Raw genomic sequence first — 56,849 nt, 5'->3', positions numbered from 1 at the left:
CGCCCGAGATCGCGCTCACGCAAGTAAATATAGAATCCGGCGCCGATGATGATGGCGGCGCCGACGATGGTGGCGATTTCGGGCACGTCGCCGAACACGACGAAGCCGAAGATCACCGCCCAGACGATCATCGAATATTGATAGGGCACGACGACGCTGGCCGGCGCGAGCTTAAGCGAGCGGTTGACGCAGAACAGCGCCGTGACCGAGACGCATCCCGCCAGCGCGAAGATCACGAGGCTGCCCGGTGTCGGCGGCACCCAGTGGAACGCCGACAGCACCGCACCCAGCAAGAACGTGCCGACGAATTGCGACGACGCCATCACGATATCGGGCGTCTTGCGCAGGCTGCGCGTGATCAGCATCAGCGTGGCGAAGGAAAGACTGCCGCCAAGCGCGATCAGCGCCGGCAGGCTCACCGTCTGTGCCGACGGCCGCAGCGCGATCAGCACGCCGCAGAAGCCGATCAGGATCGCCGTCCAGCGCCGCCAGCCGACCTTCTCGCCGAGAAAGACCGCCGACATCGCGGTGACGAAAATGGGCCCGGCGAGATAATAGGTGATGACGTCGGCGAGCGGCAGGTAGACCGTCGCAAGGAAGAAGGCCGCCACTTCCAGCGTCGACAGCACGACGCGAAAGAGCTGGAGGCCCGGCCGCTCCAGCTGCAGGAACTGGTGACGCTGCCGCCAGACCAGCGGCGATAGCAGCAGCAGCGCTGCGCAGGCGCGCAGGAACAGCAGCTGCCCCACCGAATAAGTCCCGACCAGGAACTTGCCCATGGCGTCGCCGAACGAGAACATGAAGATCGACAGCACCATGAGTGCGATCCCGGCGAGGCGCGCCGAGCGTTCGTCATAGGCCGAGAGATTCTTGAAGAGGGGCATTGCTGTCGTTCGTGGAAACTCGTCATTGCGAGGAGCTCTTGCGACGAAGCAATCCAGACTGTTGCCACGGAGACAGTCTGGATTTGCTTCGCTTCGCTCGCAATGACGAGCGGAGAGAGCGTCGGAACGGCGACCGGAGTCGCTTGCGGTCGTTTTAATGACGTGAGCGCCCGCGACAAGCCCACGCAAGACGAATTGAACGGATTGCCGCACTCTTCGCGTCGCGGTAGCGATAGGCGACACCGAACGAAAGAGCCAGGAAAGAGCTTAGCCATGACCGACTTCGACCCGGCCCGGCATCGCATGATCCCCGCGCAACGCTGGTTTGAGGATTTCGTGGTCGGCGAACGCTTCGTGCTGCCGAGCCGCACGCAGACGACGGCCGTGTTCACGGCGTTCCAGACCGCGAGCGGCGACACCCATCCGGTGCATTACGACGTGGAGTATTGCCGCAGCCGCGGCATGCCGCATCTGCTCGCCCACGGTTTCCAGACGCTGATCCACACCGCCCCCGGCGCCGGCCTGTTTCCGTTCATGGTCGAGGACTCCCTGGTCGGCTTCCTCGAGCAATCGAGCCGGTTCCTCAAACCGGTGTTCGCCGACGACACAATCTATCCCGCGCTCGAGGTCATCGAGCTGGCGCCGGGACGCTCGACCGGCGCGGTGACGCTCAAAAGCACCGTGTTCAACCAGCGCAAGGAGCTGGTGCTGGAGGGCACGCAGAAATTCCTGATCCGGCGCCGGCCATCCTAACCGCATGAAGACCAGTCCACTGCCGGTCTTCGCCAAACGCCTCCCTGTGGTTATGGGTCCCGGATCTGCGCTTCGCTTGTCCGGGACGACACGTAGGGGCCGCCGGCCAGTTGGTTAAGCAAGGCCACAAATCGCCGGGTTTCGGCCGATTTGCGGGTCTATCCGGGTTGCCGCGCGGGACCGGCTGGCCTACCTATGGCCCATGAAATTCCTAGACGAAGCAAAGGTCTATATCCGCTCCGGCGACGGCGGAAACGGCTGCGTGGCGTTCCGCCGCGAAAAATTCATTGAATTCGGTGGCCCCTCCGGCGGCAATGGCGGCCGCGGCGGCAATGTCATCATCGAGGTCGCAGACGGCCTGAACACGCTGATCGACTATCGCTACCAGCAGCACTTCAAGGCCCAGAAGGGCGAGAACGGCTCGGGGTCGGACCGCCACGGCGCCAATGGCAAGTCGATCGTGCTGAAGGTCCCCCTCGGCACGCAGATCTTCGACGAAGATCGCGAGACCATGATCCACGATTTCACCACGGTCGGCGAAAAGTTCGTGCTGGCCGAAGGCGGCAATGGCGGCTTCGGCAACGCCCATTTCAAGACCTCGACCAACCGCGCGCCGCGCAATGCCAATCCCGGCCAGCCCGGCGAGGAGCGCTGGATCTGGCTGCGGCTGAAGCTGATCGCGGATGCCGGCCTCGTCGGCCTGCCCAATGCCGGCAAATCGACCTTCCTCGCCAAGGTCAGCGCGGCCAAGCCGAAGATCGCCGACTATCCCTTCACCACGCTGCATCCGCAGCTTGGCGTCGTGAATGCCGACGGCCGCGAATTCGTGCTGGCTGATATCCCCGGCCTGATCGAAGGCGCGCATGAAGGCGTCGGTCTCGGCGACCGCTTCCTCGCCCATGTCGAGCGCTGCCGCGTGCTGCTGCATCTCATCGACGCGACCTGCGAGCATGCCGGCAAGGCCTACAAGACGGTGCGAACCGAGCTTGACGCCTATGCCGGGCAGCTCACCGACAAGATCGAGATCGTCGCGCTGAACAAGATCGACGCGGTCGAGCCGGACGAGTTGAAGAAGCAGAAGGACCGGCTGAAGCGCGCCGCCAAAAAGACCCCGCTGCTGCTCTCCGCCGCCACCGGCGATGGCGTGCAGGAAGCGTTGCGCGCTCTAGCGGATGTGATCGGCGAGAGCCCGGTCTCGGCGAAAGCCAAGAGCGCGGCCGAAGCGGAGCCTTGGTCGGTTTGAACAATCCGGCTTGAAGACCCTCATGGTGAGGAGCGCGGAACGCGCGTCTCGAACCATCAAGGCCCGGCTCTCGCCCGTGGCCATCCTTCGAGACGCCCGCTTGTCGCGGGCTCCTCAGGATGAGGTTCGTTGCTTGTGACGCAGCGGAATGGGACCCCCTGCTTGTCTTCGCGCCCTCGATAGCGCAGCATCGGCCAATCAAGAAACGGCAGGGATGATTCATGGCGCGCGCGAAGAACGTTCTCTGGATCATGTGCGACCAGCTTCGCTATGACTATCTCGGCTGCACCGGCCACCCCACGCTGAAGACACCGAACATCGACGCCATGGCGAAGCGCGGCGTGCTGTTCAGCAAGGCCTATGTGCAGTCGCCGATCTGCGGCCCGTCGCGCATGTCGTTCTACACCGGGCGCTACATGCGTTCGCACGGCTCGCACTGGAACGGCTGGCCGTTGCGCGTCGGCGAGCCCACCCTCGGCGATCACCTCAACAAGCTCGGCGTGCGCAACGTGCTGGTCGGCAAGACCCACATGGCGCCCGATCTCGAAGGCATGAAGGCGCTCGGCATCCCGCCGGAATCGATGATCGGCGTGCACGTCGCCGAATGCGGGTTCGAGCCCTATGAGCGCGACGACGGCCTGCATCCCACGGGGCGGCCGCGCCCGAAATACGACGAGTATCTGCGCCAGCAGGGCTTTGATGCGCCCAATCCCTGGGAACATTGGGCCAATTCAGGCGCGGCCGAGGACGGTTCGCTCCAGAACGGCTGGCTGCTCGTGCATGCCGACAAGGCCGCGCGCGTGCCGGACGAGCATTCCGAGACGCCCTACATGACGCGGCGCGCGATGGACTTCATCAGCGAGGCCGAGACCGACGGCAGGCCGTGGTGCCTGCATCTGTCCTACATCAAGCCGCACTGGCCCTACATCGCGCCCGAACCTTACGCCAGCATGTATTCGACATCGGACATGATCCCGGTGATCCGCTCCGAGCGCGAGCGCCAGAACCCGCATCCGGTGTTCGGCGCCTATATGGACATGCGCTACTCCCGCAACATGGCGCGCGACGATGCCCGCGAGAAGGTGATCCCGACCTATATGGGCCTGATCACCCAGATCGACGACCAGATGGGCGTGCTGATGAAATTCCTGGAGGAGCGCGATCTGCTGGACACCACCATGATCGTGTTCACCTCCGATCACGGCGATTATCTCGGCGATCACTGGATGGGCGAGAAGGATCTGTTCCACGAGCAGTCGGCAAAGATCCCGCTCATCATCATCGATCCCTCGAAGGAGGCGGATGCGACGCGCGGCACGCGCAACGATGCGCTGGTCGAAGCCATCGATCTCGCGCCGACCTTCGTGGATTATTTCGGCGGCAAGGTGCCGGGCCATATCCTCGAGGGACGCTCGCTGCTGCCGCTGATGCGCGGCGAGAGCCCGCCCGATTGGCGCAAGGTGGCGTTCTCCGAATACGACTATGTCATGCAGGACGTGCGGCTGAAGCTGAACCAGCCGATCGAACGCTGCCGCCTGTTCATGGTGTTCGACGGCCGCTGGAAATACATCCACGCGTCAGGCTTCCGCCCGATGCTGTATGACCTCGAAACCGATCCGGAAGAGTTTCTGGATCGCGGCGACGATCCAGAGTGCGCCGGCATCATCGCACGACTGCAAGCCGAATTGTTCGACTGGGCGCTGCATCCCAACGACCACATCACAACACCGCGCGAGAAGATCGCGGCCTATGCCGACAACCAGCTCCAGGTGAAGGGCGGGATTTTGATCGGCATCTGGGACGAAGCGGAGCTGGCGTCGATCAAGGACGGCATCGCGCAACGCGCGAAGCTCTAAGACCCTCATGGTGAGGAGGCGCGAAACGCCGTCTCGAACCATGCAGGCCGCGCTGTGGCAGTCGGGCCTTTCATCCTTCGAGACGCGCGCAAGAGCGCGCTCCTCAGGATGAGGGAACAGAGTGAGGCGCCTGGGTCAATTCTCGATCTTGTATCCCGTCGCCTTCACGATCGGTTGCCAGAACGCCGTGTTGGCGGCGAGCTCCTTGGCCAGACCTTCCGCGCTGCTGCCGACCGGAATCAGCCCGATCGCGGTCAGCTTTTCCTTCACCTCGGGCTTGGCGAGCGCGGCGCTTGCGGCTGCGCCGAGCTTGCTCGCGAATTCCGGCGGGCTGCCGGCGGGAAGCCACATGCCGTACCAGGCGTCGGCGACGAGATCGATGCCGCTCTCCTTCAAGGTCGGTACCTCCAAGGCAAACGGCGAACGTTCGGCGCTCGCGACCGCGATGATCTTCACGCCCTTGGCGCGATGCTGCGGCAGCGCATCGGCCAAAGTGACGATGCCGAAGGAGATGTGACCGCCGATGATGTCGTTGAGGATGGGCGCACTGCCGCGATAGGGCACGCGCGTCATGGGAATGCCGAGGTCCTTCTCGAGCTTGGAGCCCATGAAATGCGGGATGGTGCCGTTGCTCGGCACACCGAACGATGCCTTGTCCGGATGCGCCTTCAGCCAGGCGACGAATCCCTTGAAATCCGCGGCATCGATCGTCGGACTGATCACGACGGCGAACTCAAACCGCGCCAGCAGCGAGACCGGGACGAAATCTCTTGCGGTGTCGAAGCTCGGGGTCGTCTCCACCATCGGCAGCAGGTACATCGTGGGCCCGGTGGTCACCAGCACCATACTGCCGTCGGGGCTGCCCCCTTTCACCGCCTTGATGCCGATCAGGCCGTCTCCGCCGGTGCGGTTCTCGACCACGATGGTCCGCTGCAGCGCCGGCGCCATCTCCTGCGCGATCAGCCGGCACAGCGTGTCGCCGCCCGCGCCCGCCGCGAACGGGAAGATCATTTTTGTCAGCCCGGTCTGTGCTTGCGAACCGCCCACCTGCGCCAACAACGGCAACCCGAGGCATCCGGCGATGAAGTTGCGGCGATCCATTGGCTTCCTCTTTGAGCCCATTATGGTTGGCGACAATTAGAGCCAGACGAGCGTTCCGGACAAGCGCCGTTTACCGGGCCTGCCGCCTTGCGCCGGCCATCGTCCTGCTGCAAAAGCAGGCCTTACCGGCGCCGCTCTCCAGCACATACACACACCACATACACACATGGCCAGCCCCGAACTCAGTCAATTCCGCCGCATCGTCGTCAAGGTCGGCTCTGCGCTGCTGGTCGATTCCGACAAGGGCGAGGTGCGGGCGTCCTGGCTTGCCGCGCTCGCCGACGACATGGCCAAGCTGCATCGCGAGGGACGTGACGTTCTCGTCGTCTCCTCCGGCTCGATCGCGCTCGGCCGCAGCCGCCTGAAATTACCGCGCGGCCCGCTGAAGCTGGAGGAGAGCCAGGCGGCCGCCGCCGTCGGTCAGATCGCGCTGGCGCGGATCTGGTCGGAGGTCCTTGGCGCCCACGGCATCGGCGCCGGCCAGATCCTGGTGACACTGCAGGACACCGAGGAGCGCCGCCGCTATCTCAACGCGCGCTCCACCATCGGCAAGCTGCTGGAGTGGCGCGCGATCCCCGTGATCAACGAGAACGACACGGTCGCCACCAACGAGATCCGCTACGGCGACAATGACCGCCTCGCCGCGCGCGTCGCCACCATGGCGAGCGCGGACCTGCTGGTGCTGTTGTCCGACATCGACGGGCTCTACGACGCCCCGCCGAAGAACAACCCGAACGCCAAGCTCATTCCCGTCGTCGACAGCATCTCCTCGGAGATCGAGGCCGTTGCAGGCGACGCCGAGTCCGAGCTCTCGCGCGGCGGCATGCGCACCAAGGTCGAAGCCGCAAAAATCGCGACCACCGGCGGCACGCATATGCTGATCGCCTCGGGCAAGATCGAGCATCCCCTTCAAGCGGTCGCCGATGGCGGCCGCTGCACCTGGTTCCTGACGCCGGCCAATCCCATTACGTCGCGAAAACGCTGGATCGCGGGCTCGCTGGAGCCGAAGGGCACGCTGACCATCGACGCCGGCGCGGTCGCGGCGCTGCGCGCCGGCGCCAGCCTGCTGCCGGCCGGCGTGATCAAGGTCGAGGGCCAGTTCGCCCGCGGCGACGCCGTGATCGTGCGCGGCCCCGACACCAGCGAAGTCGGCCGCGGCCTGATCGCCTACGACGTCGACGATGCCGAGCGGATCAAGGGCCGCTCCTCCCCGGATGTGATGGCGATTCTCGGGATCAGCGGGAGGTCCGAGATGATCCACCGCGATGATCTGGTGATGGGCGGGTAGCGGCCGCAGCGGTCCTTTTCCGAGGAAGTTGGTAGGCCAAAGACCTAGCCCGGTGCGGCCGGGGAGACCTGCCATACCCGTCCCGCCCTTCGCAAAAGCGGGATTTCCGTGCTAGGACACCGCCTTAGCAGAAGGTTGAACTCCCCATGGCCGCCCCCCTCAAAGCCGTCGACGGCAATGCCGATCTTCAGGCGCTGATGACCGATCTCGGTACCCGTGCCCGCGCTGCCGCGCGCGTGCTCGCGCTGGCGCCGCCGGAGCAGAAGAACCGGGCGCTCGAGGCCATGGAGCGGGCGATCCGCAACAATGCAGCTACGATCCTTGCTGCCAATGCCGAGGACGTCACCGAGGCCCGCGCCTCCGGCAACGCCACCTCGTCCTTCATCGACCGCCTGACGCTGACGCCGGCGCGGGTCGAGGGCATGGCCGAGGGCATCGGCATCGTGCGCGGCATTGCCGATCCGGTCGGCATCGTCACCGAGAGTTGGCAACGGCCGAATGGCATGACCATCGAGCGCGTGCGCGTGCCGCTCGGCGTCGTCGGCGTGATCTTTGAGAGCCGGCCAAACGTTGCGGCGGACGCCGGCGTGCTGTGCCTGAAGTCCGGCAATGCCGTGATCCTGCGCGGCGGCTCCGACAGTTTCCGCTCCTGCCGCGCGATCCACGAATGCCTGGTGCAGGGCCTGCGCGAAGCGGGCCTCCCCGAGGCCGCGATCACGCTGGTGCCGACCCGCGACCGTGCGGCGGTCGGCCAGATGCTGTCGGGGTTGAACGGCGCCGTCGACGTGATCGTGCCGCGCGGAGGCAAGAGCCTCGTCGCGCGCGTCGAGCAGGAAGCGCGCGTGCCGGTGTTCGCGCATCTCGAAGGCGTCAATCACGTCTACGTCGACGGCAGCGCCGACCTCGCCATGGCGAAATCGATCGTGCTCAACGCCAAGATGCGGCGCACCGGCGTCTGCGGCGCCGCCGAGACGCTGCTGGTTGATCGCGCTGCTGCCGGTAAAAACCTGAAGCCGCTGATCGAGATGCTGATCGAGGCCGGCTGCGAAGTGCGCGGCGACGACGCCGTGCAAAAGACCGATGCCCGCGTCAAACCCGCGAGCGCGGACGATTGGGACACTGAATATCTCGATGCGATCATCGCAGCGAAGGTGGTGGACGGCGTCGACGGCGCGATTGCGCATATCCAGAACCACGGCTCGCACCATACCGATGCGATCGTGAGCGCCGATGAGACCGCTGCGAAGAAATTCCTGAGCGAGGTCGATTCCGCGATCGTGCTGCACAACGTCTCGACGCAGTTCGCCGACGGCGGCGAGTTCGGCTTCGGCGCCGAGATCGGCATCGCCACCGGCAGATTCCATGCCCGCGGCCCGGTTGGCGCCGAGCAGCTGACGAGCTTCAAATATCGCGTTCACGGCACCGGGCAGACGCGGCCGTAGACGACGCAGGGCGCGGGGCATTGAGCAACAATTTCGTCGCGCCACGTTTCTTCGCGCAGGCCATACCAAGCCACACTTCGGGCATGCGCATCGGCCTGCTCGGCGGCTCGTTCAATCCGCCGCACCAGGCCCATCGCGCGATCAGCCAGTTCGCGCTGAAACGTCTCCAGCTCGATCGCGTGTGGTGGCTGGTGACGCCAGGCAATCCGCTGAAGGAGAACGGCGCGTTGCACGAGCTCGGCGAGCGCATGCAGGCGGCGCGCGACGTGGCCGACGACCCCAGGATCGAGGTGAGCTGTCTCGAATCCGTCATTCGCACGCGCTATACTATCGACACGATCAACACCTTGCGCCGCCGCCTCTCGGGCTTGCGCTTTGTCTGGATCATGGGCGCCGACAACCTCGCTCAATTCCATCGTTGGCAGCACTGGCGGCGCATCGCCGGTCAGGTGCCGATCGCGGTCATCGATCGCCCGCCGCAGAGCTTTCGTGCCCTCGCCTCTCCCGCCGCCCAGGCGCTCAGGCGCTACCGCTTGCCGGAGAATGAGGCGCCATTGCTTGCCGATCGGGCCGCCCCGGCCTGGGTATTCCTGACCGGTATGAAGCTGAATCTCTCGTCGACCGGCTTACGGAACCCGGACGGAAGCTGGAAAGGTACGAAGTGAGTCGGATTTGTGCGAACGCCATGCGGCCTTCGGCTCTCTGGCATATTGAAACCCTTAACCCCACATGATGTAGTGTAACCAGTGAGCGCCGGATTCGGCGTTCGCGATACAGTGAAAGGAATGGTCCCTGACCACATCTGTATTGTCCAAGACAGCATCACCCAAGACGGCTTCACCGAAGTCTGTTTTACCCAAGGTTGCCAAGCCGACGCGTAAAACATCGACCAAAGCTGCGGCCTTGAAGGCGCAACCCGACGCCGACAAGACGCTGAGCCTGATCCTCTCCCGCCTCGACGACATGAAGGCGGAAGAGACGGTTACCATCGACCTTCGCGGCAAATCGGCCTACTCCGACTACATGATCGTCACGACCGGCCGGGTGAACCGGCACGTCGGCGCGATCGCGGAGAACGTCGCCAAAGGCCTCAAGGAAAACGGCATCAAGAACATCCACGTCGAGGGCTTGCCCAATTGCGACTGGGTGCTGATCGATTCCGGCGATGTGATCGTGCACGTGTTCAGACCCGAGGTCCGCGAGTTCTACAGTCTCGAGAGATTGTACACGCAGGGCCCAGGGGCGGCGAAGGCGATCTGAGAGGCTGCTGGCCGATTTCGAATCGGCTGACGCGCATGCTAGCGTCGTGCGCGCGCATATCGCGCGCGGTCCAGAAAACGCGACCCTGAACATATTATGCGCATAGCCGTCATTGCGGTGGGCCGGCTGAAGCAGGGCCCCGAACGGGAGCTTGCCGACCGCTATTTCGAGCGGTTCGACGAGGCCGGCCGCAAGCTCGGATTCCGCGAGCTCGCCATCCACGAATTGCCCGAAAGCCGTGCGCGCGATACCGCGACGCGGATGGCCGAAGAGGCCGCGGCGATCTCGGCGCATATTCCCGAAAAATCGGTTCTGGTGGCGCTGGACGAGCGCGGCCAGAATCTGGATTCGACCGTATTCGCACGGCATCTCGGCCGCTGGCGCGACGAGGGTGCCGGTCACACTATCTTCATGATCGGAGGGGCGGACGGACTTTCGCCCGAATTGCGCCGTAAGGCCAAGCTCGCGATCGCGTTCGGCTCTGCGACCTGGCCGCATCAAATGGTCCGCGTCATGCTTCTGGAACAGCTTTATCGGGCCGCCACCATTCTGGCCGGCCACCCCTATCACCGCGCGTGATCCGCGCCACAACGAGCACCTTTGCCTAAAGCGATGCGAGCGCCTGTCCTCAACCTGCTGCTGATCGCCGGCATGACCGGCGCAAGTATTTTGGGCGCAAGCCTTGCGCAAGCTCAGACGCCTGCACCGCAGACTGCGGCCGTCGCGCCCGATGCGATCAAGCAGCGCGAGCAGGAGCTCGAAGCCGCGCGCGCCAGCAAGAAGAGCGCGGAGGAAGCGCAGGCCAAGCTCAAGGCCGAGATCACCTCGCTCGGCCAGGACCGCACCCAGCTCAATCAACAGTTGATCGACACCGCCGCCAATGTGCGCACCGTCGAGACCAAGATCGACGAAGCCGAAGCGCGGCTGCGATCGCTGAACGGCCGCGAGCAGGCGATGCGCAGCTCGCTCGATTCGCGCCGCGCCGACATCGTCGAGGTGCTGGCGGCCTTGCAGCGCGCCGGAAGGCGGACGCCGCCGGCGCTGTTGGTAAGGCCCGAGGATGCCCTGAAATCGCTGCGCACGGCGATGCTGCTCGGTGCCGTGGTGCCGGAATTGCGCGGGCGCGCCGAGAAGATCGCAAGCGAGCTCGGCGAGCTCGTGGCCTTGCGCAAGACCATCGCGACCGAGCGCGACCAGCTTGCCTCCGACCGCGACAAGGTCCGCAACGACCAGACCCGGCTCGCAGCTCTGGTCGACGAGCGGCAGCGCCAGCAGGCGTCGCGCGAAAAGGACCTCGACGCCGAGAATGCGCGCGCCGTCGCGCTCTCACGACAGGTCGGCGATCTCCAGGGGCTGATCGCCAAGATGGAGCAGGATCTGCAAAGTGCCGCCAAGGCGGCCGAGAAGGCGGCTGAGGCCGCCAAGCAGGCCGAGGCAAAGGCCGCTGCAAACGCGGCCGCCAGCGCCAAGACCGGCCCTGGCGCTTTCAAGGATCGTTCCCGGACCACCCCTGCGATGGCCTTCGCTGCGGCCAAGGGCCTGCTGCCTCTTCCGGTTAACGGTAACAAGATCAGGGATTTCGGCGGTTCGGACGGGCTCGGCGGGGTCCAGAAGGGCATTTCGCTGGCGACCCGGCCCGGCTCCCAGGTCACGACGCCGTGTGATGGCTGGGTAGTCTATGCCGGCCCCTTCCGCAGCTATGGACAACTCTTGATCCTCAATGCCGGGGGCGGGTATCATGTGCTGATCGCCGGGATGGAGCGCATTTCGGTCAACATCGGTCAGTTTGTGCTCACGGGGGAGCCTGTCGCGACCATGGGGTCGACTTCTCAAGTCGCCTCCATTCTCGCCACGAACGCGAGTCAACCTGTGCTCTATGTCGAGTTCCGCAAAGACGGCACTCCAATCGATCCAGGCCCATGGTGGGCCGCAAATGAAGGCGAGAAGGTTCGCGGATGATGCGCAAGACTTCAGTTATCCTCCTCAGCGCGGCCACCGGTGCGGCGCTGACGCTGTTCGTGACGCAACCGCGCGCAGTCTTCATGGGCTCCAGCGCGCGAGCCGCCACCGCGGACACCTATCGCCAGCTCAATTTGTTCGGCGACGTCTTCGAGCGCGTGCGCTCGGACTATGTCGAGAAGCCCGACGACACCAAGCTGATCGAATCCGCGATCAGCGGCATGCTCACCGGTCTCGATCCGCATTCGAGCTACATGGACGCCAAGAGCTTCCGCGACATGCAGGTGCAGACCCGCGGTGAGTTCGGCGGCCTCGGCATCGAAGTCACGATGGAAGACGGCCTGATCAAGGTGGTCTCGCCGATCGACGACACCCCGGCCTCGCGCGCCGGCGTCATGGCCAACGACATCATCACCAATCTCGACGACGAAGCGGTGCAGGGGCTGACCCTGAACCAGGCAGTCGAGAAGATGCGCGGCCCCGTCAACACCAAGATCAAGCTCAAGATCATCCGCAAGGGCCAGGACAATCCGATCGACGTCACGCTGGTGCGCGACAACATCCGCGTCCGTTCGGTGCGCGCCCGCATCGAGGCCGACGACATCGCCTATATCCGCATCACCACCTTCAACGAGCAGACCACCGAAGGCCTGAAGCGCGAGGTCGCCAACCTCTCGAATCAGATCGGCGACAAGCTGAAGGGCTACGTCATCGACCTCCGCAACAACCCGGGCGGGCTGCTCGAGGAAGCGGTCACCGTCTCCGACTCCTTCCTGGAGAAGGGCGAGATCGTCTCGACCCGCGGCCGTAATGCCGAGGAGACCCAGCGCCGTACCGCGCATACGGGCGACCTCACCAAGGGCAAGCCGGTCATTGTGCTGGTCAACGGCGGCTCGGCTTCGGCGTCGGAGATCGTCGCCGGCGCGCTGCAGGACCACAAGCGCGCGACCATCGTCGGCACGCGTTCGTTCGGCAAGGGCTCGGTGCAGACCATCATTCCGCTCGGCTCCGGCAACGGCGCGCTGCGTCTGACCACGGCGCGCTACTACACGCCGTCGGGCAAGTCGATCCAGGCCAAGGGCATCGTGCCCGACATCGAAGTGCTGCAGGACGTGCCGGACGAGCTGAAGTCGCGCACCGACACCAAGGGCGAAGCTTCGCTGCGCGGCCATCTCAAGAACGACGGCGACGAGAAGACCGGCTCGCAGTCCTACGTTCCGCCGGACGCCAAGGACGACAAGGCGCTCAAGCTCGCCGACGATTTGCTCCACGGCATCAAGAACAGCGCCTCCGCGGCGCCCACCCCGGGCGGCGACAAGGCCACGACCGACAAGCCCAAAGCGGCGAACTAAGTCGGCGCATCGCGATCTGACGAAAAGGGCGGCTCCCGGAGCCGCCCTTTTTGCTTGGAACTCCTGATATCCCCGGCCTATCCCGGCCTGCCGCCGCTTGACCTCGGCGTGGTATCGTCGTCTCGAGTGATTCGGGATCGCGCATGACTGAAACGGCCGATGATCTGAGCGCCCCGCTCGGACGGGACAAGCCGCGCCGGAAACGCCGGCTGCGGCTGCCGTTCACCGCCATGCAGCTGCTCGCAGTCCTGCTCGGCCTGTTCCTGGTCACCTTTGCCGGCTTCGCCATCTTCAACAAGGATCCGCTCGGCGGCGAGCCGATGACGCGGCTCGCGATCCGCGAGCCCAGTGCCGCAGACAAGACCGGCGACGACAAGCCGGCCGCCGCCAGCCACGGCCAGGACAGCAAGCAGGAAAGCAAGCAAGAGACCAGGGACGCACCGAAGCAGGCGGGCGAGCAGAAGACCGTCACCATGATCGACGGTTCCACCGGCACCCGCCACGACGTGGTGATCGGCGGCGATGCCGCCGGCAAAAGCGAGGCGGCCTCGGCCTCCGCACCGCCGCCCGTCATGGCCGGGATCGACCCAAAACTCCTTGAGAAATCGCGCTACGGCATGATCCCGGCGATGTCCGGGGATCTGAAGCCGTTCAACGTCTATGCGGCGGATGCCGATCGCTCCAAGGCCGCCAAGATGCCGGTGGTCGCGATCCTGATCGGCGGCCTCGGCGTCGGCGCCGCCAAGACCACCGATGCCATCATGCGGCTGCCACCGGCGGTGACGCTGGCCTTCACGCCTTATGGGTCCGATCCAGGAAAACTCGCCGAGCGCGCCCGCGCCCAGCGCCACGAGATCTTCCTCCAGATTCCGATGGAGCCCTACGACTTCCCAGACAACGATCCGGGACCGCAGACGCTGCTGACTTCGCTGAGCGCCGACCAGAACATGGACCGCCTGTACTGGCATCTGAGCCGGATGCAGGGCTATGCCGGCCTCACCAATTTCATGGGCGCCCGCTTCATCGCAACGGAGCCGGCGATGCAGCCGATCATTCGCGAGGCGGCCAGGCGCGGCCTCGGCTTCTTCGACGACGGCTCATCGCCCAACAGCATCGCACCGCAGGCCGCCGGCAGCCTGGCGATGCCGTTCGGCAAGGGCGATATCGCGATCGACGCAGTGCCGACCCCGGCCGAGATCGACCGCGCCCTGACCAAGCTCGAAGCGGCGGCGCGCGAGCGCGGCGTGGCCGTAGGCACCGCCTCCGCCCTCCCGGTCTCGATCGAGCGCATTGGCGTCTGGACCAAGACATTGGGCGACCGAGGTATCCTTTTGGTGCCATTGACAACCGCGATGCTGAAATCAAAATCCAGCTAAATCAACGGATTGGTACGGCACAGGCCCGCGGGGCCTGCTTCAGCCTTACCGACGGCATGCGAGAGGTCTGGCGGAATGGCGCGTTACGAGGATCTGCCCTACCGGACCTGCGTCGGCGTGATGTTGCTCAACAAGGACGGACTGGTGTTCATCGGCCGCCGCGCCGGTGGCATCGAGCATGTCGACGACACCCATGTCTGGCAGATGCCGCAGGGCGGCGTCGATCCCGGCGAGGATAATTGGGAGGCCGCCAAGCGCGAGCTCTATGAGGAGACCAGCGTGCGCTCGGTCGAGCGGCTCGGCGAGGTTCCGGACTGGCTCACTTACGACATTCCGCGCACGGTTGCCGGGCGCGCCTGGAAGGGCCGCTACCGCGGCCAGCGCCAGAAATGGTTCGCGGTCCGCTTCACCGGCAAGGACAGCGAGATCAACGTCGAAAAGCCCGGCGGCGGCCACAAGGCCGAGTTCGTGAGCTGGCGCTGGGAACCGATGAAGAACCTGACCGGGCTGATCATCCCGTTCAAGCGTCCGGTCTACGAGCGGGTGGTGAAGGAATTTTCCGCGCTGGCGCGGGATTAGTTCAGGTCGCCATTCCAGCTTGATGCTAATGCATCGCCTGAAATGACGACGAGAGATCCACGCGTGACCCATGAAAAGCCTTACCGTCCCAATGTCGGAATCGCGCTGTTCAACGCCGATGGCCGCGTGCTGATCGGGCACCGCTTCAAGGGCGACGGACCCGAGATCATCCTGCCGGGCCTCGACTGGCAGATGCCGCAGGGCGGCGTCGACGAGGGCGAGGATTTGCGCGATGCCGCGCTGCGCGAGCTCTGGGAAGAGACCAGCGTCAAGAGCGCAACCTATCTCGGCGAGACCGACTGGCTGACTTACGAATTTCCGCCCTATGACGGGCCGCAGACGCATCGGCTGGCGAAATTCCGCGGTCAGCGCCAGAAATGGTTCGCGCTGCGCTTCACCGGCAAGGATGACGAGATCGATCCGCTGACGCCGCGCAACGGGCAGCCCGCCGAGTTCGACGCCTGGCGCTGGGAGCGGCTCGACCGCGTCCCCGATGTCGTGGTGCCGTTCCGCCGCCACGTCTACAGCGCAGTGGCGCAGCAGTTTGCGCCCTTCGCCAACTAAAAACGCGAAAACAACCCCATGCACAGTAGAACGGGGTTGAAATCATTAGAGAACTTTCGCCGGAAATTTGCGCGAGCCTAATTGATCGGTCCCACCGTGAACGGGCCGATCGCGATGACGTGGCAGTCGCTGTCGCGCTTGGCGCAGTCGGCGAGCGCGGAATTGACGGCGGTCTGCTCGTCCGCGGCCTTGAGGCCGAGGCCCGGCCGGCCCGCGGTGCCGACCGCGACGGCGTTCCAGCCCATGCCGTCGGCGAGCTTGCGCACGACCTCGTCGCGCGCATCTGCGACGATCGAGGCGTTGGACGCCGCGTGGAAGAAGCCGGTGATCCTCAGCAGGGTCGGGATCGGCACGACGAAATTCTCGTCGACCGCAACGACCAGGCAAGCGACGCCGGCGATCGCGCCGCACGATTCCAGCGAACGCCGCGCGGCATCGTCGGCGGATGATGCGCCCATCACCATGAAATATTGACCGCCCGGGCCGAGCGCGACCGCGCGGGATTTTGCAGCGGGCACGAACATGTTCTCGAGGCGGACTTTCGCGGGATCGCGCACCATCGGAAAGTCTTTGGAGGCAAAGGCGCGCTCGGTCATGGCATCATGCCGGACGAATGGCTGCGGCGGCATCGGCGGCTTGCCGTGCGTGTAGACAATGTTGTTGCCGACCGCATAGAGCTCGCAGCGCCGCGGCGACTGCGCGGCATCGGCGCGCTTCTGACACTGATCGAGTGCGGCGTTGCGCGCGGCTTCCTCGTTCGGCTGATTCAACGACGCGCCGGTGAACCCGCCGACATTGAGCGCGAACGCCTTGTAGTTGCCGGCAGCGGAATAGTCGCCAGCCAGGTAGTTGCGGATGCGCTCGTTGATGAAGGGGACGCTGTCGGCGGGAAACTTGCCGGCCATCGGTGAAGCCGATGGTGCCGGCATGGGCATCGGCGCTTTCGCTGCCATGGTGGCTGACGGGCTTGGCGCTGCTGCCGCAGCCGCGCTGGGCATCGGACTTGATGCAGAGCTTGGCGCAATCGCTGCAACCGCCGGCGCCCTGGTGGTCTCGAGCTTGGTGAAATAGAGGAAGCCACCGACGCCGATGGCGACGACGGAGACGACACCGACCACCAGCGGCCACATCCAGTTCGGCGCGGCCGCAGCCTTCGCCACCTTCTTGATTTGCGGCGTCGCGTAGCTGCCGTCCCCGCGCCGCATTGCCACCATGTAGGCGTGCACCGGCGTCGGGATGTTCTTGACCTCCTGCGCGCCGATATCGGCGAACTGCACCGACAGCTTGTTGGCGACCTGCTCGTGCACGGCGCGGGAGACGCAGATGCCGCCGACCTCGGCGAGGCCCTCGAGCCGGGCGGCGATATTGACGCCGTCACCGAGCAGATCGCCGTCGCGCTCGACCACGTCGCCGATGGTGATGCCGATGCGGAACGACATCAGCCGGCTTTGCGGATAGGCCATGTTGCGGGTTCGCAGGGATTCCTGAATGTCGATCGCGCAGCGCACCGCATCGACTGCGCTTGGAAATTCCGCGAGCACGGCGTCACCCGCAGTGTTGAAGATGCGTCCGCCCGCCTTGGCAATGAAATCGTCGACAACCTCGCGATAGGAGGCGAGACGCCGCAGCGTCTCCTCTTCGTCTTCCGCGACCAGTCGTGAATAGCCGGCAATATCGGCTGCGAAAATCGCTGCGATCTTGCGTTTCATTTTGCGGCCGGCCCCCGGAACAAAGTTCGCGAGTGCAGAATGGCGCGATCGGCGGCGCGGTGCAACAAAGTTTCAGCGCCCGCCACTTCCGTGACGAGCGCTGAACTTATTCAGGAATTTTCAGTTCGGGCCCCGGCGCGATGCACCGGGGCTTAGTGCATAGCCGTGCTGCTGAGCTGCTGCTGGATGCTCTTGAAGTGGTCGAGCCGCGCGATGGCTTGATCGAGCTCGTTGCCTTCGTGCTCCTTCAATCCCTCTTCCATCTCCGAGATAGTCGCGGCGAACTGGGCGCGATCGAGCTCGGCCAGCGAGGTCGCGACGTCGGCGAGTACCGTCAGGCCCTTGTCGGAAACTTCGGCGATACCGCCGAGCACGATGATCTTCTCGTGCTTGCCGCCGGTGGTCACGGTGAGAATGCCGGGCCGGATCGCGGCCACGACAGGAGCGTGTCCCGCCAGCACGCCGAAATCACCTTCGACGCCGGGGATATCGACCTGGTCGACCTCGCCCGAGAAGGCGAGCTTTTCCGGCGAGACGAGATCGAAGTGGAAGGTGGCCATTGGAAACCTGCGAATGGTGAGTAGCGAATTGCGAATGGAGCGGGAGCAGCGCGACTATTCGCTACTCCCTGCTCGCCCTTCGCAGCTTAGGCCGCCTCGGCCGCCAGCTTCTTGCCCTTCTCGATCGCCTCTTCGATGGTGCCGACCATGTAGAAGGCGGCTTCCGGCAGGTGATCGTACTTGCCTTCGCAGAGGCCGCGGAAGCCCTTGATGGTGTCCGCGAGGTCGACGAACTTGCCGGGCGAGCCGGTGAAGATTTCGGCGACGTGGAACGGCTGCGACAGGAAGCGCTCGATCTTGCGGGCGCGGGCCACCGTCAGCTTGTCCTCTTCCGAAAGCTCGTCCATGCCGAGAATGGCGATGATGTCCTGCAGCGACTTGTAGCGCTGCAGCACCTGCTGGACCTGACGCGCGGTGTCGTAGTGCTCCTGGCCGACGACGAGCGGCGAGAGCATGCGCGAGGTCGAGTCGAGCGGATCCACCGCCGGATAGATGCCCTTTTCCGAGATCGCGCGGTTCAACACCGTGGTGGCGTCCAAATGCGCGAACGAGGTCGCGGGCGCCGGGTCGGTCAAGTCGTCGGCCGGAACGTAAATGGCCTGCACCGAAGTGATCGAACCCTTCTGCGTGGTGGTGATGCGCTCCTGCAGCGCGCCCATGTCGGTGGCAAGCGTCGGCTGGTAACCCACGGCGCTCGGGATACGACCGAGCAGCGCCGACACTTCAGAACCGGCCTGGGTGAAGCGGAAGATGTTGTCGACGAAGAACAGCACGTCCTGGCCCTGGTCGCGGAAGTGCTCGGCGACGGTCAGACCGGTGAGGCCGACTCGGGCGCGGGCGCCGGGCGGCTCGTTCATCTGGCCGAACACCAGCGCGCACTTCGACTTGACGCTCGGATCCGGATTGTGCGGATCGGCGTTGACCTTGGACTCGATGAACTCGTGATAGAGGTCGTTGCCCTCGCGGGTACGCTCACCGACGCCGGCGAACACGGAGTAACCACCGTGGGCCTTCGCGACGTTGTTGATCAGCTCCTGAATCAGCACGGTCTTGCCGACGCCGGCGCCGCCGAACAGGCCGATCTTGCCGCCCTTGGCGTAGGGCGCGAGCAAGTCGACGACCTTGATGCCTGTGACGAGAATTTCAGCTTCGGTCGACTGGTCGGTGTAGCTCGGCGCTTCCTGGTGGATGGCGCGCATGCCTTCGGACTGGATCGGGCCGGCTTCGTCGATCGGCTCGCCGATCACGTTCATGATGCGGCCGAGCGTGCCCGCGCCGACGGGAACCGAGATCGGCTGACCGGTGTCGGTCACTTCCTGGCCGCGGACCAGACCTTCGGTCACGTCCATCGCGATCGTGCGCACGGTGGACTCACCGAGATGCTGCGCAACTTCCAGCACGAGGCGGATGTTGCCGTTCCTGGTTTCCAACGAATTCAGAATGGCCGGCAGATGGCCTTCGAACTGAACGTCGACGACGGCGCCCATGACCTGGGTGACACGACCGACCTGGGTAGCTGCTGTAGCCATGAAGCTCTCCTTCGAAATTCTTTACTTGAACGACCGTCGTTTGGTTCGTGCGTCAGACCGCCTCGGCGCCGGAGATGATCTCGATCAGCTCCTTGGTGATCTGGGCTTGACGGGTTCGGTTGTAGATCTGGGTTTGCTTGCGGATCATTTCGCCCGCGTTGCGGGTGGCGTTGTCCATCGAGCTCATCTGCGCGCCGTAGAACGAGGCGTTGTTTTCCAGCAGCGCGCGGAAAATCTGCACCGCGATATTCCGCGGCAACAGGCCGGAGAGGAGTTCGTCTTCCTCCGGCTCGTAGTCGTAGGACGTCGACGGCGCGTTCGCCGCCTTTTCTTCCACGGTCAACGGAATGATCTGCTGCGCGGTCGGGACCTGGGCGATCACCGACTTGAACTGCGCGTAGAACAGCGTGCAGACGTCGAATTCGCCGTTGTCGAAGCGGGCCAAGACCTTCTTGGCGATGTCCTCGGCGTTGAGGAAGCCGAGCTGACGAACGCCGCGCAGGTCGAGGTGCTCGATGATCTGCTTGTCGTACAGGCGGCGGAGCTGCTCGTAGCCCTTGCGACCGACGCAGAAGAATTTGACTTCCTTGCCCTGCGCGATCAGCGCCTGGGCGCGCTCGCGCGCGAGACGCACGATCGAGGAGTTGAAGGCGCCGGACAGACCACGCTCGCCGGTGCAGACCAGCAGCAGGTGAACCTGATCCTTGCCGGTGCCGCCCAGCAGCACCGGAGCGCCGGGCGAACCGGCGGCAGCGCTGGCGATGTTGGAGATCACCGCGCTCATCTTGTCGGCATATGGCCGCGCCGCCTCGGCCGCCTGCTGGGCGCGGCGCAACCGGGACGCCGCGACCATCTGCATGGCCTTGGTGATCTTCTGCGTCGCCTTGGTGGAGGCGATGCGGACGCGCATGTCTTTAAGTGACGCCATTCTTCGTTCACCCCGGCGGTTCGACCCCTTGGATCAAGCCGCTAGCCTATCCCAGTCGTCATGCCCGGGCGTGTCCCGGGCATCCACGTCTTCGTTTCCATGCAGTGAGGCACGGAAGGCCGGGACACGAAGCCCGGCCTTGCGACCGTTCTCTTATGCGAAGCTCTTGGCGAAACCTTCGACCACCGACTTCAGCTTGGCGGCACTGTCGTCGGAGAGATCGCGGCTATCGCGGATCGCGTTGAGGATATCGACGTTCTTGCCGCGCAGCAGCGACAACAGACCGTCCTCGAACGCGCGCACCTTGTTGACCGGAAGCGGATCGAGATAGCCGTTGGTGCCGGCCCAGATCACGCAGACCTGCTCTTCCATCTTCAGCGGCGCGAACTGCGGCTGCTTCAGGAGCTCGGTGAGACGCGAGCCGCGGTTGAGCAGGCGCTGGGTCGAGGCGTCGAGGTCGGAGCCGAACTGCGCGAACGCCGCCATTTCGCGGTACTGCGCCAGCTCGCCCTTGATCTTGCCGGCGACCTTCTTGGTGGCCTTGGTCTGCGCCGAGGAGCCGACGCGCGACACCGACAGACCGACGTTCACCGCGGGGCGGATGCCCTGGAAGAACAGGTCGGTTTCCAGGAAGATCTGGCCGTCGGTGATCGAGATGACGTTGGTCGGAATGTAGGCCGACACGTCGTTGGCCTGGGTTTCGATGACCGGCAGCGCCGTCAGCGAGCCCGAGCCCTGGTCCTTGTTCAGCTTCGCCGCGCGCTCGAGCAGGCGGGAATGCAGATAGAACACGTCGCCCGGATAGGCTTCGCGGCCCGGCGGGCGGCGCAGCAGGAGCGACATCTGGCGGTAGGCGACGGCCTGCTTGGACAAATCGTCATAGATGATGACGGCGTGCATGCCGTTGTCGCGGAAGTACTCGCCCATGGTGCAGCCGGTGAACGGCGCGATGTACTGCATCGGTGCCGGATCCGACGCGGTAGCGGCCACGATGATCGAATATTCGAGCGCGCCCTGCTCTTCCAGCACCTTCACGAACTGGGCAACGGTCGAGCGCTTCTGGCCGATCGCGACGTAGACGCAATACAGCTTGATGTTCTCGTCCGGCTGCGCGTTGAGCGGCTTCTGGTTGAGGATGGTGTCGAGCGCGATCGCGGTCTTGCCGGTCTGACGGTCGCCGATGATCAGCTCGCGCTGGCCGCGGCCGATCGGGATCAGGGCGTCGATCGCCTTGAGGCCGGTCGCCATCGGCTCGTTCACCGATTTGCGCGGAATGATGCCGGGTGCCTTGACGTCGACGCGCATGCGCTTGTCGGCCTGGATCGGGCCCTTGCCGTCGATCGGATTGCCGAGCGCGTCGACGACGCGGCCGAGCAGGCCCTTGCCGACCGGCGCGTCCACGATGGCGCGGGTGCGCTTGACGGTCTGGCCTTCCTTGATCTCGCGGTCGGCGCCGAAAATGACGATACCGACGTTGTCGGTCTCGAGGTTCAGCGCCATGCCGCGGGTGCCGTTCTCGAACTCGACCATTTCACCGGCCTGGACGTTATCCAGACCGTAAACGCGGGCGATACCGTCGCCGACGGACAGCACCTGTCCGACTTCGGAGACTTCAGCTTCCTGGCCGAAATTCTTGATCTGGTCCTTGAGGATCGCGGAAATTTCCGCGGCGCGGATGTCCATCAGCCTGCCTCTTTCATCGCGTGCTTGATCGAATTGAGTTTGGTGCGAAGCGAGCTATCGATCATCCGGCTGCCAAGCTTGACCACGAGGCCACCGATGATCGAGGGATCGATCTTCACGTTGAGCGCGACGTCCTTGCCGGTCACCGACTTCAGGGCAACCTTGAGGGCGTCGAGATTCTTGTCCGAGAGCGCCTCCGCCACGGTGACGTCGGCCGTCGCCTCGCCCTTGAACCTGGCGACCAGGGCGCGATAGGCGCGGATGACGTCAGCCACCGCGAACAGGCGGCGGTTGGCGGTCAGCACTTTCAGGAAATTGGCGGAGATGCCGGCGATGCCCGCCTTGTCCAAAACGGCCGAGAGGGCCCTGGACTGGGCATCGGCCGCGAACACAGGGCTGCGGACGAGGCGCTTCAGATCGGCGCTTTCGTTCAGCATGCCCTCGAATTTTTCGAGATCGGCTTTGACCTCGTCGACCACTTTCTGGTCGCGGGCCAGTTCAAACAAGGCCGTTGCATAACGGCCCGACACACCGGAAACGGACGTATCTTCTGCAGCCACAGACGTGCTCTTTTTGCTGTCAAACTCGCAAGGGAAAAACCGTCGCCACAAAGCGGCGCCTAGCGATCCAAGCCCTTGGAATTCAAGCGGGACTTCGATTTTCGACCCCGCACGGAAGTGCCGGGCTCGTTAAAATCGCGGCTTTGCTAACATAGCAGGCGCGCACGTGCAACATGACGCCAAATTAAAGGCATGACGTTCTGTCGCCAGTTCGTCGCACTCCACGACGACGCGACGACGACCTGCCATGCCGCGGAATTGCCACAGCCCCTAAGCCCACCCCCGAGCCGATGCCGGCCATTGGTTCCTGCCCTCAGCGCATAGCGGCCATGAACACGGATCGCTGAGGCGTGATTCCGGCGCATCCAGCTTCACTCGCCGAATACTTTCCGAATTCTAAATGCGGAAAGCGATGACTTCGTTTTACAGTATTCGCGAGTAATTTAGAGATTAACGAATCGTTAAATTCCAATATTACGGAATGTCGGCTGAATATCTCCGCCGGTAACAAGATATTACACGGCGACACAGAACGGATTTACTGCCCAATTCACGCCTCATTAGGAATCGAAACGCGGTCCCGCTCGCAAACTTACGGGGGCTCCACTTGCCACATATGTGGCAATACTAGCTTAGGGACCAATATATGCTTTGTTTGAAGACGCTGGGCTCAGTGACCCGGCCGCGTACGGCGATCGCTTTTGTTGCCGCAACTCTTCTCATCGGGGGAACTGCCACCGAAGCTTCCGCCAAATCCCGGCATCACCATCGGTATTCCCACCATCATCACCGCCACCAGGCCCAGAACGATGCCAACACGTCCTCCGATTGGCGTAACGCTAATGCGTCGATGACGCCGTCGCAGGGCACCGGACGTGCCTTCTCCGGCATGGCTTCCTTTTACGGGAACGAGTCCGGCAGCAGGACTGCCTCGGGCCAGCGCTTCAACCAGAACGCCATGACCGCGGCGCACCGTTCGCTGCCGTTCGGCACCAAGCTGCGGGTCACCCATGGCGGCTCCAGCGTCATCGTCACCATCAACGACCGTGGCCCGTTCGTTCGCGGCCGTGTCCTCGACCTCTCCACGGGCGCTGCCCGCGCTATCGGCCTCACCGGCGCCGGCGTCGGCCGCGTCACCGCGGAAGTCGTCTCCTAAAGCGCGCGACGCGTGAAACAAGCCCGCCGTCTTGGGGGACGGCGGGCTTCGTCATTCCGGGGCGCGCGCAGCGCGAGCCCGGAATCCATCGAACAGCAGGGTCGGTGGATGAATGGATTCCGGGTTCGCGAGTTCGTCGCGCCCCGGAATGACAGCGGCTACAAAAAGCTCTGCGGATCGACGTCGACCTCGAGCTTTTGATTGCCCTTCGGCTTCGGGCATACGGCAAGCCAGTTGCGCAGATAATCCGACAGGTCGAAGCCGCGCGCCGATTTCACCAGGATGCGGAAGCGGTAGCGGCCCTTGATGACGGCGAGCGGGGCTTCCGCTGGGCCCAGCACCACCACCCGCTCGTCGCGCGGCGCGAGCGCAACGAGGTGGCGGCCGAAGCCTTCGGCGCTCGGCCGGTCGCCGGCGGAAATGATCAGGCTCGCGAGCCGCCCGAACGGCGGATACAGCGTGCGTTCGCGCAAATCGATCTCGCTGTCGTAGAACGCTTCACGGTCGCAGGCGATCAGCGCCTTCATCACGGGATGGTCGGGCTGGTGGGTCTGGAGATAGCCGACGCCGCGGCCCTGCTCGCGCCCGGCGCGGCCGATCACCTGGTTGAGCAATTGCCAGGTGCGCTCGGAGGCGCGCGGATCGCCATTGGACAGGCCGAGATCCGCATCGACCACGCCGACAAGATTGAGCCGCGGGAAATTGTGGCCCTTGGCGACGAGCTGGGTGCCGATGATGACGTCGACGCGGCCCTCCGCGATGTCATTCAGCTCGGAGCGCATCGTCTCGATCGAGGTGATGAGATCGCTCGACAGCACCATGGTGCGCGCCTCCGGGAACAGCGCGGCCGCCTCTTCCTGCAAGCGCTCGACGCCGGGCCCGACCGCGACCAGCGATTCCTCCGCCGCGCAATGCGGGCAGGTTTGCGGACGCGGCATCGAGAAGCCGCAATGGTGACAGACGAGGCGCTGGCGGAAGCGGTGATCGACCAACCAGGCATCGCAGATGGTGCAGGCAAAGCGATGGCCGCAGGCGCGGCACAGCGTCAACGGCGCATAGCCGCGGCGATTGAGGAACAATAGCGCCTGCTCGCGCCGCTCGATCGCGGTCCTGATCTCGGACGCCAGCCGCGGCGAGATGAAGCGGCCGCGCGCCGGCGGCTCGCGGCGCATGTCGATGGCCTCGATATGCGGCATGTGCTGGCCGCCGAAGCGTGACGGCAGCGCGATGCGCTGATAGCGGTTCTTGCGCGCATTGACCTCGGACTCGACCGACGGCGTCGCCGATGCCAGCACGATCGGAACCTTCGCGATATGCGCGCGCACCACCGCCATGTCGCGGGCGTGATAATGCACGCCCTCGTCCTGCTTGTAGGCCTGGTCGTGCTCTTCATCGACCACGATGAGGCCGAGATTGGCGTAGGGCAGAAACAGCGCCGAGCGCGCGCCGACCACGACCGGCGCGCTGCCCTCGGAGATCGCCGCCCAATTGCGTGCGCGGGTGCGCGGCGTCAGCTCGGAATGCCATTCCAAGGGACGCACGCCAAAACGCTGCGCGAAGCGATCGAGGAACTGGCCGGTGAGCGCGATCTCCGGCATCAGGATCAGCGACTGTTTTCCGCGGCGGATCGCCTCGGCCACGGCTTCGAAGTAAACCTCGGTCTTGCCCGAGCCGGTGACACCGTCGAGCAGCGCGACGTGAAAGCTGCCGTTGGCCGCGAGCGCGCGCATCGCATCAACTCCGGCGCGCTGGAGCGGCGAAAAATCCGGCCGGCTGAAATCCGGATCGGGCGGCGGCGGCGGTGGAGGCGGCGGCATCGGCTCGACCGTGAGCGTGCCTTCGTCGACGAGGCCGTCGATCACGCCGGCCGAAACGCCGGCCTCCTTGGCCGCCTCGGACTTGCCGTGCAGCAGCCGGTCCGACAGCACCTCGATCAGGCGCTGCCGCGCCGGCGTCAGTCGCCGCGGGAGATCGCCGGTCAGGCGCACGCCGGCGCGCACCCGCTCGGGGCCGAGGTTCTCGCCCATCCGCAGGCACATGCGCAGCACCATGCCGCGCGGGCTCAGCGTGTAATTGGCGATCCAGTCCACGACTGCACGCAGCTCGGGCTTCAGCGGCGGGATGTCGAGCTTTTCGCTGACCTCCTTGAGGCGGTTGTGCAGGCGCGGATCCGGATTGGCGTTTTCGGCCCAAACCACGGCGAGCACCTCGCGCGGGCCGAGCGGCACGCCAATAATGTCGCCCGCCTTCAGCTCCATCCCACGCGGCACCTTGTACGAATAGGTCTGGTCGAGCGCGACCGGCACCAGCACGTCGACCATGCGGGTCGCGTTGGCGGAGACGGCGTTGCTGCGCGACGTGTGGTCCATGGAGGGGAATCGGAACCCGGGGGCTTCAAGGCTAGCGCCCTGAGGCGGCCTTAGCGAACGATAAACGAGTGTGATGCGATATACTGAGTGGAATCACCACGTCCAGAGCGCATGAGCAAAGCGGCCGCCCCACAGATCGAGCTCGCCAGCGCCGATCCTGACATCGCGCAGGAGATGACGCGCTGGCTGTCGCATCTCGGCGCGGAGCGACGGCTGTCGCCGAAGACGCTGGAAGCCTATGCCCGCGATCTGCGGCAGTGCCTGAATTTCCTCTGCGGCCATTGGGGCGAGCGTGTGACGCTGAAGCGTTTCGCCGCACTGGAGGCCACCGATATCAGGGCCTTCATGGCGATGCGCCGCGCCGACGATATTGCCGGGCGCTCGCTGATGCGCGCACTGGCGGGCCTGCGTTCGTTCGGCCGCTTCCTCGAGCGCGAAGGCAAGGGCAAGGTCGGCGCGCTCTCGGCGATCCGCGCGCCGAAAGTCGCAAGGAGCCTGCCAAAGCCGTTGCCGATGGCGTCGGCCAAACGTCTTGCGGACGCCGACGAGCGCGCCGGCGAGGATCGCGAGACCTGGATTTTGGCGCGCGATGCCGCGGTGATGGCACTCCTCTACGGCTCGGGCCTGCGCATCTCCGAAGCGCTGGGGCTGACGCGCCGCGAGGTGCCGCGTCCCGGTGAAGGCGACGTGCTGATCGTGACAGGCAAAGGCAACAAGACCCGCATGGTGCCGGTGCTCCAGAACGTGCTCGAACTGGTGCAGGAGTATGTCGCGATGTGCCCGTATCCGCTGCCGGCCGAAGGCCCGATCTTCGTCGGCGCACGCGGCGGGCCGTTGAGCCCGCGCATCATCCAGCTCGCGATGGAGCGGCTGCGCGGCGCGCTCGGCCTGCCCGACAGCGCCACGCCGCACGCGCTCCGGCATTCCTTCGCCACGCATCTGTTGTCACGCGGCGGCGATTTGCGCGCGATCCAGGAATTGCTCGGCCATGCCTCGCTCTCGACCACGCAGATCTATACCGGCATCGATGCCGAGCGGCTGCTGGAAGTCTATGCCAGCGCGCATCCGCGGCGCTGATGCTGACATGAAGCTGTCATAGCAAGCCTCGCGGCGCGCATGCCTCTTGCGCGGCGCCCGCGGTTCGGTCAATCGTGGGGAACCGAGCCAGGAGGAATTTATGAGCGCACATGAAAGCATGGAGCATGCCGAGCACGCCGAACACGCGTCCGGCTCGAACAAGAAGATCGCGCTCCTGATCGCGGTCCTGGCGCTGTTCCTGGCGATCTCCGAGACGCTCGGCAAGGGCGCCCAGACCGAATCGATCAGCAAGAACGTCGAGGCCTCCAACCTCTGGGCCTTCTTCCAGGCCAAGAGCATCCGCCGCACCGTGGTGCAGACCATGGCCGACCAGGGCAAGCTCATCCTCGGCGCGGCGAGCGACGAGGCCAACAAGGTGGCCGTGCAGAAGCAGATCGAGGACTGGCAGAAGACCGCGCAGCGCTACCGCTCCGAGCCCGAGACCGGCGAAGGCACCGAGCAGCTGGCCGAAAAGGCCAAGCACGCCGAGCATGAACGCGACGAGGCGACTGCGAAATATCATCACTTCGAGCTGGCGTCCGCCGCCTTCCAGATCGGCATCGTCCTGGCCTCGGCGACGATCATCACCGGCATGCTACCGCTCGCCTGGATCGCGGGCCTGCTGTCGCTTGCCGGACTTGGAATGACCGTGCTCGGCGCATGGTCGCCGCATCTGCTGCATCTGCATTGAGGCTCGTAACCCGCATGAGCGCAGCGACATGCGGGGAGCCACAATAAGGAATCCCGGATATCGCTTTGCTCATCCGGGCTACGCGACGCTCATTGCTTCGGCGCTCAACGCGCTTCGTGCACGCTCTTGCGAAAACGCTGGATCAGGCGGAGCGTGCGGGAGGACCAGCCTTCGCCGTTGCCGGCGATCAGCTCCTTGATGCGCCGCTTGACCGGATCGACCAGCTCGGCGGCCTTGGCACGCAGCTTCAGCACCAGATCGTACAGCCGCTCGAACCAGTGCATCTCCATCAGCTTGTCGCGCGTCACATCGAACACGAAGGCGGTGACGCCGACCCCGAGCAGCTTTGCGAACACGATGGTGAAGACCGCGCTGGTCCAGTATTCGTGCGTGAGCAGCCACAGGCCGACCAGCTTGAGCGGAAACAGCGGGACGATCGGTACAGCGAACACGATCAGCGTCATCGCCGGCGACAGCGCATCGACGCGGTCCGACATCCATTGCTTGAAGCGGGCGAGCGGGACGATTGCGACAACCCGCGCGACGATCGGTTCGAGATGGTCCCACAGCCAGGCTTCGATCAGGAAGATGATCGCAAGCAGGACCCAGACCGGTTGAAGCAGGCGGCGTAGCATGTGTTTCCCGCCCGATTCGGCGCTGGGCGCCACCTACATATGGATGGCCCGCTTGCCGACTGCAAGCGCGGCTTCCTTGATGGCCTCGGAGCGGGTCGGGTGCGCGTGGCAGGTGCGCGCGAGATCCTCCGCGCTGCCGCCAAACTCCATGAGAACGGCCGCCTCATGGATCATTTCCCCGGCCTCAATGCCGATAATGTGCACGCCGAGCACGCGATCGGTCTTCGCATCTGCGAGAATCTTCACAAAGCCGTCGGTGGTCTGGTTGACCTTGGAGCGGCCGTTGGCGGTAAAGGGAAACTTTCCGACCGTATATGCCACGCCCGCCTGCTTCAGCTCCTCCTCGGTCTTGCCGACGGAGGATACTTCCGGCGTGGTATACACGACGCCTGGGATAACATCGTAGTTCACGTGGCCGGCCTGCCCCGCGATGATCTCGGCAACCGCGACGCCTTCATCCTCGGCCTTGTGCGCGAGCATCGGGCCCGCGACGACGTCGCCGATGGCATAGACGCCCTTCACGCTGGTGGCGAAGTGCGGATCGATCTGCACGCGGCCGCGATTGTCGAGCGCAACGCCGGCTTCCTTCAAGCCCAGCCCATCCGTGTACGGCACACGGCCGATACAGACGAGAACGACATCGGCTTCCAGCGTCTCGGCAGCGCCGCCGGCGGCGGGCTCGACCGTCGCCTTCAGCGCCTTGCCGGAGGTGTCCACGCCCGTGACCTTGGCACCCAGCTTGAACGCAAAGCCCTGCTTCTCCAGGATGCGCTGGAATTGCTTGGCGATCTCCCCGTCCATGCCGGGCAGGATGCGGTCGAGGAATTCGACGACGACGACTTCGGCGCCGAGACGCTTCCACACTGAGCCGAGCTCGAGGCCGATCACGCCGGCGCCGACGATCAAGAGCTTGCCGGGGACCTTGTCCAGCGACAGCGCGCCGGTCGACGACACGATGCGCGTCTCGTCGATCTCGATGCCCTTCAGACGCGCGATGTCCGAGCCGGTGGCGATCACGATGCTCTTGGTCTCGACCACCTGCGACTTGCCGTCGGCGGAGATCTCGACCTTGCCGGTGCCGAGAATCTTGCCGGCGCCCTTGAGCACGTCGATCTTGTTCTTCTTCATCAGGAACTCGACCCCCTTGACGTTGCCGTCGATGCCCTGCTGCTTGAAGTTCATCATCGCAGGCAAATCGAGCTTCGGCGCGGAAACGCTGACGCCCATCTTGGCGAAGGAATGCCCGGCCTCCTCGAACATTTCGGAGGCGTGCAACAGCGCCTTCGACGGCATGCAGCCGACATTGAGGCAGGTGCCGCCGAGCGTCGCGTTCTTTTCCACCACGGCGACTTTCATGCCGAGCTGCGCTGCACGCACCGCGCAGACATAACCGCCCGGTCCGGTGCCGATGACGACGAGATCGTATGCCATGAGAGAAAGTCCCGTAAGTTTAGCGTTGAGGGATGTGTCAGCGTCCGCGCGGCGCGTCAGCGTCCGCCGGACACATCGAGAATGGCTGAGGTGACGTAGGAGGCCTCGTCCGACATCAGCCAGACGATGGCATTGGCGACTTCATCGGCAGTACCGACGCGCTTCATAGGCACCATATGGGCCAGACGATGGGCGCGGTCGGGCTCACCGCCGGCAGCGTGGATTTCGGTGTCGATCAGGCCGGGCCGGATGCCCGCGACACGAATGCCCTCGCCGGCAACCTCATGGCCGAGGCCGACGGTGAAGGAATCGATCGCGCCCTTGGACGCGGCATAGTCGACATAGGTGTTCGGCGCGCCGAGCTTGGCAGCAACCGACGACAGATTGACGATGACGCCGCCCTGGCCGCCGTGCCTGGTCGACATCCGCTTCACCGCTTCGCGCGCGCAGAGGATGGAGCCGGTGACGTTGACCGCCATCACGCGCTGGATGCGCTCGGCCGACATCTCGTCGACGCGCACGCCGCTGGTCCCGACAATGCCGCCATTGTTGACGAGCGCGCCGAGCGTGCCGAACGCGTCCGCGGCCTTGAACAGCGCCAGGATATCGCTTTCCTCGGCGACGTCGCATTTCACCGCGATGGCCTTGCCGTTGCTGGCCGCGATCTCGGCGACCACCTCGTCGGCGGCGGTCTTGTTGCTGGCATAGCCGACCACGACGCGAAAGCCGCGCGCGGCCGCCGCAATCGCGGTCGCCCGCCCGATGCCGCGGCTGCCGCCGGTGATGACAACGACTTTATCCGTCACGCGCGTCTCCATGGTTCGACACGCGCCGTCGCGTAAGGCGACGGCGCTCGCAGAGCATCAGCGATCAGAGATCGAGCACCAGGCGCGCCGGATCTTCCAGGCTCTCCTTGACGCGAACAAGGAAGGTCACGGCTTCCTTGCCGTCGATGACGCGGTGATCGTAGGACAGCGCCAGATACATCATCGGGCGGACCTCGATCTTGCCGCCGACGACCATCGGCCGCTCCTGGATCTTGTGCATGCCGAGAATGCCGGACTGCGGCGCGTTCAGGATCGGGGTCGACATCAGCGAGCCGTAGATGCCGCCGTTCGTGATGGTGAAGGTGCCGCCCTGCATCTCGTCGATCTTGAGCTGGCCGTCGCGGGCACGGCGGCCGAAATCGGCGATGCCCTTCTCGATCTCCGCGATCGACTTGTTGTCGCAGTCGCGCACCACGGGCACGACGAGGCCCTTGTCGGTGCCGACGGCGACGCCGATGTGGTAGTAGTTCTTGTAGATCAGGTCGGTGCCGTCGATCTCGGCGTTGACGGCCGGGATGTCCTTCAGCCCCTGCACGACGGCCTTGGTGAAGAAGCCCATGAAGCCGAGCTTCGAGCCGTGCTTCTTCTCGAACGCATCCTTGTAGTGCGCACGCAGCGCCATGACGTTGGTCATGTCGACCTCGTTGAAGGTCGTGAGCATGGCGGCGGTGTTCTGCACGTCCTTGAGGCGGCGCGCGATGGTCTGGCGCAGCCGGGTCATCTTGACGCGCTCTTCGCGGGCTGCGTCGTCGGCCGGCGAGGGTGCGCGAACCTGGACCGCTGCGGCCGGCTGGTTGACCGGGGTCGGCGCCGAGGCCGCACGCTCGATCGCGGCGAGCATGTCGCCCTTGGTGACACGGCCGTCCTTGCCGGAGCCGGGAACGGTCGAGGCGTCGATGCCGGTCTCGGCCGAGAGCTTTCGCACGGAGGGCGCGAGCGGCGAGTCGGCCGGCGGTGCTTTCGACGCGGCCGGGGCGGCGGATGGAGCCGCCGCGGCGGGAGCAGGCGCGGGCGCGGCAGCCGGCTTGGCGGGCGTCTTTGCGACGCCGGCCGTGCCCTCGGTGATCTGTCCGAGCAGCGCACCGACCGCAACGGTCGTGCCATCTGCGGCGATGATCTCGCTCAGCGTGCCCGCGGACGGCGCCGGGACTTCGATGGTGACCTTGTCGGTCTCGAGCTCCACCAAGGGCTCGTCGACGGCGACGGGATCGCCGGCCTTCTTGAACCAGCGGCCGATGGTGGCCTCGGTGACGGATTCGCCGAGGGTCGGCACACGAATTTCAGTCATGGTCTTTTCCTTAAGGAGATCGCCAATGCGGTCGGGAATTTTCAGGTGTCGTCGGCCTGCGAAAAGCAGGCCATCCAGCAAGCCGAAACGTTCGCATTCACGACGGACGCCACGGTTTGCCGGATGCCCCGCTCCAGTGCGCCATTGCACACAAGGCGGGGCATAACGCAGCTCGAAAAAGTTCAGCTCAATGCTTCGTCCAGGAACGCCTTCAGCTGCGCCTGATGCTTCGACATCAGACCTGTGGCGGTCGCGGCGGAGGCGGCGCGGCCGACGTAACGCGGACGCCGGCTCGCACCGTTCACCTGGTTCAGCACCCATTCCAGATAGGGCTCGATGAAGTGCCAGGCACCCATGTTGCGGGGCTCTTCCTGGCACCACACGACTTCGGCCTTCTTGAAGCGCGACAGCTCGGCCACCAGCGCCTTCAGCGGCACCGGATAGAGCTGCTCGACGCGCATCAGGTAGATGTCGTCCATGCCACGCTTCTCGCGCTCCTCGTAGAGGTCGTAATAGACCTTGCCCGAGCAGAGCACGATGCGGCGGATCTTCTCGTCGGGCACGAGCTTGACCGCTTCGCCCGGCAGCATCTGGGCGTCGTCATACAGGATGCGGTGGAAGGTCGTTCCCTTCGCGAGCTCCTCGAGGCGCGACACCGCCCGCTTGTGACGCAGCAGCGACTTCGGCGTCATCACGATCAGTGGCTTGCGGATCTCGCGATGGAGCTGCCTACGCAGCACGTGGAAGTAGTTCGCCGGCGTGGTCGGATAGACCACCTGCATGTTGTCTTCCGCGCACATCTGGAGATAACGCTCCAGACGCGCCGAGGAATGCTCCGGTCCCTGGCCCTCATAGCCGTGCGGCAGGAGGCAGACGAGGCCGGACATGCGCAGCCATTTGCGCTCACCCGAGGAGATGAACTGGTCGAACACGACCTGCGCGCCGTTGGCGAAGTCGCCGAACTGCGCTTCCCACAGAGTCAACGTGTTCGGCTCGGCGAGCGAGTAGCCGTATTCGAAGCCGAGCACGGCTTCTTCCGACAGCAGCGAGTTGATGACCTCGTAATGGCCCTGCTCGTGACCGAGATGGTTGAACGGCGTGTAGCGGCTCTCGTCTTCCTGGTCGATCAGGACCGAGTGGCGCTGCGAGAAGGTGCCGCGCTCCGAATCCTGCCCTGACAGGCGGACATGATGGTTCTCGTTGAGCAGCGTGCAGAACGCCAGTGCCTCGCCGGTCGCCCAGTCGATGCCCGTGCCGCCGTCGATCGCCTTGGCGCGGTTTTCGAGGAAGCGCTGGATGGTGCGGTGGACGCGGAAACCATCCGGCACCTTGGTAATCTTGCGACCGATGTCCTTCAGGGCGGTGATGTCGACGCCGGTGACGCCACGCCGCGCATCTTCTTCCTGATCCGCGATCTTGAAGCCGGCCCATTTGCCGTCGAGCCAGTCGGCCTTGTTGGGCTTGTAGCCGGAGCCGGCTTCGAGCTCGGCATCGAGCCGCGCGCGCCAGTCGGCCTTGGCCTTCTCGACCTCGCCCTCCGTCAGCACGCCTTCGCTGATGAGACGGCGGGCGTAGAGCTCGAGCGTCGACGGATGGGCCGCGATCTTCTTGTACATCACCGGCTGGGTGAAAGCCGGCTCGTCGCCCTCGTTATGGCCATGCCTGCGGTAGCAGAACATGTCGATGACGACGGGCTTGTGGAATTTCTGCCGGAACTCGGTCGCGACCTTGGCCGCGAACACGACGGCTTCCGGATCGTCGCCGTTGACGTGGAAGATCGGCGCGTCGATCATCTTCGCCACGTCCGACGGATACGGCGACGAACGGGAATAACGCGGATAGGTGGTGAAGCCGATCTGGTTGTTGACGATGAAGTGCACGGAGCCGCCGGTGCGGTAGCCCTTCAGGTCCGACAGGCCGAAACATTCCGCGACCACGCCCTGGCCGGCGAACGCGGCATCGCCATGCATCAGCAGCGGCATCACTGAGATGCGCATATCCGGCGGATCGCCGTGCTGGTCCTGCTTGGCGCGGACCTTTCCGAGCACCACGGGATCGACGATCTCGAGATGCGAGGGGTTGGCGGTCAGCGACAGATGGATGCGGTTGCCGTCGAACTCGCGATCCGAGGACGCGCCGAGGTGATATTTGACGTCGCCCGAGCCTTCGACCGCATCAGGATTGGCAGAACCGCCCTTGAACTCGTGGAACAGCGCGCGATGCGGCTTGCCCATCACCTGGGTCAGCACGTTGAGGCGGCCGCGATGCGGCATGCCCAGCACGACCTCCTTCACGCCGAGATTGCCGCCGCGCTTGATGATCTGCTCGAGCGCGGGAATCAGCGATTCAGCACCGTCCAGGCCGAAGCGCTTGGTGCCGGTGAACTTGGTGTCGCAGAATTTCTCGAAGCCTTCGGCTTCGACCAGCTTCATCAGGATGGCGCGGCGGCCTTCGCGGGTGAAGGAAATTTCCTTGTCCGGCCCCTCGATCCGCTCCTGAATCCACGCCTTCTGCGCCGCGTTGGTGATGTGCATGAACTCAACGCCGAGCGTCTGGCAATAGGTGCGCTCGCAGATCGCTGTGATTTCGCGCAAGCTGGCGTATTCGAGACCGAGCACATGGTCGAGGAAGATCTTGCGGTCGAAATCGGCTTCGCTGAAGCCGTAGGTCCGCGGATCGAGCTCTTCGCGATTGCGCTGGGCTTCGATGCCGAGCGGATCGAGCTTGGCGTGGAAGTGGCCGCGCATGCGGTAGGACCGGATCAGCATCAGGGCCCGGACCGAGTCGCGGGTGGCCTGGAGCAAATCGGCGGAGGAGAGGCCGCCGCCCTTGTCGCCACCCTTGGCCTGCGCCTTGGCGGCGATCTTGGCGCCGACCGTCTTCTCGACTTCGGCCCAATTGCCGTCGAGCGCGGAGGTCAGATCGTCCTGCGGGGTCAGCGGCCAGTTGGCGCGCTCCCAGGACGGGCCTTGGGCGTTCTTGCTGATGTCGCCCGGCTGGTCGTTGAGGCTCTTGAAGAAGTCCTGCCACTCGGCATCCACCGAGGACGGGTCCTTCTCGTAGCGGGCGTAGATTTCGTCGATGTAGGTGGCGTTGGTGCCCTGCAAAAAGGAGGAGAGGGCAAAGGCTGCGTTCGCGTCTTGGCGAGACATACTTGAGTTCCTGGCGATTTCGGTTCGCGCATAACAAACGGCGCTGGCGCTGGGCTCCCCGGCAGAGGACCAGCGCGACAGGCACCATTTACCCTATTTGCTACGAAACTTCGCCCGGAAAATTACGAAGGTGTGAATCAGGCTTTCAATTTTTCGGCAAGCGTGTGCCCGAGCCGAGCGGGAGACGGGGACACTGTAATTCCAGCCGATTTCATCGCGTCGGTCTTGGAACCGGCGTCCCCCTTGCCGCCGGAAATGATCGCGCCGGCGTGGCCCATGCGGCGGCCGGGAGGGGCTGTGACACCGGCGATGAAACCGACCATCGGCTTCTGGCGGCCGCGCTTGGCCTCGTCCTTGAGGAACTGGGCGGCGTCTTCCTCGGCGGAACCGCCGATCTCGCCGATCATGATGATCGACTCGGTCTTGGGGTCGCCGAGCAGCATTTCCAGCACGTCGATGAACTCGGTTCCCTTGACCGGATCGCCGCCGATGCCGACCGCGGTGGTCTGGCCGAGGCCTTCCTGGGTGGTCTGGAACACGGCTTCGTAGGTCAGGGTCCCCGAGCGGGAGACGATGCCGACGCTGCCGGTCTTGAAGATGTTGGCCGGCATGATGCCGATCTTGCACTCGCCGGCGGTCATGACGCCCGGGCAGTTCGGCCCGATCAGGCGCGACTTGGAGCCCGCCAGCGAACGCTTCACCCTGACCATGTCGATGACCGGGATACCTTCCGTGATGCAGACGATCAGCGGGATCTCGGCATCGATGGCCTCGCAAATCGCATCGGCCGCGCCCGGAGGCGGCACGTAGATCACGGACGCATCGGCGCCGGTCTTCTCACGCGCCTCGCGCACGGTGTCGAACACCGGCAGGCCCAGATGCGTCGCGCCGCCTTTGCCGGGCGAGGTGCCGCCGACCATCTTGGTGCCATAGGCAATCGCGGCCTCCGAATGGAAGGTGCCGTTCTTGCCGGTAAAGCCCTGGCAGATGACCTTGGTGTTCTTGTCGATCAGGATGGACATGAGGTCTGCTTTCGCGAAACTAACGAGTGAGAGGTCAGTGGATGCGGCGGTAGACGCCGGTGAGCACGTCGGCCCAGCCTTCCGCGTCCGGCGAGAACTGGATCTTCAACGAATAGGAATCGTCGTCGATGATTTCATAGACGTGGCGCGCATTGCCGCGGAGCGAGCCGCGCACCAGCGTCAGGGTCTTGCCGACCCACCCGCCGGAGGCGGGCGAGGGCGGCGTGTAGCCGAGCGAATCGTACCAGAACAATTTGTAGGTCCGGTCTTCGCGGTCGAAGGTGAAGATGCCGTGGGTGGCGAAGCTCTGCTTGCCGTCGCGGGTCTGGACCGAGTCCTGGATCAGATAGAAGCCATTGAGATCCATGTGGGCCACGACGTGAGAGGTCGCCGTCCCGCCCTCCGTCCAGCGCGACGGAAAGACCACCTCTTCGCCATTCCATTCACCGGCGAACGCGGCAAGACGCGCGTGCTCCGGCAGCGGGGATGATGCAGCGAGATGGTCCTGGGTCATGGCCTCAGCCTTCCTTGACGGCCTTCACGATCTTCTGCGCAGCGTCGTCGAGATTGTCGGCCGGCACCACGTTCAGGCCGGACTCACGGATGATCTTCTTGCCCAGCTCGACATTGGTGCCTTCGAGGCGAACCACCAGCGGCACGCTAAGGCCGACTTCACGAACCGCAGCCGTGACGCCCTCGGCGATCACGTCGCACTTCATGATGCCACCGAAGATGTTGACCAGGATGCCCTTCACGTTGGGATCCGCGGTGATGATCTTGAAGGCGGCCGCGACCTTCTCCTTGCTGGCGCTGCCGCCGACGTCGAGGAAGTTCGCCGGCGCCATGCCGTAGAGCTTGATGATGTCCATCGTCGCCATCGCGAGGCCGGCGCCGTTGACCATGCAGCCGATATTACCGTCGAGGGTGACGTAGTTGAGGTCGTGTTTCGACGCTTCGATTTCCTTGGCGTCTTCCTCGGTCTCGTCGCGCAGCGCGAGCACCTCGGGGTGACGGAACAGGGCGTTGTCGTCGAACGACACCTTCGCGTCGAGCACGCGGAGCTGGCCCTGCTTGGTCACGACCAGCGGGTTGATCTCCAGCATCGACATGTCCTTGGCGACGAACGCCGCGTAGAGCTGCGCGGTGAGCTTCTCGGCCTGCTTGGCGAGATCGCCGGAGAGTTTCAGCGCGTTCGCGACGGTGCGGCCGTGATGGCCCATGATGCCGGTCGCGGGATCGATCGAGAAGGTCACGATCTTCTCAGGCGTGTTGTGCGCGACGTCCTCGATGTTGACGCCGCCCTCGGTCGACACCACGAACGAGACGCGCGAGGTTTCGCGGTCGACCAGGATCGAGAGGTAGAATTCCTTGTCGATGTCGGAGCCGTCCTCGATGTAGAGGCGGTTGACCTGCTTGCCGGCGGGGCCGGTCTGGATCGTGACGAGCGTGGCGCCGAGCATCTGCTTGGCGAATTCGGAAACTTCCGCGGCCGACTTGGCGATGCGGACGCCGCCCTTGTCGCCGGCCGAGGCTTCCTTGAACTTGCCCTTGCCGCGGCCGCCGGCGTGGATCTGGCTCTTCACAACCCAGACCGGGCCCGGGAGTGCCTTTGCCGCCGCGTCCGCATCGGCCGCCTTCAGGACCGGAACGCCCTTGGAGATCGCGACGCCGAACTCGTTCAGCAGCGCTTTGGCCTGATATTCATGGATATTCATATGGTCGCTCCCTGAACCCGCGGGCGGTGACCTCGTAGGCCCACCTCAGTCTTGTGGCTGGCATACCATATACCACAGGAACTGCAACCCGGATTCTCTGACATCGATCTCTGGACTTGCGGACCAGGACCCGCCCCAACCTTAAACAAGGTTTGGCGGACCCCGGAAATGAAACCGCCGAAGACCGGTTTTCGATCTTCGGCGGAATGTTTCGACCTTAGCGGCCCAGAAGATCGGGTGCGATCTTCTTGCAGGCATCAACCAGACCCTGCACCGCGCCGACCGACTTGTCGAAGGCTTCGCGATCCTTGCCGACGAGCTCGATCTCGACGACGCGCTCAACGCCCTTGGAGCCGATCACGACGGGCACGCCGACATACATGTCCTTCACGCCGTATTCGCCGTTCAGGTAGGCGGCCGAGGCCAGCACGCGCTTCTTGTCACGCAGATAGCTCTCGGCCATCGCGATCGCGGAAGCCGCCGGCGCGTAGAAGGCCGAGCCGGTCTTGAGGAGGTTGACGATCTCGGCGCCGCCGTTGCGGGTACGGTCGACGATCTCGTCGAGGCGCGCCTGCGAGGTCCAGCCCATCTTGACGAGATCGGGCAGCGGGATGCCGGCGACGGTGGAGTATTTTACCAGCGGCACCATGGTGTCGCCATGGCCGCCCAGCACGAAGGCGGTGACGTCTTCGACCGAAACGTTGAACTCGTCGGCCAGGAAGTAGCGGAAGCGCGACGAATCCAGCACGCCGGCCATGCCGACGACCTTCTTGTGCGGCAGGCCGCTAGCCTTCTGCAGCGCCCAGACCATCGCGTCGAGCGGGTTGGTGATGCAGATGACGAAAGCGTCGGGGGCGTATTTCTTGATGCCGGCGCCGACCTGTTCCATGACCTTGAGGTTGATCGAGAGGAGGTCGTCGCGGCTCATGCCGGGCTTGCGCGGCACGCCGGCGGTGACGATGCAGACTTTTGCGTTGTCGAGCGCCTCGTAGGAGTTGGCGCCGGTGTAGTGCGCGTCAAAGCCGTCGACCGGCGAGGACTGCGCGATGTCGAGCGCCTTGCCCTGCGGCACGCCCTCGGCGATGTCGAACATCACCACGTCGCCCAGCTCTTTCAGGCCGATGAGATGAGCCAGCGTTCCGCCGATCTGACCGGAGCCAATCAAAGCAATCTTGTCGCGCGCCATGTGAACCTGTCCTTTAGACACGTAAGGAGGGGAAAACTGAGACGGGTGGTTATCCCTTTCGCCTCCCCCGTTCAAGTCACGGGTTGCCCAATTGTCGGGCTTGCCGGGATAGCAGCCAGAATACCCAGGCTGTCATTCCGGGATGCGCCAACAGGCGCAGGCCCGGAATCCATGAGGCGGCAGAGTCGGCGGCAGGATGGATTCCGGGCTCGCGACTTCGTCGCGCCCCGGAATGACGCCGGAGAAGATGGTGAAATAGGACTTAAGTCTCCACCAACCCCTTGGTCGAACCGCTGGCGGTGGAATCCTTGCGACCGTGGGGCAGTGCCAGATAGGATTCCGAGCTCATTTCGATCAGGCGCGAGGCGGTGCGCTTGAACTCGTTGGCCTCGTTGCCCTCATTGGCGAGATAGAGCGAGATCGGGTTGGCATCGGCCGAGGCCATCAGCTTCACGGCATTGTCATAGAGCGTGTCGATCAGCGTAATGAAACGCTTGGCGGCGTTGCGCTGGGAGAAATCCATCACTGGAATATGGTCGACCAGGATGGTGTGATAGTCGTGCGCCAGCCTGAGATAGTCGGATGCCCCGAGCGGCTTCTCGCAGAGATCGGCGAACGCGAAGCGCGCCACGCCGTGGGCCGAGCACGGCACGTGCAGGATGCGGCCCTTGATCGAAATATCGCGCGACTTGCATTTGGCGCTGCCTGACATCTTCGACCAGGCGCGGTCGAGCGCGGCGTCGGCCTCGGTGTCTGCCGGCGTCAACCACATCGGCACGCCCTGAAGCTTTTCCAGCCGGAAGTCGGTGCGCGCGTCGAGCCGCAGCACGTCCATGTGGTCGGTGATCTGTTTGATAAAGGGCAGGAATAGCGAACGGTTCAGACCGCCCTTGTAGAGGTCGTCAGGCGCGACGTTGGAGGTCGCAACCACCACGGTGCCGAGCTCCAGCAGCTTTGCGAACAGGCGGCCGAGGATCATCGCGTCCGCGATGTCGGTGACGTGGAATTCGTCGAAACAGAGCAGCCAGCTCTCCTCGAAGATCGCATGCGCCGTCAGCGCGATGACGTCGCCGTCGGCGATCTCGCCTCGGGCGATGCCCTGGCGAAAATCGTAGATGCGCTCGTGCACATCGGCCATGAATTCGTGGAAATGCGCGCGCCGCTTGTGCTCGACGGTCGAGTGCTGGAAGAACAGATCCATCAGCATGGTCTTGCCGCGGCCGACCTCGCCATGGACGTAGAGCCCATGCGGCGCCTCGTCCTTGTCGCTGCTGAACAGGCGGCTGAGCAGGCCCTGCTTGCGCTGCGGCTTGTAATCGGCGAGCCGCTGGTCGAGCGCCGCATAGGCGTCGGCGATTTCGGCCTGCGCAGCGTCGGGCTCGATCGCGCCGGACGCGATCTGGGCCTGATAGGCTTCGCGGAATGAGGAACTGGGGGTCGAGAGCATGCTCTTTACCGCCAGAGATGAGCGGAAATTGCAACTCCGTATTGGCGCAAGGGCTTATGCGCTCCGCCCACATCCACGTGGTCGGAGGCGAATAATTGAGATATCACAGGGCTAAAGCGGCTGCTTTGAGGTTCCTGGCATGGCCCTTAGTATCGAGGACTCCGAGGTCGAACGTCTCGCGAGGCGTCTGGCGCAACTCACTGGCGAGACGGTTGCTCTTGCTACGAAGCGAGCTATCGAAGAGCGCCTCAGGCGCATCGACAATCAGTACTGCAAAACTGCTCTTTTGGAGGATATGGCCGCAATCCGTCGACGCTGGAGCGAGCTGCCTGTGGTAGCCGACCGGATGCCCGACGAAATAGTAGGATACGACGAACACGGATTGCCATTCTGACTTCAGTCGATGCTAGGCATCTACGCGCCATATGGGTCGGCGTCGCTCCGTCTTCTGCGAGCCAAGACTCACTCACACAACTCATAAGCGTCCTCGACCACATACGGGCCGCCGCCCGTCGATGCGCGGGACGAGAACAGCACGAAACGTTCGGCCGTGAACGCCTTGCTGGGAAAATAGCCGCGCAGCGAAAGATAATCGGCGACGTCACGGTCGGTGGCGTCGTGCAGCCGGGCCAGCGTGACATGCGGGATGAACTTGCGGCCTTCAGGGTCGAGGCCGATCCGCTGCATCAGGCGCTCGAGCTCGGCCTGCAATTCCATCAGCGGCTTGCTCGGCACGATGGTGGCGACCACCGCGCGCGGCTTGCGTCCGCCGAAACTCTGCAAACCCTGCACCTTCACCTCGAACGGCTTGCGGTCGACGCGAAACAGCATCGAGGCGATTTCGTTGGCGGACATGCCATCGATATTGCCGATGAAGCGCAGGGTGACGTGGTAATTTTCGGGATCGATCCAGCGGGCGCCGGGAAGGCCGCCCCGCAAATTGGAAAGCGACTGGCCAATCTCGGCCGGAATTTCCAGACCAGTGAACAAACGCGGCATCGTTTCGCACTCCCGATGCTTGGCCATGATCCCATGGGAAAGATCATATCCAAATTTTAGAGCCGGCGACGAATCACCGGTACCTCAATTCCTATCGCAGTTGTGTGACTCTGCGAAGCATCGCGCGCCTCACCCCGGTAAAACCCTGGGAATTACGGGCGGCGCTGCCTGCTTTTCAACGCCGCTGCTCAGCTATCGTGCCAATGAATGCCTCAACCGTGGGCAAGATATTCCTGACGATGATGTCGACGCCGGCCGCGGTCGGATGAATGCCGTCGGCCTGGTTGAGCTTGGCATCAGCCGCGACACCGTCGAGAAAAAACGGATAGAGCGGCACGCCGAATTTTTTCGCCAGATCCGGATAAATCGAATTGAAGCGCGCGGCATAGTCCGCGCCGTAATTCGGCGGCGACAGCATACCGCACAGCATCACCGCGATCTTGCGCGCCTTGAGGCGCTGGACGATCTCGGTCAGCGCGGTGCGCGTCAAATCGGGATCGATGCCGCGCAGCGCATCGTTGGCGCCGAGCTCGATGATCACACCGTCGGTTCCGTTGGGGACCGACCAGTCGAGCCGGTCACGGCCCCCCGAGGAGGTGTCGCCGGACACCCCGGCATTGGTCATGTCGACGTCTATGCCTTTGGATTGTAAAGCTTTTTGAAGCCCAGTGGGGAACGCTTGCTGGGCCGGGAGGCCGAGGCCGGCGCTCAAGGAATCGCCGAGAACCACCAGCTTGATCGGTTTCGCCGCCTCGGCCCATGCCGGATTTGGCACCGTCATCAAAGCGAGCATCAACACGGCTATGTGCATGAACAATCCGTAACGCCTCTCGACCGCGCGTGCGGAGTTGCCATATGACCGGACCATGGACACTCGCATCTCTTCCTCTTCGCTCGCCGACAGTTCGGCGGACACCATCGCCATCTCCAACGTCAATCTGTCATTGGGTACGGGCGCGGCACGCGTTCACATTCTCAAGGATATCAGCCTGCGCGTCGGCCGGAGCGAGACGATCGGCCTGATCGGCCCGTCAGGTTCGGGCAAATCCACGCTGCTGATGGTGATGGCGGGGCTGGAGCGTCCTGATAGCGGAGAGGTGGTGGTCAGCGGCACGCCTTTCAATGCCCTCGACGAGGACGCGCTGGCCCGCTTCCGCGGCCGCCAGGTCGGCATCGTCTTCCAGTCCTTCCATTTGATCCCGACCATGACCGCGCTGGAGAACGTCGCGGTGCCGCTCGAGCTTGCGGGCAATCCCGACGCCACAAAGCGCGCGGCGCAGGAGCTGCAATCGGTCGGGCTCGGCGACCGTCTGCATCACTATCCGACGCAGCTCTCCGGCGGCGAGCAGCAGCGCGTCGCGCTGGCCCGCGCGCTGGCACCCGATCCCGCGATCCTCGTTGCCGACGAGCCGACCGGCAATCTCGACGAAGCCACGGGACAACAGATCGTCGACCTGCTGTTCAGCAAGCATGCCGAGCGCGGCATGACGCTGGTGCTGGTCACGCACGATTCCTCGCTGGCGCATCGCTGCGATCGCGTGATCCGCCTGCGCTCCGGGCGCATCGACACGCAGTCGGCGCCGGCATGAGCCTCGCTGCCGAACCGTTTGCGAAGCCCAATGGCGTTGCGCTGTCGCTGCGCTACGCGCTGCGCGAATTGCGCGGCGGCCTGCGCGGCTTCTACGTCTTCATTGCCTGCATCGCGCTCGGCGTGATGGCGATCGCCGGCGTCGGCTCCGTATCGGCGAGCCTGAGCGACGGCCTCGCCCGCGAGGGCCGTACGCTGCTCGGCGGCGACGTGTCCTTCGTCTTGTTCCAGCGCGAGGCGAAGCCGGAGGAAGTCGCCTTCCTGCGTTCGCGCGGCACCGTCTCGAGCGCCGCCACACTGCGCGGCATGGCGCGCTCGGCTGAGGGCAAGCTGGCGCTGGTCGAGATGAAGGCCGTCGACGACACCTATCCGATGCTGGGACAGCTGACGCTGGCGCCGCCGCTGCCGATGTCCGACCTGCTCGCAGAGCACGACGGCGCGTTCGGCGCGGCCGCCGATCCGACGCTGCTGGCGCGGCTGTCGCTCAAGACCGGCGATCGCGTCACCGTCGGGACTGCCACGTTCCAGATCCGCAGCGCCGTCGAAGCCGAGCCTGACAAGCTCGCCGGCGGCATCGGCTTCGGCCCGCGCTTCCTGATCAGCGAGGCGGGCCTGCGCGCCACGGGGTTGGTCCAGCCCGGCAGCCTGGTGCGCTGGGTCTACCGGGTGAAGCTGCCGGAGATCGCCAATAGCGAGCGCGCCACCGACGCCTTCATCGCGGACGCCCGCAACGCCGCGCCGCAGGCCGGCTGGGAGGTCCGCAGCCGCTCCAATGCGTCGCCGCAGCTCGAGCGCAACATCAACCGCTTCACGCAGTTCCTGACGCTGGTCGGCCTCGCCGCGCTGCTGGTCGGCGGCGTCGGCGTCGCCAATGCCGTCAAGGCCCATATCGATCACAAGCTCGAGGTGATCGCGGCCTTCAAGGCCGTCGGGGCCACCGGGCGCGACGTGTTCGGCATCTATCTCGCCCAGGTTCTCCTGCTCGCCGCGATCGGCTCGGTGATCGGCCTCGCGCTCGGCGCCGCCATGCCCTTCGCAATCGTCGGCCTGTTCGGCAAGCTGCTGCCGCTGCCGGTGGTGCCGGCGGTGCATGCCGACGAACTCGCGCTGTCGTTCGTCTATGGGCTGCTGACGGCGCTTGCATTCGGCCTGTGGCCACTCGGGCGGGTGCACGACGTGCCGGTGGCCGCGCTGTTCCGCGACACCATCAGCTCCGAATGGCACCGGCCGCGCTGGAGCTATCTCGTCTTCATGGCCGTCGTGATCGCGCTGCTCATCGCGGTCGTGATCGGGCTATCCTTCGACAAGCGCATCGCCGCGGTGTTCGTGGCCTCCTCCGTGGTCGTGTTCGCGCTGCTGCGCGGCATTGCCGCTCTGCTGATGACGATCGCACGGCGGCTGCCGCGCACGCGGTGGCCGATGCTGCGGCTTGCGATTGCCAACATCCACCGGCCGGGCGCGCTGACGCCCTCCGTCGTGCTGTCGCTCGGGCTCGGCCTCGCCGTGCTCGTCACCATCACCCAGATCGACGGCAATCTGCGCCGGCAGTTCCTGGCGGCACTGCCCGAGCACGCACCGTCGTTCTTCTTCATCGACATTCCGAGCACGCAGGCCGAGCAGTTCGACTCATATCTGCGCCAGCTCGCCCCTGGCGCGAAGGTCGATGACGTGCCGATGCTGCGCGGGCGCATCGTCGGGGCCCGCGGCGTCCGCGCCGAGGAGCTCAAGCCCAGCACCGATTCCGAGTGGGTGCTGCAGAGCGACCGTGGCCTGACCTATACCGCCGAGCTGCCGAAGGGCTCCAAGGTGGTCGAGGGCGAGTGGTGGAGCGCCGATTATTCCGGCCCGCCGCTGGTTTCGATGGAGAAGAAGATCGCGGACGGACTCGGCCTCAAGCTCGGCGACGAGGTCGTGGTCAATATCCTCGGCCGCGACATCCCCGCGAAGATCAGCAATCTGCGCAGCGTCGACTGGCAGGGCCTCGGCATCAATTTCGTCCTCGTGTTTTCGCCGAACGCGTTCAAGGGCGCGCCGCACACCCACATCGCGACGCTGACGGAAGCCGGCGGCGATGCGGCCGGCGACGGCAAGATCATCAGGGAGGTGGCTGACGCCTATCCGATGGTGACGAGCGTGCGCGTGCGCGAGGTGATGGAGACGGTCGGCTCGGTCGTGACCAACCTGGCGCTGGCGATCCGCGGCGCCAGCGCGGTGACCCTGATCTCGGCGATCCTGGTGTTGGGCGGCGCGCTCGCCGCCGGCCATCGCCACCGGGTCTACGATGCTGTAATCCTCAAGACCCTGGGCGCGACCCGGCTGCGGCTGCTCGGCGCCTATGCCCTCGAATACCTCCTGATTGGCCTCGCTACGGCGGTGTTCGGCGTTTTCGCCGGCAGCGTCGCGGCCTGGATGATCGTGACCCGGCTGATGACCCTCACTTTCGTCTGGCAGGGCGGCAGCGCCGCCGGCGTGGTCGCGGCTGCCTTGGTCGTCACGGTCGGCCTCGGGCTCGCCGGCACGCTGCTGGCGTTGAACAAAAAGCCCGCCACGGTGTTGCGGAATTTGTGACAAATGGTAGCGGGCGGCGGCACGGGAGCGAAATCGCACGATTCCGGCGATTAACCACGTCCGCTCGTCTGGATTGCAGGGAAGGGCGACATTCAGCCGCGCGTGGACGGTTGCAGCGGATGTGTTAGTTTCCCACATATCGAGTGGGTTCGGAGCCCCGATTGTTAGCCAAAATTTAGTCGGCAGACATCGGTATCCGAGATAGAGTTTGACGAACCGGCGGCATGGCGACCCTCATGCCGGACCGGACCAACCAACGGGAATTCGACCATGTCGGACCTAGACCGCAATTACGCTTCTCCTTTCGGCAGGGCCGCCGGGCGTGTTGACGCCGCGACGGTCGATGCCGGCCTGCGCGCCTACATGCTGCGCATCTACAACTACATGAGCATTGGCCTCGCCATCACCGGCTTGGCCGCGCTCGGCGTCTACATGGCCGCCGTGACGGATGTTCCGACCCCGGAAGCCGTCCGCGTCGGCAAGCTGTTCCTGACGCCGTTCGGCTACGCGATGTTCGTCAGCCCGCTGAAGTGGCTGTTCATGCTCGCGCCGCTCGCCATGGTGTTCGTGATCTCGGCGGGCATCAACCGTCTCGCTCCCTCGACCGCCCAGATCCTGTTCTGGGTGTTCGCGGCGCTGATGGGCGTCTCGCTGTCCTCGATCTTCCTGGTGTTCACGCACACCTCGATCGTGCGGGTGTTCTTCATCACCGCGGCGACCTTCGGCGCGCTCAGCCTCTACGGCTACACCACCAAGCGTGACATGAGCGGAATGGGTTCGTTCCTGTTCATGGGCCTGATCGGCATCGTGATCGCGAGCCTGGTAAACCTGTTCCTGGCGAGCTCGGTGCTGCAGTTCGTGGTGTCGGTGGTCGGCGTGCTGGTGTTCGCGGGCCTCACGGCCTGGGATACCCAGCGGCTGAAGAACGACTACATCTACGGCTACGCCTCGGCCGGCGGTGACATCGCAGAGCGTGCGGCCATCACCGGCGCGCTGTCGCTGTACCTGAACTTCATCAACCTGTTCACGCTGCTCCTGCAGCTCCTCGGCCAGCGCGACTAAGCGCTGAGGCGAGAGGACGGACACGAACCCCGGCCGAAAGGCCGGGGTTTTTGTTTGGGTGGGCCGGACGTCGTCATCGCCTGCCTTGTGCGCAATTGCGCACTGGGGCGGGCGATCCAGTACGCCGCAGCGGCTCTGTTCTTGCTGCACTGTTTCGGAGTACTGGATGCCCCGCCTACGCGGGGCATGACAGCGGAGAAGATGGAGGCTGCTTCGCTCGCAATGACGACGTGGGGAGGCGGTTCGCCTCTTCCAGCCGTCCCAGGAAGGCTCTAATCTTGCGGCATGTCCGCACCCGATATCAGGCCCACCATTGAGGCCGACCTTCCCGCCATCACCGCCATCTACCAGCAGGCTGTCCGCGAGGGCACCGCGACGTTCGAGCTGGAGCCGCCCGATCTCGCCGAGATGACGCGCCGCTACCGTACGCTGATCGACGGCGGCTACCCCTATTTCGTCGCCATCCTCGACGGGCGCGTCGCCGGCTACGCCTATGCCGGCGCCTACCGGCCGCGGCCGGCCTACCGCTTCACGGTCGAGAACTCGATCTATCTCGATCCGTCCTTCCACCGCCGCGGCATCGGAGCGCTCCTGCTGGAGCGGCTGATCGTCGAGTGCGAGGCGCGCGGTTTCCGCCAGATGATCGCCGTGATCGGCGATTCCGCCAATGCGGGTTCGATCGGCGTGCACAGCAAGGGCGGCTTCAAGATGATCGGCACGCATCCCAGCGTCGGGCTGAAATTCGGCCGCTGGCTGGACACGGTGATGATGCAGCGGGATCTTGGCGAGGGCGCGAAGAGCGTGCCGGGGAAGTAAGGCCCGTAGCCCGGGTGAGCGAAGCGATACCCGGGAAGGCTGCAAGCAAAGACCCGGATGTCGCTACGCTCATCCGGGCTACTGGATCCCTGCTCACACCACCGCCAATTTGCGATCGATCACCAGGAGCACGCGCTCCAGTTCGTGGCCGCGGCGCAGGATCAAGCCCGTCGCCGAGATCACGCTGTACATGCCCTGCTTGCGCGCGAGGCGCGGATCCTTCTCGATACGATAAATTGGCACTTCCGAGGCGCGGCGGAAGACCGAGAACACGGCGCGATCCCTGAGGAAGTCGATGGCATAGTCGCGCCACTCGCCGTCGGCGACCATCCGGCCGTAGAGATTGAGAATACGGTGCAGCTCGAGCCGGTTGAACGTCACGCGGCTCAGCTGCGCATTCGAAGCGGCGGGGCGCGCCGCCGCGCGCTGTTCGCTCGGATCGGCATCCTCCGACAGACTCATAGGTCGCCTCCTGTCGCATCAGCATGACCGCGTCCGCGAAGAACCGTCCCCGGAACCGCGGATCATGACAGTTGCATGATCGCGCCAACTGTTCCCCACCGCAAGGGGCCCCTGGAAGGACACTGGACCGGAGCAAACCGCCCACACGCAGCGGTGGAACTCTGTCGCGGCAAACCGTCACGGGATCGTTAGCAGGAATCATAGTGTCGCCGCTTTTCCGCCAAGCGACTGCCGCCCTGCATTGCGAAAAGACTTGTGTGCGTTGACCCGGTCCTTTCGGTTCCGGATTCCTCAGCCCCCAGCCCCCCGGGGCCGTCAGGATCGGGTCTGTTCGCACGACAAGGAGGGCCAACGCGAGTTGGTCCTTTTTTGTTTGGGTCGGTTTTGTCTGTGTCGGGATGTTTCTGCCTCGACGCATATCTCACCATCTCCGCACAAACTCTCTCCCCTCATCCTGAGGAGCCGCGAAGCGGCGTCTCGAAGGATCGAGGCCGAGCTGCCTCAGTAGGGCCTGCATGGTTCGAGACGGCGCTGACGCGCCTCCTCACCATGAGGATTGAGAGCGTGCTTGAGTCGGAAGATTCGAAGTGTGCGCGTCAGTGCAGCGACGTATACGCCGCGCCCAGCATCGGGCCCGGCTTCTCGCGGCTGCCGTCCTGAACATAGACCACGGCACCGTCGACGCCGTCGCGCGTGAGGTTCTCGATCGGCACCGTCCAGCTTTCCGGACGGCCGGTCCAGTCGCCGACCTTGAGCAGGTTGCGCACCACGTTGTGATAGATGACCTGCTGTCCACGATTTTCGCCGCGGCTGATCGCGATCGGCACCGATTTCGCAATCGAGCAGATCCAGACCTCGCCGTGGGACACGGTCGGCTCGTTGCTCGCGGCCACCGAGACGTTGATCTGCTTGCCCGCGAGCGACATCGTCACCGGCACGCTCATCACGCCCGTGCCCGTGTCGGTTTTGCCGATCGCGCTTTCGATGCCGGTGCGGTCGCTGCCGACGACATGCGTGGAGCCGTTGACCACGACCTGCGGTGTGTAGACTTCGCGATCGCCGCGCATGCGCGAATAGGCACGCTGCCGTGCAGAGAAGCGCGAATCGGCCAATGTGTCCTTCCAGCCGAGATAGTCCCAATAGTCGATCGGCATGCTCAGCGCGATGATCGAGGGATCGCGGGCGAGGTCGCCGATGATCTTGTCGGCCGGCGGGCAGGAGGAGCAGCCCTGCGAGGTAAACAATTCGACAACGGCGCGGGGATCAGCCTCGGCAGGACGGATGACGGCGACGATCGCACAGAGACCAAGAGCTCCCGACCAGAGGGCGCCGGACCAGCGTGAAACCAGATGAGAAGCCGTCATTGTTGTCATGTCGAACGCCGTACACCATTGCTCGTGAGAGGGAAATCTTACCGCCGGATGGTCACCGTAGTCTTACGGGCCTCACACTTTCGTCCGCCAAAGTTACCGTCCAAAGCGTGGGGTTCTCCGCCGGGCGGGCCCATCTGAAGCCTGCCGCAAACGCGTGAAGGCGGCCTTGTGATAGGCCGCCTTCGTGTAACCTACTACTCACTTCGCAGTGAGCCACCGTTCACAAGTCCGCGCTTACGCCGCGAGCTTGCGCAGCACGTAGTGCAAGATGCCGCCGTTGCGGTAGTATTCCAGCTCGTCCAGCGTATCGATGCGGCAGAGCAGCGAAACGCGCTGCAGCGAACCGTCGCCGGAGACGATCTCCGCGGTCAGCTTCTGGCGCGGCTTGAGCTCGCCGACGAGGCCGCGCAGCGTGACCTTCTCGTCGCCCTTCAGACCGAGCGACGACCAGGAGGTGCCGTCCTCGAACGTCAGCGGCAGCACGCCCATGCCGACCAGGTTGGAGCGGTGGATGCGCTCGAAGCTCTGGCAGATCACGGCGCGCACGCCGAGCAGACGCGTGCCCTTCGCGGCCCAGTCGCGCGAGGAGCCGTTGCCGTATTCGGCGCCGGCGAACACCACCAGCGGCACCTGCTCCTGCTGGTACTTCATCGCGGCGTCGTAGATCGACATCTGCTCGCCGTCTGGCCAGTGTTTTGTCAGACCGCCCTCAGGGATATTTCCATCCGCGCCCTTGAGCATGAAGTTCTTGATGCGGATATTGGCGAAGGTGCCGCGCATCATGACTTCATGGTTGCCGCGCCGCGTGCCGTACTGGTTGAAGTCGGCCGGACGTACCTGGTGTTCGCTGAGATATTTGCCGGCGGGCGAGGTGAGCTTGATCGAACCGGCCGGCGAGATGTGGTCGGTGGTGATCTTGTCGCCGAACATGGCGAGGATGCGGGCCTCGACGATGTCGGTGACCGGCTCCGGCTCCTTCTTCATGCCTTCGAAATAGGGCGGGTTCTGCACATAGGTCGAGCTCATGTTCCAGCGATAGGTCTCGCTCTCGACCGTCTTGATCTTGCGCCAGTTGGTGTCGCCCTTGAACACATCGGCATACTTCTTCTTGAAGATCGACGCGGTCACGAACTTCTTCATGAAGGCGTTGATCTCCTTCGTCGTCGGCCAGATGTCCTTCAGGTAGACCGGCTTGCCGTCCTTGCCTTCACCGAGCGGTTCGATGGCGAGGTTCTTGGTGACGGTGCCCGCGAGCGCGTGGGCGACCACGAGCGGCGGCGAGGCCAGATAGTTCGCCTGCACGTCCGGCGAGACGCGGCCTTCGAAGTTGCGGTTACCGGAGAGCACGGCAGCCGCGACAATGCCGTTGTCGTTGATCGACTTCGAGATCTCCTCGGGCAGCGGACCGGAATTGCCGATGCAGGTGGTGCAGCCGAAACCGACCAGGTTGAAGCCGACCTTGTCGAGATCGGCCTGGAGACCGGAATCGGCGAGATAGGCCGCCACCACCTGACTGCCCGGGGCGAGCGAGGTCTTCACCCACGGCTTTGCCTTGAGGCCCTTCGCGGCGGCGTTGCGCGCCAGCAGACCGGCGCCGATCAGCACGCTCGGGTTCGAGGTGTTCGTGCAGGAGGTGATCGCGGCGATGACGACGTCGCCATGGCCGATGTCGAACTTCTTGCCCTCGACGGCAAAGCGCTTCGCCGGCTCCTCGGCCTTCTTGTATTCGGTGGCGAGCGCGAGCGAGAAGCCCTCGGCCACGGACGGCAGCGCAATGCGGCCTTCGGGGCGCTTCGGACCGGCCATCGACGGCACGACGTCACCGAGGTCGAGCGTCAGCGTCTCCGTGAACACCGGATCGGCCGACTTGGCGGTGCGGAACAGCCCTTGCGCCTTCGCATAGGCCTGCACCAGCGCGACGCGCGCCGAGGCGCGGCCGGAGGTCTTGAGATAATCGAGCGCGGCGGCGTCGACCGGGAAGAAGCCGCAGGTCGCGCCATATTCGGGCGCCATGTTGGCGATGGTCGCCTTGTCGGCGACCGAGAGATGGTCGAGGCCGGGGCCGAAGAACTCGACGAACTTGCCGACAACGCCGAGCTTGCGCAGCATCTGCGTCACCGTCAGCACGAGGTCGGTCGCGGTGACGCCTTCCTTCATCGCGCCCTTCAGCTTGAAGCCGACGACGTTGGGCAGCAGCATCGACAGCGGCTGGCCGAGCATGCAGGCTTCGGCCTCGATGCCGCCGACGCCCCAGCCGAGCACGGCGAGACCGTTGACCATGGTGGTGTGGGAATCGGTGCCGACCAGCGAGTCGGGATAGGCGACCTCGAAGGTGCCGGTCTTCTTGCCGACCGTCATCTTCTCCTTCTTGGTCCAGACCGTCTGGGAGAGATATTCGAGATTGACCTGGTGGCAGATGCCGGTGCCGGGCGGCACGACGGAGAAGTTCGAGAACGCCTTCTGGCCCCATTTCAGGAACTCGTAGCGTTCCTGGTTCTGCTTGTATTCCTCGGTGACGTTCTTGCCGAACGCCTTGTTGTCACCGAAGAAGTTCACGATCACGGAGTGGTCGATGACGAGGTCGACCGGCACCAGCGGATTGATCTTCTCGGCATCGCCGCCAAGCTTCTGCATCGCGTTGCGCATCGCGGCGAGATCGACCACGGCGGGGACGCCGGTGAAGTCCTGCATCAGCACGCGCGCCGGGCGGAAGGCGATCTCATGCTCCAGCGACTTCTTGCGCAGCCACTTCGACACCGCGACGATGTCTTCCTTCTTGACCGAGCGGCCGTCCTCGTTGCGGAGCAGGTTCTCGAGCAAGACCTTCATCGAATAGGGGAGTTTCGAAATTCCCTTCAGACCATTCTTCTCGGCCGTGGGCAGGCTGTAATAGACATAGGTCTTGGCGCCGACCTTGAGGGTCTTTTTGCATTTGAAGCTGTCGAGCGAGGTCATGTAGGAAATCCCAATTGTTAGTTATACCCGGCAGGGTATTTTAACACCGTCAGCGTAGGCAGGCTGAGTCGCTTGCAGGGGCAGGTTGAGTTGCTGCATCAAGTAGTTCCGGGCTTATAGAAGCTTTCTAACCGCGCCGCCACAGCCACAAACGTGCCGCGGCAATCCGCGAGCCAAAAATTCCCATACGCTACCCCAAGTTTTCCTGAGGCCTGACGTTGAGCGGGCTGGTACGAGGCGAGATGCAGCTTTCCGGACATGGGGTCACATGCGTGCGGGGCGGCCGCGAGGTGTTTGCCGGGCTCGATTTCGGGGCCGGCTCCGGCGAAGCCGTGGCGGTCGTGGGCCGCAACGGATCGGGCAAGACCTCGCTGCTGCGGCTGATCGCGGGCCTGCTCATTCCGGCGGGCGGCACGATCGCGCTGCACGGAGGTGACGCCGAGCTGACATTGCCGGAGCAATGCCATTATCTCGGTCATCGCGACGCCCTGAAGCCAGCCCTGAGCGTGGCGGAGAATCTGACGTTCTGGGCCGATTTCTTGGGCGGCGAGCGTTTCGACGCCGGCGAGAGCCTCGCCACCGTCGGGCTCGACCATGCCGCCGATCTGCCCGCCGCCTTCCTGTCCGCAGGCCAGCGCCGCCGGCTCTCGCTGGCCCGCCTGCTGACCGTCCGCCGGCCGGTCTGGCTCTTGGACGAGCCGACCACGGCACTGGATGTCGCGGGCCAGGACATGTTTTCCGGATTGATGCGCGAGCACTTGGCGCGCGGCGGCCTGATCGTCGCCGCCACCCACGCCCCCCTCGGGATCGATTCGCGGGAGCTGCGGATCGGGGGTGCGGTGTGATTCCGATGGACCCTCAGTTTTCCGAGCGGCGGGGTGCCGCTCTCTCCGTTCCCTCCCCCCTTGTGGGGGAGGGTCAGGGAGGGGGGTGCGGCGGGCGACACTTTCTCGGATCAAGCGCTGGAAAAACGGGCTATCTGTTGCTGGCCGCGCGCGAACGATCCGCATCTCTCCCGGGGCCACCCCTCTCCCCCGCCCTCCCCCACAAGGGGGGAGGGAGCGCAGTTTGCCCTGGGCACCAGCCGAGCTCTTATGGCCGTCTCGCCGTGGAAAGAGCCACCCCATGACCGCCCTGTCTGCCCTGATCCGCCGGGACATCCGGATCGCGCTCCGCGTCGGCGGCGGGGCATTGATTGGCGTGCTGTTCTTCCTGACCGTGGTGGTGCTGATGCCGTTTGCGGTGGGGCCGGATCTGGCACTGCTGTCGCGGCTCGGGCCGGCGATCCTGTGGCTGGGGGCGCTGCTGGCGAGCCTGCTCACCCTGGACCGGCTGTTCATGGCCGACCACGAGGACGGCTCGCTCGACCTGATCACGATGAGCCGGACCCCGCTGGAACTCGCCTGCGCGGCAAAGGCGCTGGCGCATTGGCTGGCCGCCGGCCTGCCGCTGATCGTCGCAACCCCCGTGCTCGGCCTGCTGCTCAACCTCGACATGGTGGCGACCGGCGCGGTGGCGCTGACACTGCTCGCCGGCACCCCGGCGCTGACGTTCACCGGCATGATCGGCGCGGCGCTGGCGGTGACGCTGCATCGTGGCGGATTATTGATGGCCGTCCTGGTGCTGCCGCTGTCGATCCCGGTGCTGATCTTCGGGGTCGCGGCCTCGCAGGCGGTGATCGTCGGCCCCATGACGTTCGGCGCGCCGTTCTCGATCCTGTGCGCGCTGTCGCTGGTCAGCCTCGTGATCGGCCCGTTCGCGGCTGCGGCGAGCCTGAAGCATGGGCTGGATTGAGATGGGCTGGACTGACCTTGACCCCGATCAACTTTCGCTGCGGACTTTCGTGCTGATTGCGTGAGCGCTTACCTGTGATTATCAGGATACCATGACGCTGATCGACCTCGCCAACCCCACACGGTTCCTCGCGCTGACGGCGCGGCTGCTGCCGTGGCTTGCGGCTGCGACAATCATCCTGCTCGCGATCGGGCTCTATCAGTCCGCCACCGCGCCCGACGACTATCAGCAGGGCGCGACGGTGAAGATCATGTTCATCCACGTGCCCAATGCCTGGCTGTCGATGTTCGTGTGGGGCGTGATGAGCATCGCATCGTTGGGCACGCTGGTGTGGCGACATCCGCTCGCCGACGTCGCCGCCAAAGCGGCAGCTCCGATCGGCGCCGCCTTCACCTTCCTTGCGCTGCTGACGGGCTCGCTGTGGGGCCGGCCGATGTGGGGCACCTATTGGGAATGGGACGCGCGGCTGACCTCGGTGCTGATCCTGTTCCTGATGTATCTCGGCCTGATGGCGCTGTGGCGCGCGGTCGACGATCCCTCCCGCGCGGCTCGCGCCGCCGCCGTGCTGACGCTGGTCGGCGCGCTCAACCTGCCCATCATCAAGTTCTCAGTCGACTGGTGGAACACGCTGCACCAGCCGGCGTCAGTGATGCGGATGGGCGGCTCGTCGCTCGACAGATCGTTTCTGATTCCGCTGCTGGTGATGGCGGTCGCGTTCACCCTGCTGTTCGTCACGCTGCACATCGCGGCGATGCGCAACGAGATTTTGCGCCGCCGCGTCCGCTCGCTGCAAATGATGCAGGCGAGCCGTGTGGCGTTTTCAGAAATCGGCACCGGCTCGCGTGAGGGCAGCACGTCAAAAGAAGTCGGGGCTGCATGATCATGTCGCTCGGTCCCTACGCGCCCTTCATCGTGACATCCTATGCCGCGGCCGCCCTCGTGGTCGTGATCCTGATCGGCTGGATCGTGCTCGATTATCGCAGCCAGACACAGCGCCTGCGCGAGCTCGAGCGCAGCGGCGTGACCCGCCGCTCCGGCCGTAGCGCGACGGATCGGCCATGAGAGATCGAGAATGAGCGAGCAATCATGAGCGAGCAATCGACGTCCGCTCCGCCACAGCGCCGCACCTTCCTGATGGTGCTGCCGCTGATCGCCTTCATCGGCCTGGCGCTGTTGTTCTGGTTCCGGCTCGGCAGTGGCGATCCCTCGCGAATCCCTTCCGCGCTGATCGGACGCCCCGCGCCGCAAACCATGCTGCCGCCGCTCGAGGGATTGCAGGCTGACAACGCGCAGATCCCCGGCCTCGATCCCGCCGCGTTCAAGGGCAAGGTCAGCCTCGTCAATGTCTGGGCGTCCTGGTGCGTGCCGTGCCACGACGAGGCGCCGCTGCTGACCGAACTGGCAAAAGACAAGCGCTTCCAGCTCGTCGGCATCAACTACAAGGATGCCGCCGACAATGCGCGGCGCTTCCTGGGGCGCTACGGCAACCCGTTCGGCCGCGTCGGCGTCGATGCCAACGGCCGCGCCTCGATCGAATGGGGCGTCTATGGCGTGCCGGAGACTTTTGTCGTCGGTCGCGAAGGCACCATCGTCTACAAGCTGGTGGGACCGATCACGCCGGAGAATTTGCGGACGGTGTTGTTGCCGCAGATGGAGAAGGCGTTGAAGGCGGCGGGGAGCTGATCGCCGCTCTCGTGCCCCGGACGCTGCGCAGCGCGTGAGCGGTGCGCTGCAGAGCCGGGGCCCATGTCACAGCGCGACGCGTTGCCTTCTGGGTCCCGGCTCTGCGCAGCAGCGTTTCACGCTGCAGCGCGTCCGGGACACGGGACCCTCACCCCTTCCGCACATCCCCCGCCTCGGCCTCGCTCGCTTCCAGCGACGCCGGCTCGAGGTGATAGCGCTTGGTCAGCGGCATCTGGGCAATGGCGAAGATCATCGTGATCGGGGTGACGCCGAACACCTTGAAGTTGACCCAGAAGTCGGTGCTCTGGGTGCGCCAGACGATCTCGTTCAGCACCGCCATGCCGGCGAAGAACAGCGCCCAGCGCAGCGTCAGGATGCGCCAGCCCTGCGGCGTCAGATTGAACATCTGGTCGAACATCACGGCGATGAAGGAGCGGCCGAACAACAGGCCGCCGCCGAGGATCGCGGCAAACAGGGCGTAGATGATGGTTGGCTTGAGCTTGATGAAGGTCTCGTCGTGCAGCACCAGGGTCAGCGTGCCGAACACCAGCACGATCACGCCTGTCACGATCGCCATGATCGGGATGTGGCGCGTCACGACATAGGAGGCGATCATCGCCGCGACGATCGCGACCATGAAGGCGCCGGTCGCGGCGAACAGATTGAACTTCGCATTCACGAAGAAGAACACGAGCAGCGGGCCGAGCTCGGTCGCGAGCTTGAACAGCGGATGCGGCTGGGTCTTGTCCATTCTTCAGCTTTCGATTCCGGCAATCGCGCGGGCGAAATCGCGCGCGGTGAACGGCGCGAGATCGTCGACGCCTTCGCCGACGCCGATGAAATGCACCGGCAGTTTGAATTTCTCCGCGAGCGCCACCAGAATGCCGCCGCGGGCGGTGCCGTCGAGCTTCGTCATCACGAGGCCGG

The 56,849-nt window shown here is 64.8% G+C and carries 52 protein-coding genes (2 of these 52 only partly in view); 26 read left to right on the top strand and 26 right to left on the bottom strand.

The annotated features are described in order from the left end of the window. Positions 1 to 884 carry the 5' portion of a DMT family transporter gene (locus tag ABIB80_RS29010; RefSeq protein ID WP_007598919.1) on the bottom strand. 31 nt of this gene lie to the left of the window's left edge, so the window shows 884 of its 915 coding nt (coding positions 1-884); the start codon lies at positions 882 to 884; its stop codon lies beyond the left edge, outside the window. A gap of 273 nt (positions 885 to 1,157) precedes the next feature. Between ABIB80_RS29010 and ABIB80_RS29005 the strand changes: the two genes are divergently transcribed. From ABIB80_RS29005 to ABIB80_RS28995, 3 genes are all read left to right on the top strand, one after another. Further along, positions 1,158 to 1,637 (top strand): MaoC family dehydratase, encoded by a 480-nt coding sequence (locus tag ABIB80_RS29005; RefSeq protein WP_007598918.1) that lies wholly within the window; start codon positions 1,158 to 1,160, stop codon positions 1,635 to 1,637. A 202-nt stretch (positions 1,638 to 1,839) separates the two neighbouring features. Continuing rightward, positions 1,840 to 2,880: a GTPase ObgE gene (gene obgE, locus ABIB80_RS29000; protein WP_219681802.1), complete on the top strand. Its 1,041-nt coding sequence runs from the start codon at positions 1,840 to 1,842 to the stop codon at positions 2,878 to 2,880. Between the two features lie 221 nt (positions 2,881 to 3,101). Next, entirely contained in the window at positions 3,102 to 4,736 is a 1,635-nt protein-coding gene (locus ABIB80_RS28995; RefSeq protein WP_007598913.1) for an alkaline phosphatase family protein, read from the top strand. Between the two features lie 135 nt (positions 4,737 to 4,871). Here the strand turns inward: ABIB80_RS28995 and ABIB80_RS28990 are convergent, their stop codons facing one another. Beyond that, positions 4,872 to 5,837, bottom strand: coding sequence for a Bug family tripartite tricarboxylate transporter substrate binding protein (locus tag ABIB80_RS28990; protein ID WP_354128858.1), 966 nt, complete (start codon positions 5,835 to 5,837; stop codon positions 4,872 to 4,874). Positions 5,838 to 6,003: 166 nt separating this feature from the next. Between ABIB80_RS28990 and proB the strand changes: the two genes are divergently transcribed. The 10 genes from proB to ABIB80_RS28940 all read left to right on the top strand — a co-directional run bounded on the left by proB (position 6,004) and on the right by ABIB80_RS28940 (position 15,657). Beyond that, positions 6,004 to 7,125: a glutamate 5-kinase gene (gene proB / locus ABIB80_RS28985; protein ID WP_007598911.1), complete on the top strand. Its 1,122-nt coding sequence runs from the start codon at positions 6,004 to 6,006 to the stop codon at positions 7,123 to 7,125. 146 nt (positions 7,126 to 7,271) lie between these two features. Then, positions 7,272 to 8,567 carry a glutamate-5-semialdehyde dehydrogenase gene (locus ABIB80_RS28980; RefSeq protein WP_007598910.1) on the top strand — a complete coding sequence of 432 codons (1,296 nt, stop codon included), beginning with the start codon at positions 7,272 to 7,274 and terminating at the stop codon, positions 8,565 to 8,567. A 20-nt stretch (positions 8,568 to 8,587) separates the two neighbouring features. Continuing rightward, positions 8,588 to 9,232, top strand: coding sequence for a nicotinate-nucleotide adenylyltransferase (locus ABIB80_RS28975; RefSeq protein ID WP_007598907.1), 645 nt, complete (start codon positions 8,588 to 8,590; stop codon positions 9,230 to 9,232). 238 nt (positions 9,233 to 9,470) lie between these two features. Beyond that, a complete protein-coding gene (gene rsfS / locus ABIB80_RS28970; protein WP_007598906.1) occupies positions 9,471 to 9,827 on the top strand; it encodes a ribosome silencing factor in 357 nt (118 codons plus the stop codon). Positions 9,828 to 9,923: 96 nt separating this feature from the next. Next, a complete protein-coding gene (rlmH, locus tag ABIB80_RS28965) occupies positions 9,924 to 10,406 on the top strand; it encodes a 23S rRNA (pseudouridine(1915)-N(3))-methyltransferase RlmH (RefSeq protein ID WP_007598905.1) in 483 nt (160 codons plus the stop codon). Positions 10,407 to 10,439: 33 nt separating this feature from the next. Further along, positions 10,440 to 11,786, top strand: coding sequence for a murein hydrolase activator EnvC family protein (locus ABIB80_RS28960; RefSeq protein ID WP_007598903.1), 1,347 nt, complete (start codon positions 10,440 to 10,442; stop codon positions 11,784 to 11,786). Next, the gene (locus ABIB80_RS28955) at positions 11,783 to 13,138 is read left to right on the top strand and encodes a S41 family peptidase (RefSeq protein WP_007598902.1); all 1,356 of its coding nucleotides are present in this window, start codon (positions 11,783 to 11,785) and stop codon (positions 13,136 to 13,138) included. Before ABIB80_RS28960 ends, ABIB80_RS28955 begins: the two co-directional genes overlap by 4 nt. Positions 13,139 to 13,281: 143 nt before the next feature. After that, positions 13,282 to 14,514 carry a divergent polysaccharide deacetylase family protein gene (locus tag ABIB80_RS28950; protein ID WP_354128857.1) on the top strand — a complete coding sequence of 411 codons (1,233 nt, stop codon included), beginning with the start codon at positions 13,282 to 13,284 and terminating at the stop codon, positions 14,512 to 14,514. A gap of 75 nt (positions 14,515 to 14,589) precedes the next feature. Then, positions 14,590 to 15,093 carry an RNA pyrophosphohydrolase gene (locus tag ABIB80_RS28945; RefSeq protein WP_007598900.1) on the top strand — a complete coding sequence of 168 codons (504 nt, stop codon included), beginning with the start codon at positions 14,590 to 14,592 and terminating at the stop codon, positions 15,091 to 15,093. 63 nt (positions 15,094 to 15,156) lie between these two features. Beyond that, on the top strand, positions 15,157 to 15,657 hold the full coding sequence (locus ABIB80_RS28940; protein WP_007598899.1) for an RNA pyrophosphohydrolase: 501 nt from the start codon (positions 15,157 to 15,159) through the stop codon (positions 15,655 to 15,657). Positions 15,658 to 15,734: 77 nt separating this feature from the next. Here ABIB80_RS28940 and ABIB80_RS28935 read toward each other — a convergent pair whose 3' ends face one another. The 6 genes from ABIB80_RS28935 to ABIB80_RS28910 form a co-directional block, all read right to left on the bottom strand. Further along, positions 15,735 to 17,366, bottom strand: a complete 1,632-nt coding sequence (locus tag ABIB80_RS28935) for an adenylate/guanylate cyclase domain-containing protein (protein ID WP_007598898.1) — start codon at positions 17,364 to 17,366, stop codon at positions 15,735 to 15,737. 152 nt (positions 17,367 to 17,518) lie between these two features. Beyond that, entirely contained in the window at positions 17,519 to 17,926 is a 408-nt protein-coding gene (locus ABIB80_RS28930; RefSeq protein WP_007598897.1) for a F0F1 ATP synthase subunit epsilon, read from the bottom strand. Between the two features lie 86 nt (positions 17,927 to 18,012). Then, the gene (atpD, locus tag ABIB80_RS28925; protein WP_007598896.1) at positions 18,013 to 19,455 is read right to left on the bottom strand and encodes a F0F1 ATP synthase subunit beta; all 1,443 of its coding nucleotides are present in this window, start codon (positions 19,453 to 19,455) and stop codon (positions 18,013 to 18,015) included. Between the two features lie 52 nt (positions 19,456 to 19,507). After that, positions 19,508 to 20,383 carry a F0F1 ATP synthase subunit gamma gene (locus ABIB80_RS28920; RefSeq protein ID WP_007598895.1) on the bottom strand — a complete coding sequence of 292 codons (876 nt, stop codon included), beginning with the start codon at positions 20,381 to 20,383 and terminating at the stop codon, positions 19,508 to 19,510. 153 nt (positions 20,384 to 20,536) lie between these two features. Beyond that, a complete protein-coding gene (gene atpA, locus ABIB80_RS28915; protein ID WP_007598893.1) occupies positions 20,537 to 22,066 on the bottom strand; it encodes a F0F1 ATP synthase subunit alpha in 1,530 nt (509 codons plus the stop codon). After that, entirely contained in the window at positions 22,066 to 22,626 is a 561-nt protein-coding gene (locus ABIB80_RS28910) for a F0F1 ATP synthase subunit delta (RefSeq protein ID WP_007598889.1), read from the bottom strand. Before ABIB80_RS28910 ends, atpA begins: the two co-directional genes overlap by 1 nt. Before the next feature lie 646 nt (positions 22,627 to 23,272). On the opposite strand from ABIB80_RS28910, the gene ABIB80_RS28905 reads away from it, so the two are divergent. Then, positions 23,273 to 23,782: a septal ring lytic transglycosylase RlpA family protein gene (locus tag ABIB80_RS28905; RefSeq protein WP_007598887.1), complete on the top strand. Its 510-nt coding sequence runs from the start codon at positions 23,273 to 23,275 to the stop codon at positions 23,780 to 23,782. 158 nt (positions 23,783 to 23,940) lie between these two features. Here ABIB80_RS28905 and ABIB80_RS28900 read toward each other — a convergent pair whose 3' ends face one another. After that, the gene (locus ABIB80_RS28900; protein WP_007598886.1) at positions 23,941 to 26,151 is read right to left on the bottom strand and encodes a primosomal protein N'; all 2,211 of its coding nucleotides are present in this window, start codon (positions 26,149 to 26,151) and stop codon (positions 23,941 to 23,943) included. A 111-nt stretch (positions 26,152 to 26,262) separates the two neighbouring features. On the opposite strand from ABIB80_RS28900, the gene ABIB80_RS28895 reads away from it, so the two are divergent. Then, on the top strand, positions 26,263 to 27,228 hold the full coding sequence (locus tag ABIB80_RS28895) for a tyrosine recombinase XerC (protein WP_007598884.1): 966 nt from the start codon (positions 26,263 to 26,265) through the stop codon (positions 27,226 to 27,228). A 100-nt stretch (positions 27,229 to 27,328) separates the two neighbouring features. After that, the gene (locus ABIB80_RS28890) at positions 27,329 to 27,919 is read left to right on the top strand and encodes a DUF4337 domain-containing protein (protein WP_007598882.1); all 591 of its coding nucleotides are present in this window, start codon (positions 27,329 to 27,331) and stop codon (positions 27,917 to 27,919) included. A 104-nt stretch (positions 27,920 to 28,023) separates the two neighbouring features. Here ABIB80_RS28890 and ABIB80_RS28885 read toward each other — a convergent pair whose 3' ends face one another. The 10 genes from ABIB80_RS28885 to zapE all read right to left on the bottom strand — a co-directional run bounded on the left by ABIB80_RS28885 (position 28,024) and on the right by zapE (position 40,622). Further along, complete coding sequence (locus tag ABIB80_RS28885) at positions 28,024 to 28,554, bottom strand: hypothetical protein (protein ID WP_007598880.1); 531 nt, start codon at positions 28,552 to 28,554, stop codon at positions 28,024 to 28,026. Positions 28,555 to 28,587: 33 nt separating this feature from the next. After that, on the bottom strand, positions 28,588 to 29,985 hold the full coding sequence (gene lpdA / locus ABIB80_RS28880; RefSeq protein ID WP_007598879.1) for a dihydrolipoyl dehydrogenase: 1,398 nt from the start codon (positions 29,983 to 29,985) through the stop codon (positions 28,588 to 28,590). A gap of 56 nt (positions 29,986 to 30,041) precedes the next feature. Further along, on the bottom strand, positions 30,042 to 30,803 hold the full coding sequence (locus ABIB80_RS28875) for an SDR family oxidoreductase (RefSeq protein ID WP_088941101.1): 762 nt from the start codon (positions 30,801 to 30,803) through the stop codon (positions 30,042 to 30,044). Positions 30,804 to 30,855: 52 nt separating this feature from the next. Further along, positions 30,856 to 32,100 carry a 2-oxoglutarate dehydrogenase complex dihydrolipoyllysine-residue succinyltransferase gene (odhB, locus tag ABIB80_RS28870; RefSeq protein ID WP_007598877.1) on the bottom strand — a complete coding sequence of 415 codons (1,245 nt, stop codon included), beginning with the start codon at positions 32,098 to 32,100 and terminating at the stop codon, positions 30,856 to 30,858. Positions 32,101 to 32,282: 182 nt separating this feature from the next. Beyond that, entirely contained in the window at positions 32,283 to 35,252 is a 2,970-nt protein-coding gene (locus tag ABIB80_RS28865) for a 2-oxoglutarate dehydrogenase E1 component (RefSeq protein ID WP_007598875.1), read from the bottom strand. Between the two features lie 137 nt (positions 35,253 to 35,389). Then, entirely contained in the window at positions 35,390 to 36,274 is an 885-nt protein-coding gene (gene sucD / locus ABIB80_RS28860) for a succinate--CoA ligase subunit alpha (protein WP_007598874.1), read from the bottom strand. A gap of 34 nt (positions 36,275 to 36,308) precedes the next feature. Next, positions 36,309 to 36,788, bottom strand: coding sequence for a DUF1579 family protein (locus tag ABIB80_RS28855; protein WP_007598873.1), 480 nt, complete (start codon positions 36,786 to 36,788; stop codon positions 36,309 to 36,311). Positions 36,789 to 36,792: 4 nt separating this feature from the next. Continuing rightward, on the bottom strand, positions 36,793 to 37,989 hold the full coding sequence (gene sucC, locus ABIB80_RS28850; RefSeq protein ID WP_007598871.1) for an ADP-forming succinate--CoA ligase subunit beta: 1,197 nt from the start codon (positions 37,987 to 37,989) through the stop codon (positions 36,793 to 36,795). 217 nt (positions 37,990 to 38,206) lie between these two features. Then, positions 38,207 to 39,175, bottom strand: coding sequence for a malate dehydrogenase (gene mdh / locus ABIB80_RS28845; RefSeq protein WP_007598869.1), 969 nt, complete (start codon positions 39,173 to 39,175; stop codon positions 38,207 to 38,209). 262 nt (positions 39,176 to 39,437) lie between these two features. Further along, on the bottom strand, positions 39,438 to 40,622 hold the full coding sequence (zapE, locus tag ABIB80_RS28840; RefSeq protein WP_007598866.1) for a cell division protein ZapE: 1,185 nt from the start codon (positions 40,620 to 40,622) through the stop codon (positions 39,438 to 39,440). A gap of 139 nt (positions 40,623 to 40,761) precedes the next feature. Here zapE and ABIB80_RS28835 point away from each other — a divergent pair, with 139 nt between their 5' ends. Next, positions 40,762 to 41,016, top strand: coding sequence for a type II toxin-antitoxin system VapB family antitoxin (locus tag ABIB80_RS28835; protein ID WP_007598864.1), 255 nt, complete (start codon positions 40,762 to 40,764; stop codon positions 41,014 to 41,016). Positions 41,017 to 41,084: 68 nt separating this feature from the next. Here ABIB80_RS28835 and thpR read toward each other — a convergent pair whose 3' ends face one another. Both thpR and ABIB80_RS28825 read right to left on the bottom strand, forming a co-directional pair. After that, positions 41,085 to 41,621, bottom strand: coding sequence for an RNA 2',3'-cyclic phosphodiesterase (thpR, locus tag ABIB80_RS28830; RefSeq protein ID WP_007598862.1), 537 nt, complete (start codon positions 41,619 to 41,621; stop codon positions 41,085 to 41,087). Between the two features lie 175 nt (positions 41,622 to 41,796). Next, complete coding sequence (locus ABIB80_RS28825) at positions 41,797 to 42,432, bottom strand: arylesterase (protein WP_007598859.1); 636 nt, start codon at positions 42,430 to 42,432, stop codon at positions 41,797 to 41,799. A 55-nt stretch (positions 42,433 to 42,487) separates the two neighbouring features. Here ABIB80_RS28825 and ABIB80_RS28820 point away from each other — a divergent pair, with 55 nt between their 5' ends. From ABIB80_RS28820 to ABIB80_RS28805, 4 genes are all read left to right on the top strand, one after another. Then, positions 42,488 to 43,210, top strand: coding sequence for an ABC transporter ATP-binding protein (locus ABIB80_RS28820; protein ID WP_007598857.1), 723 nt, complete (start codon positions 42,488 to 42,490; stop codon positions 43,208 to 43,210). Next, the gene (locus ABIB80_RS28815) at positions 43,207 to 45,777 is read left to right on the top strand and encodes an ABC transporter permease (protein ID WP_007598856.1); all 2,571 of its coding nucleotides are present in this window, start codon (positions 43,207 to 43,209) and stop codon (positions 45,775 to 45,777) included. Before ABIB80_RS28820 ends, ABIB80_RS28815 begins: the two co-directional genes overlap by 4 nt. Positions 45,778 to 46,047: 270 nt before the next feature. Next, on the top strand, positions 46,048 to 46,839 hold the full coding sequence (locus ABIB80_RS28810) for a Bax inhibitor-1/YccA family protein (RefSeq protein ID WP_007598855.1): 792 nt from the start codon (positions 46,048 to 46,050) through the stop codon (positions 46,837 to 46,839). 285 nt (positions 46,840 to 47,124) lie between these two features. After that, positions 47,125 to 47,655: a GNAT family N-acetyltransferase gene (locus tag ABIB80_RS28805; RefSeq protein WP_007598854.1), complete on the top strand. Its 531-nt coding sequence runs from the start codon at positions 47,125 to 47,127 to the stop codon at positions 47,653 to 47,655. Between the two features lie 93 nt (positions 47,656 to 47,748). Here the strand turns inward: ABIB80_RS28805 and ABIB80_RS28800 are convergent, their stop codons facing one another. From ABIB80_RS28800 to acnA, 3 genes are all read right to left on the bottom strand, one after another. Further along, positions 47,749 to 48,117, bottom strand: coding sequence for a DUF2794 domain-containing protein (locus ABIB80_RS28800; RefSeq protein ID WP_007598853.1), 369 nt, complete (start codon positions 48,115 to 48,117; stop codon positions 47,749 to 47,751). 596 nt (positions 48,118 to 48,713) lie between these two features. Then, complete coding sequence (locus ABIB80_RS28795; protein WP_007598850.1) at positions 48,714 to 49,490, bottom strand: DUF1223 domain-containing protein; 777 nt, start codon at positions 49,488 to 49,490, stop codon at positions 48,714 to 48,716. Positions 49,491 to 49,724: 234 nt separating this feature from the next. Beyond that, the gene (gene acnA, locus ABIB80_RS28790) at positions 49,725 to 52,445 is read right to left on the bottom strand and encodes an aconitate hydratase AcnA (protein WP_007598848.1); all 2,721 of its coding nucleotides are present in this window, start codon (positions 52,443 to 52,445) and stop codon (positions 49,725 to 49,727) included. Positions 52,446 to 52,687: 242 nt separating this feature from the next. On the opposite strand from acnA, the gene ccmA reads away from it, so the two are divergent. From ccmA to ABIB80_RS28765, 5 genes are all read left to right on the top strand, one after another. Beyond that, positions 52,688 to 53,290, top strand: a complete 603-nt coding sequence (gene ccmA / locus ABIB80_RS28785) for a heme ABC exporter ATP-binding protein CcmA (protein ID WP_007598847.1) — start codon at positions 52,688 to 52,690, stop codon at positions 53,288 to 53,290. A 280-nt stretch (positions 53,291 to 53,570) separates the two neighbouring features. Next, positions 53,571 to 54,239: a heme exporter protein CcmB gene (gene ccmB / locus ABIB80_RS28780; RefSeq protein ID WP_007598845.1), complete on the top strand. Its 669-nt coding sequence runs from the start codon at positions 53,571 to 53,573 to the stop codon at positions 54,237 to 54,239. A gap of 91 nt (positions 54,240 to 54,330) precedes the next feature. Then, on the top strand, positions 54,331 to 55,119 hold the full coding sequence (locus ABIB80_RS28775) for a heme ABC transporter permease (protein ID WP_007598843.1): 789 nt from the start codon (positions 54,331 to 54,333) through the stop codon (positions 55,117 to 55,119). Beyond that, the gene (gene ccmD / locus ABIB80_RS28770; RefSeq protein WP_007598841.1) at positions 55,116 to 55,301 is read left to right on the top strand and encodes a heme exporter protein CcmD; all 186 of its coding nucleotides are present in this window, start codon (positions 55,116 to 55,118) and stop codon (positions 55,299 to 55,301) included. The genes ABIB80_RS28775 and ccmD overlap by 4 nt, the downstream gene beginning before the upstream one ends. A gap of 24 nt (positions 55,302 to 55,325) precedes the next feature. Continuing rightward, the gene (locus ABIB80_RS28765; protein ID WP_007598840.1) at positions 55,326 to 55,922 is read left to right on the top strand and encodes a DsbE family thiol:disulfide interchange protein; all 597 of its coding nucleotides are present in this window, start codon (positions 55,326 to 55,328) and stop codon (positions 55,920 to 55,922) included. Between the two features lie 148 nt (positions 55,923 to 56,070). Here the strand turns inward: ABIB80_RS28765 and ABIB80_RS28760 are convergent, their stop codons facing one another. Continuing rightward, complete coding sequence (locus tag ABIB80_RS28760) at positions 56,071 to 56,673, bottom strand: septation protein A (protein ID WP_007598838.1); 603 nt, start codon at positions 56,671 to 56,673, stop codon at positions 56,071 to 56,073. A 3-nt stretch (positions 56,674 to 56,676) separates the two neighbouring features. Continuing rightward, positions 56,677 to 56,849 carry the final stretch of a signal recognition particle-docking protein FtsY gene (gene ftsY, locus ABIB80_RS28755; protein WP_007598836.1) on the bottom strand. Its footprint extends 775 nt past the window's final position, so the window shows 173 of its 948 coding nt (coding positions 776-948); its start codon lies beyond the right edge, outside the window — the gene reads right to left on this strand; the stop codon is at positions 56,677 to 56,679.

The sequence above is a fragment of the Bradyrhizobium sp. i1.15.2 genome (assembly GCF_040548425.1).
Taxonomy (GTDB): domain Bacteria; phylum Pseudomonadota; class Alphaproteobacteria; order Rhizobiales; family Xanthobacteraceae; genus Bradyrhizobium; species Bradyrhizobium canariense.
Note: the sequence above shows the minus strand (reverse complement) of the source record. Positions and strands in the feature narration are given on the sequence as shown.

Coding starts and splice junctions, on each gene's coding strand:
- ABIB80_RS29005 (WP_007598918.1), top strand. CDS start 1,158: ATGACCGACTTCGACCCGGCCCGGCATCGCATGATCCCCGCGCAACGC.
- obgE (WP_219681802.1), top strand. CDS start 1,840: ATGAAATTCCTAGACGAAGCAAAGGTCTATATCCGCTCCGGCGACGGC.
- ABIB80_RS28995 (WP_007598913.1), top strand. CDS start 3,102: ATGGCGCGCGCGAAGAACGTTCTCTGGATCATGTGCGACCAGCTTCGC.
- ABIB80_RS28990 (WP_354128858.1), bottom strand. CDS start 5,837: ATGGATCGCCGCAACTTCATCGCCGGATGCCTCGGGTTGCCGTTGTTG.
- proB (WP_007598911.1), top strand. CDS start 6,004: ATGGCCAGCCCCGAACTCAGTCAATTCCGCCGCATCGTCGTCAAGGTC.
- ABIB80_RS28980 (WP_007598910.1), top strand. CDS start 7,272: ATGGCCGCCCCCCTCAAAGCCGTCGACGGCAATGCCGATCTTCAGGCG.
- rlmH (WP_007598905.1), top strand. CDS start 9,924: ATGCGCATAGCCGTCATTGCGGTGGGCCGGCTGAAGCAGGGCCCCGAA.
- ABIB80_RS28960 (WP_007598903.1), top strand. CDS start 10,440: ATGCGAGCGCCTGTCCTCAACCTGCTGCTGATCGCCGGCATGACCGGC.
- ABIB80_RS28955 (WP_007598902.1), top strand. CDS start 11,783: ATGATGCGCAAGACTTCAGTTATCCTCCTCAGCGCGGCCACCGGTGCG.
- ABIB80_RS28950 (WP_354128857.1), top strand. CDS start 13,282: ATGACTGAAACGGCCGATGATCTGAGCGCCCCGCTCGGACGGGACAAG.
- ABIB80_RS28945 (WP_007598900.1), top strand. CDS start 14,590: ATGGCGCGTTACGAGGATCTGCCCTACCGGACCTGCGTCGGCGTGATG.
- ABIB80_RS28935 (WP_007598898.1), bottom strand. CDS start 17,366: ATGAAACGCAAGATCGCAGCGATTTTCGCAGCCGATATTGCCGGCTAT.
- ABIB80_RS28930 (WP_007598897.1), bottom strand. CDS start 17,926: ATGGCCACCTTCCACTTCGATCTCGTCTCGCCGGAAAAGCTCGCCTTC.
- atpD (WP_007598896.1), bottom strand. CDS start 19,455: ATGGCTACAGCAGCTACCCAGGTCGGTCGTGTCACCCAGGTCATGGGC.
- ABIB80_RS28920 (WP_007598895.1), bottom strand. CDS start 20,383: ATGGCGTCACTTAAAGACATGCGCGTCCGCATCGCCTCCACCAAGGCG.
- atpA (WP_007598893.1), bottom strand. CDS start 22,066: ATGGACATCCGCGCCGCGGAAATTTCCGCGATCCTCAAGGACCAGATC.
- ABIB80_RS28905 (WP_007598887.1), top strand. CDS start 23,273: ATGCTTTGTTTGAAGACGCTGGGCTCAGTGACCCGGCCGCGTACGGCG.
- ABIB80_RS28900 (WP_007598886.1), bottom strand. CDS start 26,151: ATGGACCACACGTCGCGCAGCAACGCCGTCTCCGCCAACGCGACCCGC.
- ABIB80_RS28895 (WP_007598884.1), top strand. CDS start 26,263: ATGAGCAAAGCGGCCGCCCCACAGATCGAGCTCGCCAGCGCCGATCCT.
- ABIB80_RS28890 (WP_007598882.1), top strand. CDS start 27,329: ATGAGCGCACATGAAAGCATGGAGCATGCCGAGCACGCCGAACACGCG.
- ABIB80_RS28885 (WP_007598880.1), bottom strand. CDS start 28,554: ATGCTACGCCGCCTGCTTCAACCGGTCTGGGTCCTGCTTGCGATCATC.
- lpdA (WP_007598879.1), bottom strand. CDS start 29,985: ATGGCATACGATCTCGTCGTCATCGGCACCGGACCGGGCGGTTATGTC.
- ABIB80_RS28875 (WP_088941101.1), bottom strand. CDS start 30,803: ATGGAGACGCGCGTGACGGATAAAGTCGTTGTCATCACCGGCGGCAGC.
- odhB (WP_007598877.1), bottom strand. CDS start 32,100: ATGACTGAAATTCGTGTGCCGACCCTCGGCGAATCCGTCACCGAGGCC.
- ABIB80_RS28865 (WP_007598875.1), bottom strand. CDS start 35,252: ATGTCTCGCCAAGACGCGAACGCAGCCTTTGCCCTCTCCTCCTTTTTG.
- sucD (WP_007598874.1), bottom strand. CDS start 36,274: ATGTCCATCCTGATCGACAAGAACACCAAGGTCATCTGCCAGGGCTTT.
- ABIB80_RS28855 (WP_007598873.1), bottom strand. CDS start 36,788: ATGACCCAGGACCATCTCGCTGCATCATCCCCGCTGCCGGAGCACGCG.
- sucC (WP_007598871.1), bottom strand. CDS start 37,989: ATGAATATCCATGAATATCAGGCCAAAGCGCTGCTGAACGAGTTCGGC.
- mdh (WP_007598869.1), bottom strand. CDS start 39,175: ATGGCGCGCGACAAGATTGCTTTGATTGGCTCCGGTCAGATCGGCGGA.
- zapE (WP_007598866.1), bottom strand. CDS start 40,622: ATGCTCTCGACCCCCAGTTCCTCATTCCGCGAAGCCTATCAGGCCCAG.
- ABIB80_RS28835 (WP_007598864.1), top strand. CDS start 40,762: ATGGCCCTTAGTATCGAGGACTCCGAGGTCGAACGTCTCGCGAGGCGT.
- thpR (WP_007598862.1), bottom strand. CDS start 41,621: ATGCCGCGTTTGTTCACTGGTCTGGAAATTCCGGCCGAGATTGGCCAG.
- ABIB80_RS28825 (WP_007598859.1), bottom strand. CDS start 42,432: ATGCACATAGCCGTGTTGATGCTCGCTTTGATGACGGTGCCAAATCCG.
- ABIB80_RS28820 (WP_007598857.1), top strand. CDS start 42,488: ATGGACACTCGCATCTCTTCCTCTTCGCTCGCCGACAGTTCGGCGGAC.
- ABIB80_RS28815 (WP_007598856.1), top strand. CDS start 43,207: ATGAGCCTCGCTGCCGAACCGTTTGCGAAGCCCAATGGCGTTGCGCTG.
- ABIB80_RS28810 (WP_007598855.1), top strand. CDS start 46,048: ATGTCGGACCTAGACCGCAATTACGCTTCTCCTTTCGGCAGGGCCGCC.
- ABIB80_RS28805 (WP_007598854.1), top strand. CDS start 47,125: ATGTCCGCACCCGATATCAGGCCCACCATTGAGGCCGACCTTCCCGCC.
- ABIB80_RS28800 (WP_007598853.1), bottom strand. CDS start 48,117: ATGAGTCTGTCGGAGGATGCCGATCCGAGCGAACAGCGCGCGGCGGCG.
- ABIB80_RS28795 (WP_007598850.1), bottom strand. CDS start 49,490: ATGACAACAATGACGGCTTCTCATCTGGTTTCACGCTGGTCCGGCGCC.
- acnA (WP_007598848.1), bottom strand. CDS start 52,445: ATGACCTCGCTCGACAGCTTCAAATGCAAAAAGACCCTCAAGGTCGGC.
- ccmA (WP_007598847.1), top strand. CDS start 52,688: ATGCAGCTTTCCGGACATGGGGTCACATGCGTGCGGGGCGGCCGCGAG.
- ccmB (WP_007598845.1), top strand. CDS start 53,571: ATGACCGCCCTGTCTGCCCTGATCCGCCGGGACATCCGGATCGCGCTC.
- ABIB80_RS28775 (WP_007598843.1), top strand. CDS start 54,331: ATGACGCTGATCGACCTCGCCAACCCCACACGGTTCCTCGCGCTGACG.
- ccmD (WP_007598841.1), top strand. CDS start 55,116: ATGATCATGTCGCTCGGTCCCTACGCGCCCTTCATCGTGACATCCTAT.
- ABIB80_RS28765 (WP_007598840.1), top strand. CDS start 55,326: ATGAGCGAGCAATCGACGTCCGCTCCGCCACAGCGCCGCACCTTCCTG.
- ABIB80_RS28760 (WP_007598838.1), bottom strand. CDS start 56,673: ATGGACAAGACCCAGCCGCATCCGCTGTTCAAGCTCGCGACCGAGCTC.